Consider the following 57,671-nt stretch of genomic DNA (forward strand, 5'->3'; position numbering starts at 1 on the left):
TAACGTATATTATGTTCATTAGCGTACTCGGCATCGTGAATATAATTTTACTGAGATTCACGATGTCGAGCTGTAGCACCAACTGAGGTTGCGTAGGCTACAGTCTTGGATATGCTATTTAACTTATGTTCACCTGAGTTCTAGTTCATAATAAATTATTAAAATTTATCTTTTAGTTTCAATTGTTTATTTGGATAAATTAATTTACTTAAAAGAAGATGGTTCATGAACCTAAGATTTTTATTAAAAATAAGCTTAAAACCATAAGTTCTTTCATTCGATTGAGGCCTACTCTCGTTTATTGAGGAAAAAGCATCAAAAGATGCCTTTTTCTCTTTTCCCTGAATTTATTCTGCAATTTTTAAGACAACTTTACCTTTTGCTCGTCCAGTATTCACATATTGGAAAGCATCTTTAATCTCTGTAAATGTATATGTCTTATCAACGATTGGATTTATTTTCCCAAACTCTACTAATTTTGAAATTTCAGATAGCTGCTGACCATTCGGCTGCATAAACAAAAATGAGTAAGTAATTCCTCTCTTTTTGGCTTTATTCCGGATTGACCAACTTAAAAGAGGAATAATACATTTTAATAACCAATTTGCATGAATTGCTTCTACGAAATCACGATCAGGTGGACCAGAGATACTGATAATTCGACCACCACGTTTAAGAACATTTAGAGATTTCTCTAAAATTTTTCCACCTTGTGTATCTAAGACTACGTCATAGTCTTTAAGCACTTGTTCAAAATCAGTTGTTTTGTAATCAATGATAATATCTGCGCCTAATGCTTTGACCCATTGTGCATTTTTACCACTCGTCGTTGTTGCAACACTTGCACCTAAGTGTTTCGCAAGCTGAATAGCAATTGAGCCAACACCGCCTGAACCAGCATGAATCAATACTTTTTGTCCTGCTCGAACTTTCGCAATTTCGACCAAAGCCTGCCATGCAGTCAAAGAAACAAGGGGAAGAGAAGCCGCGAGTTCCATAGAAATATTTTTAGGTTTTAGCGCAAGTGACGATTGATGTACGACCGTATATTCGGCAAAAGCACCATTCAGATCTGTCTTGGCATACACTTCATCACCGACTTTGAACTGAGTAACATTTGCTCCAACTTCAGCCACCGTACCTGCAAAATCATTGCCTAAAATAAAAGGAAATTGAACGGGCAGAATTGCCTTAAATTCACCTTCTAAAACTCTTAAGTCAAGTGGGTTAATACTTGCGGCATGAACTTTAATGCGTACATCATTTTCTGTTAGAACTGGTTTGGATTGTTCATCCAGTTGTACATCATTGATATTGCCGTAGCGGTTAATGTAGGCTGCTTTCATATTAGGACCTCTGTTTTTTGAATTTTGTTTTAACGTTTTATAAGCATCATTAAACTTTCAAGCTGTGTTGAATTAATGTGTCAAAGATCTTTACTGGGGCAAATTTTCGTAAATTTTTCAAATGTTTTGCTGCCTTGCCTGAAGTATAGCGGGGTAATATGTTTTGACTGTTGATAACCGTTAAAATGGTCTTAGCAACAACACTCGGATCATCTGACTTATTAATTGATTTTATCATTTGTTGATGTAACTTCTCACGAATGTGGTCATACGCTGAGACTTTTGCATCTGCTTCAAGTAAGTTTATTCCTAATGAGGTTTTGGTGTAAGCAGGTTCAATAAGAGAAACACGAATGCCTTGAGACCTTAACTCATGATCTAAAGACTCTGAATAACCCTCAAGTGCATGTTTTGAAGCAGAATAAAGCGCACCAAACGGTGTTGGTAAAAGCCCTAAAATTGAACTGATATTGAGAATAAGTCCAGATTTCTGTTCACGCATCACAGGAAGTACTGCACGGGTCATTCGGACAGCACCAAAAAAATTGGTATCAAAAATAGCTTGAGCTTGTTGCATCGAACTTTCTTCAGCGCCAGCTGGTGCAATGGCAAATCCTGCATTATTGATCAAAACATCAATTCGACCTTCATTCTGAATTACTTTTTCTATTGCATGATTCACCGAATCATCATTATTTACATCTAGCTCAATCAGATGGAATTTATATTTCGATGCACTATTTGCACGTCGACTCGTACCATAAACAATAAATCCTGCCTCATGTAAAAGCTCTGCTGTTGCTAAACCAATACCAGAAGATGCACCTGTAATTAGAACTACTTTACTCGTCATACCAAATTTCTCACTTGTAATATATTGGTGATTGGATAACCAATTTCACCTTGATGTTTTGATCATAATCTAAAATTAAAATAGTTACTACTAAAAAGATAGTGACAGTGTAATTTTTGGGGAGTATATTAAGTACTAAATAAGTACTGACTGTAAATATATGCCGTTAATCTCAATAGATTGCTCATAAAAAACAGTTAAATGAATAGAATGTGAGGAACAAAACAAATGAAATTTCTATTAAATACAATTGCGATGGGATTAACGGTGGTCTCTATCTTTAGTTCCCCATTAACTCAGGCAGAGACGGTGGCATCTATTTCTTTTCGTGACCCCGTGACTCAGGCAAATAAAGTGTCATCTAACCTCGTTGTCAATCAGCAAGCTGCTCAGAACCCTCAGCAAGATACAAATTGGAAGAATGTACCGACCCAAATTATTAATGCAGGCGGAGTTAACTTCGCTTACCGAGAATATGGTCAACAAAATGGTGGAACGCCTATAATTTTTCTCAATCATTTAGCTGCTGTCTTAGACAATTGGGATCCAAGAATCATTGATGGAATTGCCGCGAAACATCACGTGGTGGTTTTTGATAATCGTGGTGTTGGTGCTTCTACGGGTGAACCCGCAAAGTCAATTGAACAAATGGCAGATGATGCGATTACTTTTATTCAAGCGAAAGGATTCAAAAAAGTCGATTTATTTGGTTTTTCAATGGGCGGCATGATTTCGCAAGAGATTGTTTTAAAACAGCCGCAATTGATCCGAAAAATGATCCTATCGGGAACTGGCCCCGCTGGTGGAACAGGAATCAGTACAGTCGGGCGAGTTTCTAATTGGGATTTAGTTCGTGGTATGGCGACTCGCCAAGACCCTAAAGTCTATTTATTTTTTACTCGGACAGAAAATGGTAAAGCTGCTGCAAAAGCATTTGTGCAACGTATAAATGAACGTACTGAAAATCGTGATAAAGAAATAATGCTTTCTGCCTATCGTGCCCAGCTTAAAGCCTTAAAAAAATGGGGAAGTAAAAAACCTGCTGACCTTTCAGTTATTCAACAACCCGTCTTAGTGGCGAATGGTGATCATGATCGGATGGTTCCAACGGTGAATACCTATGACTTGGCAAAACGCCTTCCAAATAGCTCGCTCATCATTTATCCAGATGCAGGACATGGTGGAATCTTTCAGTTTCATCAAGATTTCGTCAAGCAATCGCTCACTTTCTTAGCGAAATAGATTCCAACTTAACCATGTATAAAAAAGGATAAAGACGATGACTACGATTACACACCAAACAGCCGAGACTCAATTCATTGAAGTCGATGGAGCAACTTTTGCATATCGTCGCTGGGGGAATCCAGATACTCAACAACCACCTTTATTTTTTCTGCAACATTTCCGTGGTGGTTTGGACAATTGGGATCCGTTAATTACTGATGGGTTAGCAGCAGGGCGAGAAATCATTTTATTCAATGGTCGTGGTGTTGCTTCATCCACTGGTCAGCCACGTAACCGCATTGAGGATATGGCTGATGATGCTGCCGCAGTGATTCGTGCATTGAATTTAAATCAAGTCGATCTACTCGGTTTTTCACTAGGAGGATTTCAGGCACAGGATTTGGTACGTCGTCACCCTGCACTGGTTAGAAAATTAATGCTTTTGGGTACAGGCCCAAGAGGAGGAAAACCACGTGGTGATGATCCAGATGTACCAGCGTTGGTCTTGAAGCATGCAACCAGTGCTGTACCTTCTGAAGAAGACTTTCTATTTTTATTTTTTGGTCGATCGCCAAAAGCAATTCAAGCAGGTCGTGATTTTTGGCAACGTCGCCATCTGCGTAAAGATCAGGATCCCGCAAGTTCAGTCGATGTGATGCAGGCTCAGATTGAAGCCAATATGCACTTTTTACCGAAGCTTGATGAACAAGATCCATTTGCGCATTTGCGTGAGATTAAACAGCCGACTTTTATTCTGAATGGTGTGGATGATGTAATGATTCCGACGATTAATGCCTATCAGATGGCACTAAATATTCCAAATGCACAGCTATTCATTTACCCAGATGCTGGGCATGGCGCACAGTTTCAGTATCCAGAACGATTCGTTAAGCATGCCATACAGTTTTTAGATGAGTAATCGATCAGAATTTCCTTAGAGTTTTTATATATTGATGAACTGAGAAATAAAGTGATGAAATTTAAATTATTACTGTGGATGTTGACTAAGCTATTACAACGAGCTGTGAAAACCAATCCAAGATGTGCTGCATACGTGAAAGATAAAAATGTCACATTCCAAATCCAAACGACAAGTGGTGAAGGGCGTTATTTTGAAGTCAAAAATGGCAAGATAAAGTCTTATGCTGGACAAACTAAATCTCCAAGTTTTACTTTTACCTTTAAAACAGGTAGTAAGGGTTTTACAGTGTTGTCAGCTAAAGATAGTGTGAATACATTTTTAACAGCGCTTAGAACACAGGATCTTGTGATTACTGGAAACTTTGTAGATGTGATGTGGTTTCAAAGTCTAGTGGACTTTATTCAACCTCATTCTAAATTATCTTCAACTGTGTGAGCGAAGCTATGACTCATTTGCCATTAAAAACGAATCTCCTAAATCAGCCTTTAACTTTACCGAATGGTGTGGTGATTCCAAATCGTTTGGCTAAAGCAGCAACCAGTGAAACCTTAGCCACCTATTCCAATAATCCAACTGAAAAGCATATACGTTTATATCAACGCTGGGCGTCTTCAGGGATTGGCATGATTATCACGGGTAATATTATGATTGATCGACGTGCCTTAGGTGAACCAGGGAACGTTGTGATTGAAGATGAGCGTGATTTCGAAATTTTAAAGAAGTGGGCTAAAACTGTTACAGAGCAAGGTTCACAATTGTGGGCACAATTGAATCATCCGGGGAAACAATCACCAAAAGGATTAAATGCTCGTAATATTTCTGCATCAGCAGTGCCATTTGGTACTGAAATGCAGTCTTTATTTGCTACCCCAGATGAAGCAACTCATGACGAGATCATAGAGATCATTCAACGCTTTGGTCGTAGTGCTGTGATATGCAAAAATGCTGGATTTAGTGGTGTTGAAATCCATGCTGCACATGGCTATTTGATTAATCAGTTTTTATCTCCATTACACAATTTAAGAACTGACGAGTGGGGTGGTACACCTGAAAAACGTCGTAAGTTTCTAATGGACGTTTATACAGAAATACGAAAACAGGTCGGTGCAGATTTTCCTATAGCCATAAAACTTAATTCAGCTGATTTCCAAAAGGGTGGATTTACTGAAGAGGATTCTTTAGAGGTTATTAAGGCATTAGCAGCCGCAGGGATTGATCTGATTGAAATTTCAGGTGGCACCTATGAGTCTGGTGTAGCTAAAGCACCACAAAAATCTTCAACGATTATACGTGAAGCATTTTTTATTGATTTTGCAGAAAAGGTTAGAGCACATGTAAAAACTCCCTTGATGGTGACAGGAGGTTTTAGAAGTGCGGAGGGGATGAGTCAAGCGTTAGAATCTAATGCATTTGATGTTGTTGGAATTGCAAGACTCATGGCGATAGACCCTGATGCTCCCAAATATTTGTTAGCAGGAACCAATAGCAAACAAGCGGTTCAACCGATTAAGACTGGCATTAAAAAAATCGATAGTCTTGGGATTATGGAAGTGCTGTGGTATACCCAACAACTTGGCCGTATTGCTCAAGGTAAAGCACCAAAACCTAAAGAAAGCGGTTTATGGGCATTTATTAAATCTGTTTTACGTAGTGGTTGGGGAACGTATGCGACACAACGGACCCGGATAAAATCATAAACCACTCGTTGAACCTATAAAAAAGCACCCAGAAAGGGTGCTTGTTAGCATTATTCACCTTGTTGGCGAATAAGTCGTGTACCAATTTCCGCACCAGTTACCTGATCAATTACGATTGGTTCAATTTCAGTACCATTTTCAGCATCAAGAAACTTAACCATTTCTTCAGGATGCTCATAAGGTTTGTGTTTACGTCCCCATGCTCCAATTACAAATAGGACTGGTAGAAAATCTTGGCCTGCTTGAGTGAGTACATATTCTTCACGTGGAGGATGTTCTGAATATTGTCTTTTTTCAAGCAATCCTTCATCAACCAAAACGGATAAGCGTTTAGTTAGCATTGTAGGCGCAATACCTAAGCTTTTACGAAATTGATCAAATCGAGTAAAACCAGCATGTGCATCACGCAAAATTAACATGCTCCAAGCATCGCCAAGAACTGAAAGACTTCTTGCGATTGGACAGACTTCAAGATTGGTATTTTTACTCATAAGAATTAATAAATTTGAAAGTTACTACTAAAACAATAGTAACATACTCTGACTTATTCAACTATGCTTTACTTTTTAAAGAAAAGTTATTCATCAATAACTTCTGTTTTTGCTTTATAAGTTCTCATAAATTTTATTATGTAAAACTTGATATAAAAAGGAATAAAACCCACCATATCAGTATTAATGAACTAAATTGCAAGTGTTATCTATATAACAATCAAAAATTTACACTATATTCATAGTGGTGAGATAAATAATTATTAAAAGATAAAAACTAAATTATAGAGCTTTAGGAAAACACAATTCAAAGCATATACCTTCGGAGCTATTGAATGCATGATATGTTCCCTGATGAAGAGTCATGATTGAAGCTACAATAGATAGACCTAATCCACCAGTTCTATGATAAGTATTTCTACTGGTATTACACTGATAAAATCTTTCAAAAAGATGATCCAAATACTCAGAGGGAATTTCTAATTGACTAGTGGTAACTGATAATACGAGCATAATGGTGTTGTTGATTAGTTTTTTATTGCTGTTGATATAAATAGTTTTGTGGTTGCCTCCATGAATCAGTGCATTTGAAATAAGATTATAAAGTGCTTGTTGCACTAGTTCTAGATCAGCCCACAACTCAGATGCCTCTAGCCTGAAAACAAATTTACATGATTGTTCTTCTGCTTGATATTGCAAAATATTGCAAACATTTTCTAGTAATGATTGAACTTGAATCTGTTGCTTGTGTATGAGAACGTTATGAGTATCTGCGCGGGCTAAAAATAACATACTATCAACCATTCTTTTTAAACGTTGATAGTCTTCTAAGTTTGAAATCAAAAGTTCTTGATACTGTGCGGGACTGCGTTCACTCATAATTAAAATTTCGGTTTGACCGATTAAATTGTTCAATGGGGTTCTAAATTCATGTGCAATGTCTTCAGAGAAACGATTTATTTGTTCATACCCCATTTCAATTCGCTCGAGCATGGCATTGATATCTGATGCAAGCTGTTCAATTTCTTGTGGAGGACTTGTCACATTTAATCTTTGCTCAAGTTTGTGAATATTAATCGCATGAGTCTGCTTTCGTAGAGATGTTAAAGAGTTTAATCCCACACGACTTGCAATCGCACAGAGAATAAATATAGCTAACAGACCTGTAAAAACATAAATGAAAAGTTTTTTTTGAAATGGCGAAAGAATCGCTAGCCTTTCAGACCACTGTTTTCCAGCAATTAAAACATAAGGTTGTTGATTGATTTGGATGGTTTTCCAAGCAATACGGGTTGGGTAGGCATGAGCAGATAAATCACGAAATTGAATTTGGGGTTCATGAGTGAATTGAGGCAGCGGAATAGAAAACGGATTGATATTAATGAGAATATGATCGCCCCGAATCAATAGAAACAAATTATCCTTATTTCCCAACATATTTTGATACAGCTTCGGGCGAGCGATAATCTGTTCGATATTGCTACTATCTTGAAGCAAAATTTCCAAGCGCTCAATTCGCTCAACCAAAGCCCGATCTTGTTGGGTAATTAAAATCTGGTTGATGCCTAGATAGGTCATAAATGCTACAGTACACAAGACTATTGCAGCGCAACTTGTGACCAATAGCGTTAATCGTAGTTCTAGCGAGCGAATTGGTTTCAACATTATTTTTCTACCGAAACTCTATAGCCGAGACCACGAACAGTATGAATTAATTTTATTTCATGCCCTTCATCAATTTTACTGCGTAAGCGCCGCACCGCTACATCTATAAAGTTCGTATCGGTATCAAAATTAATATGCCAAACTTCAGAAGCTATTTGCCTGCGCGTAATAATTTCATTTTGATGAAGGAGTAGAAAGCGCAAAAGATTAAATTCTTTTTTGCTAAGTTCTATCAGCTGATCATTACGCCAAACTTTGTGATGAATCGGGTCCATTCTTAAGTTCCCAATCTCTAATTCATTTTCCTGCAAATACAGTTGCCGCCTAAGCAAACTTTTAATTCGAGCCAGTAATTCAATATAAGAAAAAGGTTTGGCTAAGTAGTCATCAGCACCCAGTTCTAGACCTTTAACTCTATCGATAATCTGGTCTTTTGCAGTTAAAAAAATCACGGGAATATTGGAAAATTGTCGCAATATTTTCAATACCGCCCAGCCATCGATATCGGGCAGCATTACATCTAATATGACCAAACTATATGAATGCATTTTTAATTTTTCCAAGCCTTCTAGTCCTGAATGAACACATTCAGCTGCATAGCCAGATTCACTTAAACCCTTAACCAGATATGAGGCGATCTTCACTTCATCTTCGATAATAAGAATACACATTTTATTCAGACTCATTTTGAAGATGACAACTTTGTAATGTAATTGTCATGCTTCAAATCATTCAGGTTGTATAAGATTTTTTAAAAATTAATTCAGGACAATCATGATGAACAAACTCAAAGGGCTTATTGCAACAGTAATGCTGATGAGTAGCAGTACTTTTGCACAAACGATTCAATTGAATCAAGTTTATTCACTTGATTTTAAAGCAGCACAAACTCTTGTTGATGCTGCGATGGCTGCGTGTCAAAAAATACAACATAACATTGCTGTAGTGGTGGTTGATCAGGGCGGAAATACCTTGCTCGCGAGCAGGAATGAAAATGTCGGACCACATAATTTGGGGGCTGCCGAGAAAAAAGCTTTTACCGCTTTATCGACTAAAACAACTACCTTGTTATTGAGCCAAAATGCTCATGAAAACAAGGATACAAAAAATTTAACGACCTTATCAAATTTACTGTTGTTAGGCGGCGGTTTCCCTGTGCGCTATGAAAACAAAGTGGTCGGTGCCATCGGCGTTGCGGGAGCAGGGGGCGCAAAAAATGACCATTACTGCGCTGAAACAGCTGTTCAGTCTATTTTCAATCCTTAAGGAATCCATCATGTTTAAAAAATTATTGCCACTCTCAACGCTATTATTGACCTCAATGACTTTTGCACAAACTAACCCCTTAAGTGTGCATGTGTTGAATCTGGAAAATGGGCTGCCTTCGGCTCAAGTCGAGGTGGTACTCGAAAAAAGTACTGGGAATAAATGGGTAAAGTTAAATCAGCAATATACGGGTTCCAATGGCCGTATTACTGCACTTTTTCCTGAAAATCAGAAGTTCGAAGCAGGCACTTATAAAGTCACATTTAAAACAGAAAACTGGTTTAAAAAGAACAATCAAAATACTTTCTTTCCTGAAATCCCTGTCATTTTTAAAGTGGATGGAAGTGTCAGCCATTATCATATTCCTCTACTTTTAAGCCCTTATGGATATTCGACTTATAGAGGCAACTAAGATTTAAAAGGGCTAGTCTAACTAGCCCTATTATTTGTGTTTAGTCCTTAAATTAGAGAAAAATCACAAAAAATTCATGATTGTATTGTTATGATTTTAGTCAGATTAGAGTTGATAAAGCTTATTGACGCTTCATGATGATTAAAAACGAGAATGGTATGAATCAATTTTCTGAAGAAGACATATCCAGAATTATCGAAATGGCTTGGGAAGATCGAACTCCTTTTGAAGCTATTCAACGTGAGTATGGTTTAAATGAAGCAACTGTGATTCGTTTCATGCGAAAAAACTTGAAAGCATCTAGTTTTAAAATGTGGCGTGAACGCGTGACCGGCCGAAAAACCAAGCATCTGCAGCTGCGTTCACCCGATGTGATACGGGCCTATTGTTCACGGCAATACAAGCGTTTCTAAGTATTTGATTTTGACTACCGTCTTGACTCACGTTAACATCGTTCAGAACGATATCGTACTTCCTCCCAGCAGCGGTACCATTTCTTGAGCCAAGTAAAAGGGCGTATGGCGGTAAAATCAGGGCAATTTTTGAGGATGATGGGCTAGATAAGTAGCTTACTCAACAACTTCGGCCATCAGGATCACATCACGGGTACGGTCCAGCGCTTTAAGCGTAGCAAGCTGATAACGCATAGCCATTCCAGACCCGATGAAAAATAGAGCAGTGTAAATCTAGACAGTTCAATTTTTGTGAAAATACAGATTCCCAAAAAGCTATCTTGTCAGATACGGATCAACGATTGTACAGAAGCCATCATGATTAGAATAAAGCCCTATTTATCTATAAAAATTTCAAGCCATGTGATGAATGGAGCACCTAAAGTTAAAAAATTATATTTGCTGAAGCATACATTAATAAATTTCGATATCTAATATTCACGCTTTGTTCACATCTACTTGGTTTATCTTAATGATGAAATCAAAAATAAGGCTTAAAAATGAATACTCTATTCAAGTCATTTTTTACAGCTGCGACGCTGGCTATGATCAGTTTGTCTATGACTGCTCAAGCAGAAACTGTTACACCTCAGGCTGTAGATGAAGTTGATATTCAACAATACGCTGGAAAATGGTATGAAATTTCTCATTTACCGATGTATTTTCAGCGTAAATGTATAGCTAATATCAACGCAGAATATAGTGTTAATGAAGATCAGACAGTGAATGTATTGAATAGTTGTCGAACTGCCAATGGTGAGATGATAAGTTCTGAAGGAGTTGCATATCCGCAAAATAGGGGAAATAGCAAATTAAAGGTCAGCTTTTTGCCTAAAGGTTTAAGATGGATACCCTTTACTAAAGGTCATTACTGGGTATTACGAGTAGACCCGGAATATAAAGTGGCACTGGTGGGTGGCCCAAGTAATAAATACCTATGGATTTTGTCACGTGAACCGCAACTAGATGAAGCAACTTATCAGTCATATATAAACACTGCGAAAGATTATGGCTATGACGTGACAAAACTTATCAAATTGCCTCATTAATCTGCTAATCTTTTGCCGAACTGATAAATCTCTCAACAGTTCGGTTTTTTTATTTACTTCACATAAAATTCATACCTGACTGATTACACTCATCAAATAGAATAAATACAATCGCTCGAAAGTAGGATGAGTCCATGTTGAAAACTCTGATGCGATGGATAGACAGCTGGTCCACACCCACAGCGCCCGAAACACTGACGGCTGAAAACAGCAAGATTCAGTGGCAGCGGATTTTACCCTTTATTCTGTTGCATCTGGCTTGTCTAGCAGTGTTCTGGGTGGGAGTGTCGTGGTTTGCAGTGGGCTTTATGCTGCTGTTCTACCTGATTCGTATGTTTTCCATTACGGCTTTTTTTCATCGCTATTTATCGCATAAAACCTTTCAGACCTCGCGTCCAGTGCAGTTCCTATTTGTATTACTAGGCACCATGAGTGCACAGCGTGGCCCCTTATGGTGGGCAGCCCATCATCGTTATCACCACCGCTATACAGATTCTTCACAAGACCCGCATTCATCTACTCACGGTTTTTGGTATAGCCATGTGGGTTGGTTTCTGAATGAATATAACTTTGCCACGCGTAAAGAAGTCATCAAAGACTGGCTGAAATATCCGGAATTAATCTGGCTAGATCGGTTTAGTCTAATTGTGGTGCTGTTGACCGCGGGTGGGATTTATGTGCTAGGAGAATGGCTGGCAATAGCTTGGCCGCAACTGGGGACTTCCGGCTTGCAATTACTAGTCTGGGGATTTGTGGTGTCCACCGTGTTGCTGATCCATGCGACCTTATGTATCAATTCACTGGCGCATCATTACGGTAGCCGTGATTTTGACACTGATGATCAAAGCCGCAACAATTTATTCTTGTCTATCATTACTTTGGGCGAAGGCTGGCACAACAATCACCACTATTATGCAGGCAGTACCCGACAGGGCTTTTACTGGTGGCAGATTGATGTGACCTATTACCTCCTAAAAATTATGTCTTGGCTCGGGATAGTCTGGGGTTTAAAGCCAATTCCAGCGCGGGTCTATGACGTCAGTAAAATTGCACAAGCTCGAAAACAGAGAAAAGTAGCCAAAACAGGCGCTCCTACTATTCATTCGAAGGAATCACCATGAAAATTGCGATTATTGGTTCAGGTATTTCCGGTTTGTATGCGGCTTGGAAATTAGGTAAGGTGCATGACGTTACCGTCTTTGAAAAGAATAACTACTTTGGCGGCCATACCGATACCCATCAGTTGAATATAGATGGCGAACAGGTCGCGGTGGACAGTGGCTTTATTGTATTTAATGAGCATAACTATCCACTGTTCTGTGCAATGCTCAAAGAACTCGGGATTCAATCGCAAAGCAGTGACATGGGCTTTTCGGTGAACAATCAGGTCACTGGCTTGCAGTACAACCCTTCAAAAAAATTCTCGCTGTTGTTCCGACCGCAAAACTTCTTTAACGCTGATTTTCGCGTGATGTTGTCGGATCTGTTCCGTTTCTATGCGGCGAATAAAGATATTGATGTTGAACAGGTCGATGCTCAGCTCAGTATTGATGCATATCTCAATCGACATGACTATTCCGAAGCCTTTCGTCAGGAACATCTCTATCCGATGTGCGGGGCGCTATGGTCCTGTCCAGTAGAGCAAGCTGGACAGATTCCGTATAAATTTGTGGTGAGCTTTTTTCAGCACCATCGTATGTTGCAGCTGAAAGAGCGACCTTCATGGCTTACGGTCAAGGGTGGATCAGCTCGTTATGTTCGTGCCATTCAGGCCCAATCGAATATGACTTTCCGCAAGACAGGTGTGCTTCATGTATCCCGTAGTGCAAATGATGTAGTGATTGAAACTGGACAGGGCCGTGAACGTTTTGACTGGGTCATTTTTGCCAGCCATGCTGATGATAGCTTGAATTTACTTACAGACCCGTCAGCGCAAGAGCGGGAAGTACTTGGCAAGTTTCGTTATCAGGATAACCATATGGTGGTGCATTCCGATACTCATATCATGCCCAAATCCAGACGCCAATGGGCCAGCTGGCATGTACATGTGACACCTAGTCGTGTAACCGAATCAACTCCATTCCAGCATAGTGGCATGCATTATGGTTTCAGTTACTGGATGAACCAGTTGCAAAACCTGAATTGTAAAACCCAAATCTTTGCCACACTCAATCCTAACTTTAACCTCGATCCGAAAAAAATATGGGTAGAACGATATTACCGTCATCCAGTATTTGATGCTGCCGCGATTGAGGCACAACAACGTTGGGCTGAGGTTAATGGTCAGAACCGGACGTCATACTGTGGTGCCTACTGGGGCTGGGGCTTTCATGAAGATGGAGCGCGTAGTGCTTCATGGGTTGTAAATCAGTTGCTACAACACACTGAGCAAGCGGCTTAGGAGTACAGAATGCAAATGTATCCACTGGCTATCGCTTCTACCGAAATTCGCCATCGTCGCTATTTGCCCAAATCGCATGCTTTTGAGGTGAAGCTTAGCTATTTATGCTTTGATCCGGATCAACTGGCAAATTTTACCCAAAAATCTTGGTTCTGGTCTTCTAGTCGCTGGAATTTATTGACCTTGGATGAACGTGACTTTCTGAACATGGAATATGGTTCGATTCGGCAGAAAGTTGCACGGTTACTGATCAAGCACGAAAACTATCATTTACCACATGCTGCATCTATTCGTGTACTGGCTTTACCACGCACACTGGGTTTTCGTTTTAATTCTGTGGTGTTTTATTTGATCTTTGATACGACCGATCAACTGATTTTTATACTGAGTGAAATCACCAATACACCGTGGAATGAACGTCAGGTGTACATTCACGATTGTCGGCACAATGTAACTAAACATACGCCTTACCAGAGCCACCAGTTTGACTTTAAAAAGGCCTTTCATGTGTCACCATTCATGCCGATGTCACTGGATTATCGTTGGCGTTTTAGCTTTTCAGAACAGCAAAATGTGATTCACATGCAGCTGTTTGAACAAGAAATATTGCAATTTGATGCCACGATGAAATTTAAGCTGCAAGCCATCACACTTCCTTCACAGCAACATCGATATGCTGTATTAAAAGTTCTTGAGCCCTTTAGGATGGTGAGCGGAATTTATCTACATGCTTTGCACTTATGGAAAAAGAAAATTCCGTTTTATCGGCATCCTAAAAAAGAAAAAGGAAAGACATGACTATGAAAACACTGTTAATGGGAGAGCATACCGAACTGCCGATAGTCCTACGCCATATGCTGAAATTGCGTCATGGTCAGTTAATATTTAAAGGTATCTGGAATGGTCTGATTGGGGAAAATTACAGTGACTTGCATGCAGTAATTCAAGTTCACGACAAACGCCTTATAGATTTGCTGTTCCGTAATGGTGTACTGGGGGCAGCAGAAGGCTTTATTCGTGGTTACTGGAGCAGTGAAGATCTGGTCAATGTAATTCGTATTCTAGCGCGTAATCGTGATGTGCTTGATCGAATGAATCAAAATGTGGTGGCAAAAGCCAGCCAGTTGGTACTCAAGGCTTGGTATAAATCCCGCAAGAATTCGATTGATGGTAGTCGTCAGAATATTGCTGAGCATTATGACTTGAGCAATGATTTTTTTAAATTGTTCTTAGATTCCAGCATGATGTATTCCAGTGCGGTGTTTAAAGAACCCAGTATGAGCTTGGAACAAGCTTCAGATTATAAAAAAGAACTGATCTGCCAAAAACTTCAATTGCAACCGATGGACCATTTGGTTGAAATTGGCAGCGGCTGGGGAGGCTTTGCCATTTATGCGGCTCAGCATTATGGCTGTAAGGTGACCACCATTACCATTTCCAAAGCTCAGTACGATGAAGCACTCGCCCGAGTTGCTGAAGCAGGGCTGTCTCATCGGGTGTCTGTACAGCTTCAGGACTACCGTTTACTCGAGGGTAAATACGACAAATTGGTGTCCATTGAAATGATTGAAGCAGTTGGTGAGCAATATTTACCAACTTATTTCCGAAAATGCCGTGAGCTCCTCAATCCGAATGGTCTAGCCTTGATACAGGCGATTACCATTGAAGATGCACGCTATGTTAAAGCTTTAAATACGGTGGATTACATTAAGCGTTATATTTTCCCCGGTAGTTTTATTCCATGTATCAGTGTGATGACGCAAACGGCTTCTGAGCAAAAACTTCGTCTCAAACATCTGGAAGATATTGGTCAAAGCTATGCACAAACCCTGAAGTGTTGGCGCCAGCGTTTTCTGGAGCAGCGTGATCAAGTACTGCAACTTGATTTTGATGAGCGTTTTATCCGCATGTGGGATTTTTATCTGTGTTATTGCGAAGGTGGTTTTAGGGAGGGTGTGATCAGTGATGTTCATTTGCTGTTTGAAGCCAGTGCTTACTAAGCAGAAATAAAACAGGAGGGCGACATGCTGCTAGATTTATTTTTGCTCAATGTCTTCATCATGCTCTGTAGCTGGGTGTTGGTGACCTATAACCGCAGAGCAGGGCTAGTCGATGTCGCTTGGAGTTTCAGTATTGCCCTTAATGTGATTATTGCCGCTTGGGTGATTGACAGTGCGCCGATGTTGGTTCGGTTATTTCTGGGACTGGCGAGTGGGATCTGGTTTTCACGGCTGACTTGGCATCTGTTACGGCGATATGCCAATGAAACCCAAGAAGACACGCGTTATGCCAACATGCGCCGAGCGATGGGGGATTATCAGCATCTTGGTTTTCTGGTGTTTTTTATATTCCAGGCAGGTTTGGCTCTACTGTTTTCTTACCCAATACTGAAGTTGTTAAGTATCTCGACCGAGCAATGGAATGACTGGACTTTGGTCACTGTGATTGTGGCGGGCATGATCATGCTCTCGGCTTTGATAGGTGAAAGCACTGCAGATCAGCAACTTTACCGTTTTAAGCTAGATCCACAGAATCAAGGTAAAACCATGGATCAGGGCTTGTGGAAATATTCGCGCCATCCGAATTATTTTTTTGAATGGCTGCATTGGTTTGCCTATCCAGTGCTCGGTCTGGCAGCAGGATGCTATGGATTATGGATTTATCCACTGCTGATGTGGCTATTCCTGTACTACTTTACGGGGATTCCTTTTAGTGAAAAACAGGCGCTCGCCCACCGTGGTGACAACTATAAAGACTATCAACGACGAACTTCAATGTTTATTCCGTGGCCACCCAAAGAGTAGGTAAATACATGGACTTTATGATTCAAAAAACCTTAGAACTGATCGAAAATGGCAAGGTGCCAGACCCAGTGATTCGTGCTGGTATTAAAATCTTGAGCAAAAAACGTTTGGCACAAGAAGGTCGGTTTGACCCCGCATTGGCAGCGCAGCGCTATATGGATGTGCTGACCATGCTGAAAAACAGCGAAATTGCCATTGAGACAGACAAAGCCAATGAGCAGCATTATGAACTGCCGACCGCATTTTTTCAGGCAGTACTCGGTAAGCGTTTGAAATATAGCGCGAGTCTATTTGAACATGCCGATATGACGCTAGACCAAGCCGAAGAAGCTGCCCTTGCCTGCTATTGCCAGCGAGCACAACTGAAAGACGGGCAGGATATTTTGGAAATTGGCTGCGGTTGGGGTTCTTTCAGTCTATATATGGCCGAGCATTATCCAACGGCCCATATTACAGTCGTGTCAAATTCTTCAACGCAGCGTGAGTATATTCAGGAACAAGCCCGTTTAAAAAAACTGGATAACCTTAATGTGATCACTTGTGATGTCAATGTGTTGCAACTTGAACCTGCGTCATTTGACCGTGTGGTATCGGTGGAGATGTTTGAGCATGTACGCAACTATCAAAAACTGTTTGAAAATATTAGTATTTGGCTCAAACCAGATGGCTTATTGTGGTGTCATATTTTCTGTCATCGTTTCTTGCATTACCCGTTTGAAGTCAAAAATGAGTTTGACTGGATGTCGCAATATTTCTTTAGTGGTGGTTTGATGCCAGCAGCCTCAACTTTCCTACATTTTCAGCAGCATTTACAGCTAGAACAGCACTGGCAATGGGCGGGCACGCAGTATGAACGTACCGCAAATGCTTGGCTAGAAAATATGGATGGTAAACAGGCCGAGCTAAAGCCCTTATTTGAAAAAACTTATGGCGCGGATGCCGCAATCTGGTGGCAGCGCTGGCGGATTTTCTTTATGGCCTGTGCCGAGCTATTTGGTTATGACCATGGACGCGAGTGGGTCATTGGCCACTTTCTGTTAAAGAAGAAAGCCGTATAATTGAACAGTGGGATTGGCCAGCGGGGAATGCATCAATGTTAAAGCTATTTAGGGACAAACGTGATCATCCTCTGGGTGAGGTGTTTAACCGCTACTACTGGCTGCAAATCGGATTCATTGCCTTGTCTGTGGTGATTGGGATTGGCTTCAGTGCCTGGGTGATTAAAGGTTCTTTGCTCAGAACGGCGCTAGAACAGGAAATGTCACACTACTGGCAGCGATTAGAACGTAATCCTGCCGCAGAATTGCCCGATACCAAAAACCTGTATGGTTACCGCTGGAATACTGTGTCTCCCTCCCAATTTAAGAATATGTCACTTGAGCAAGGGGTGAATCGGCATTTTGTCGATGGTAAGGAACGCATGACCGTTTATGGCGAAAAAGATGGGCAGCATGTCCTGTTAGTCTTTGGTGAAAGCAATGTCAATAAACTGGTCTGGCTGTTTGGTCTGGCACCACTGATGGTCAGCTTGTTTGTACTTTATAGTATGTTATGGTGGTGGAACCGTCGTGCCCGGCGCTATTTTTCTCCCATTACCAGGCTTGCCAACGCACTGGAACATATTGATTGGGAAGATTATAAAAATCAGGCTTCACCGTTTCATGACATCCGGACTGATTCAAATCTGGAAGCGGAATATCTGAAGCAAGCGCTAGAAAAATATCATCAGGTATTAAGCGAGTTTATTCAGCGTGAACGTGAATTTACTGGTGATGTCAGTCATGAGCTTCGCACACCACTTACCATCTTAAAAGGCAATGTGCAGTTGTGTCAGGCACGCTATGGGGACAATAAATCATTTACTCGCTTGAACAACACCATTGAAGACATGCAACTATTAGTTGACACACTACTGGCTATCGCCCGCAATACCACCAATACTTTAACCGCTGAATCGACTATGCTTTCTGAATGTCTGGAAAATGTAGTTCAGGATCTGGATAGTGTTAGCCATAACAAAGGCATGCGGATAAATTTTCAAAAAGATCTAAACGAACAGCCACGTAAACTTTACCCGTCGATGACCAAAATGGTATTTGGCAATATTTTGCGGAATGCACTGAATTATTCACAAGGCACAGAAATTGATGTCATTTTGCAAAAAAATACAGTATTGATTGCAGATAATGGTGTCGGCATTCCTTTACCGAATAACTCAAAGGTGCAAGAACTGTCGGGGCAGCAATTGCAATTAGAGATCAAAGGTCATGGCATTGGACTACAACTGGTACAGAAGTTGTGCAAGCAGCTTGGCTGGCGAGTGGAATTGTTTGATCGGCAGTATTATCTCAATACCCATCAAGATGTTGATCTGGCGATGACGACTGGACTGATTGTCGTCGTGTATTTAAATTAAGGCTGGGCTTCTAGAGCTTAAGCTTCTAAAGTGATCTTTAACCCTACACCAGATATGGTGTGAATTAGTTTTTGCTCAAAAGGCTTATCGACCATTTTACGCAAATTATAAATATGACTACGCAGGGCATCGCTTTCAGGCTCTTGATCCCCCCAAAGCTCTATCATAATTTCCTGTTTAGTCAGAACTTTAGGCGAATGACGCATCAGTAGTTTGAGCAGTTTGAATTGAATGGGGGGCAGTTCAATGGTTTGTCCTCCACGAGTCAGTTGCTGTGTTGCAGGGTCCAGAATAAGATCATGAATTTGAAGACGGCTAGAGGAGACTTCACCCTGTGAACGCTTGATCAGAGCTTTGACTCGAACCACCAGCTCATTAAAGTCAAATGGTTTGACTAGATAATCATCCGTGCCTGAATTGAAACCTTTGAGTTTGTCATTCAGCGTATCGCGTGCGGTGAGCATCAGCACAGGGAGGTCCATACCTTCTTTATTTCGTAGCCATTCACATAGTTCATAACCCGAACCATCAGGCAAGTTAATATCTAAAAGTAAAATATGATAGCGTTGCTGTTTTAGCAATTGGCGCGCAGCATTTAAGTTTCGAGCATGATCGACCACAAAACCATGCTCTTCTAGAAACTCGCATAAGGTAGATGCCAGTTCATAATGATCTTCAACCATCAAAATAAAATGTTTAGACATAACTGTAGAGACTACTTTATTAATTGCTGTTTTAATTTAGCACTAAATGGCTGAGGACCTAGCCATATATTAAAATATTGCTGGGCCTGCGGGTTTTGGAGTTGTCCCTGCATTTTCTGGTTTAAGTATAGGCTTAATGTGTGTGTGGCATGGATATACTTCAGTTGGTATAGATCTCCTGACTTCACTGGACGATACAAATCGGTGATTGGATTGAAAACAGCATGAATTTTTTGATCTTTGATATTACGTTGGAGTAGATGTGTGGCCGCACGTTTGAATGCCCATTCTGGAATATTCTGCGTATAGGTAAAATCCATCTGTATGTTTTGGCCTTGCCAAGGCTGATTACAGTTTTGCGCAAAGTAACTGGCCACACCGACCTGTTTTTGTCCCACCATTAGTGGGCCATTACCACATTTATTTAAGCTCTGTGCATGCGCCCACGAACCGAAACTCCCGAGCATCAGTACAGTGGTTATGGCTACTTTTTGAAAGGCAGTACCCATGAATAGGTTCCTCCTACATATGGCAAAGAACGATACAGACCATTGGCCGGATCCCAGAAATCTTGTTGGAAAATAATCTGATGGTTTGGGTTGACCTTTATTTCACTGATTCCAAATGAATCCATTGTTCGTGTCTTCCCGAACATTTTAAAATCATAAACCATATGCCAATGCACATAGGCAGAGTCTTGATGATATGAAGTATTTAATAGGCTGACAGTGACATTACTCACCCGCTGGTTCATACCTTGAAAATGTTCAAGCAGTTTTTTACGCGATGAAAATTGCGACAGAGTGTCGTTAATAAAAAGCTGATCTGCATACAGTGCTCCAGCATTTTCAACGAATTTAGGTGTGCCCAACGTATTAAATGCCGAAGTGAAGCGGGTGCCGATTTCTAGTGCTTTTGCATCATCTAAGGGTATTCCTTGAATACTCGCTCTGGCATTTGCATAATCAGAGGAATAACGAGGAACACTTTTACATCCTGACAGGAAAAGCACTGGTAAGGATAAGGCAATTGCCACTAACGTTTTGACTTGATTCATGTTCACTGTCCATCTTCACAGTTTATCCTCCCACTTTAGAGAGGCTGAAGTGAACAGAATGTGAAGATAGATGCTAAAGACAGTACATTGAATAGAATTTTTATGACTATTCAAACAGTTTTTCTATTATTAAATATTTTAAAAGTCACTATTATCATACATATGTGACATACGTTTTTGCTTTGTTTCTAAATAAGCTTTGTTAAAGATATTTAAACCAACTTTTAAAGGAATACGTTCAACAACATTAATTCCTAAATCAGTCAAAGATTTGATTTTAAATGGATTATTTGTAATCAAATTGACGTCTTTTATTTGTAAATAATCAAGCATAATGGTACACATGTCATATTTACGAGCATCTGCTGGCAGGTTTAATAATAAATTTGCATCAAGGGTATCATGTCCTTGGTCTTGAAGTGCGTAGGCCCGAATTTTATTGGTTAGTCCTATGCCACGGCCTTCTTGGCGAAGGTATAAAATGACACCTTGACCTGCATCATGAATCATCTTCATGGTTGAGTGTAATTGTGGACCACAATCACATTTGAGTGATCCAAAAGCATCACCTGTTAAGCACTCTGAATGTATTCTGACCAATACAGGTTGATTGGGAGCAGCATTTATCCCTTTAGCAAGAGCGATATGTTCTTCACCAGTCTTTTGATCTTGAAATGCTATAATTTCAAAATAGCCAAATGCAGTAGGTAACTTTGATTTGGAAACAAATTCTATAGCCATTTAACTATACCCCTGTATTTTAAGAATTTAGAAACTTGCAACTATTACTTTCCAGCTAAAATAGTTCTCAGATAGTGAAATTTATGTGAAAACACAAGAGTTTTTAGCGTGTGAAGTAAATTTCAATAAAAAATCAATGAGTTACTTCTAATTTTAGATTTGACAAGTTTTCTAAAATTATTTTTAGTTGGATGTTAAATATACAATTTTTATATGCATAATAACTAAGATCGAAATTAACAGTCATTAGGAATGATATAGACTATTTTTAAAATGGTAACTTTTTACTCGCAATTGCTTTCTGAGTAGGTTGATATAGAGTCTTAATAGTTAAGCTCTACATTCAGTTTGTTCTCATTTTTTAAATTTTTAATATTATGTACTTATTACAAAAGGAAGAGATTCATGGCTAGTCCTAAAAAAGAAGTAAAAGCAATAAAGATTGATATCGGTATTTCGCATAATGATCGAGAAAAGATTGTTTCTGGTCTGTCAAAATTACTTGCAGATAGTTATACCTTATATTTAATGACGCATAATTTTCACTGGAATGTTACAGGGCCTCAGTTTAATAGTTTACACAACATGTTTATGGATCAGTATACTGAACAATGGAATGCTTTAGATACTATAGCAGAACGTATTAGAGCATTAGGTTTCCCTGCCCCTGGTACGTACAAACAGTTTGCTAAATTGACCGCAATTAAGGAAGTAGAGGGTGTTCCAAAAGCACAAGAAATGGTTGGTTTATTAGTTAATGCTCACGAAACTGTTGCAAAAACAGCAAGAGGAATTTTTCCAATTGTCGATGAGGTAAACGATCAGCCATCAGCAGATTTAGTTACACAAAGACTTGAAGTACATGAAAAAACAGCATGGATGTTAAGAAGTATTTTAGAGGATTAATAAATATAGAAACCCTTGAATATATATTTATTCAAGGGTTTGAATAAACTAGAGATTAAGATGATTTTGGTTTATTTAAAACTTCATCTAGTACATCTTTCTCCAAAGCATTATCCCAACGAGCAACAACGATTGTTGCGCAAGCATTTCCTACTAGATTGGTTAATGCACGGCATTCTGACATAAAGCGATCAATACCTAAAATTAATGCCATTCCTGCAACAGGTACTGCTGGTACAACAGACAATGTAGCCGCTAGGGTAATAAATCCTGCACCAGTTACTCCAGCTGCCCCTTTAGAGCTAACCATTGCTACCAGTAAAAGAGCTATTTGTTCACCAATTGATAAGTCTACATTACATGCTTGAGCAATAAATAACGCTGCCATGGTCATATAAATATTAGTACCATCAAGATTAAATGAATATCCTGTCGGGATTACTAGACCCACTACAGACTTTTCACAACCAGCTTTTTCCATTTTTTGCATTAAAGTGGGTAGGGCCGCTTCTGATGAACTTGTACCTAATACAAGCCATAATTCATCTTTAATATATCGAATGAGAGCTAAAATTGAAAATCCATTGTAGCGAGCTACTGCACCTAAAATAATAAGTATAAACAACAACGATGTTATATAGAAAGTCATTATCAGTAATAGCAAATTACCTATAGCTTCAATACCATATGCGCCAATTGTAAATGCCATTGCACCAAAAGCACCAATTGGAGCTAACTTCATTAACATCCCGACTAAATAAAATACAGGGGCTGTCAAATTATTTAGAATATCAACAATTGGGCGGCCACGGTCACCAATTGCAGCTAAAGCAATACCGAATAAAACTGCGACAAATAAGACTTGTAGAATGCTTCCTTCAGCTAAAGGGCTTATTAGTGTCTTAGGAATAATATTCATGAAAAAGTCGACTAAAGTCGCATCATGTGCTTTTTCTACATAATCAGCTACTTTATCATTTGCTAATGTAGTTGGATCAATATTCAAACCTTTACCGGGTTGAATGATATTTGCCACTACCATGCCTACAATAAGAGCTAATGATGAGAAGGTAAAAAAGTACAACATCGCTTTACCAGTCACACGACCAACACGACTCATATTAGTCATGCCAGCAATACCCGTAACAACTGTTAGAAAAATTACCGGAGCAATAATCATTTTAACAATTTTAATAAATGCATCGCCTAATGGTTTTAGGCTTTCACCAAACTCAGGGTAAAAATGACCTAATAATATACCTAAGATAATTGCAAATATTACCTGGACATATAATATTTGATGAAACTTCTGTTTCTTTTTTATAACTTCTGGTTCAAGGGTACTGAATTCCATTATCTATATACCTTTTTAGATCAAATTTTAAATTACGCAACCATGCAACATTTGAAGCATGAAACCACTCTGTTTGAGAAGAGCAGGCAGTTTATAGAAAAAAAGAACCATCAGGTCATAAGATTTCGAAATGTTAATATGAAAGCCATATATTAAAGACATGCTTAACAATTAATTATTAATGCACCAAAGTGGCGCAGGTTAATAAACATCTATTGCACTATAATGAGTCAAAAAGAAGTTGATATAGCGCCAACACGGTGCATTTCTATATTTAAAAATTCTTTCATAATTTTATCTTATTGATTTTTATACTATTTATAATTATTCCAATGAAAATCAAATACTACAAAATTTAAATTTATTTTATTTTTTGTTTATTTTTACTTAAATTTAATAAAAATTTTATTACATATAATCACCATTTAATAATTTTATTATATTAACAAATAGAAATGGTATTAATTAGAAAGTAAGTTGGAATTTAGAACTGTAGTGAGCGCCATCTTGAAACTCATTTTCACTAAGAAAAATATCTTCATTTTTTATTTTATTTTCAAACTAAATCAATTTTACAATTACATCACGATTATAAATACCAAAAGACGTAAAATTAAGCTAAGCTAAAAAACAAATTAGACCCATAGATTCTACTCATAAGATGACCTAAATCTATATATAACGAGATAGGTAATAACAAAAGAGTTTTTAAAGACAAAACATCCATTATTCGTGCAATACCTTACTTGAGTTGCCGCTGTTAAATAAAGGACACGCGTTACGGAAGAAGAGCGCGCTCGCTTCAACTTGCATGGTTTAATTCCATACGTTGAAGAAAGTATTGAAGAATAAAGTCAGTATTTCTAACAATACTGTGCTTTTAATGATGCGATCAATAAACACATTTACTTGCGTAACATTCAAGACATCAACGAAACCTTGTTCTATCACCTCATTGAAACCTCTTTAAGAAAGGGGATGCCTATCGTTTATACCTGCAAAGGTGGGTGAGGCTAGTCAGCATTCTCAGATATTTATCGTCACCATCACGGCACAGGCGTGCGCTTATGGTAAGTCACACTTACATAACTTAGACCTAGAAGATTTGGTGGCTTTAACTATTAAAGCTGTAGTAATGGCATGGGTACACCTTGCAGCGACAAACTAGGTGTCAAAGCTAGGTAAGTGAATTACTAGACTTCACTGTAGTTAATTCTCAATTTTAAATTTTATTAAAGGAAGTATGAAAGTCATACTTCCTTTTCAATCTGCTACACAATAAAACTTTAGAGTTGAGGCAATAGATCAAATCTAAATCAGATTTGAAAAATAATTACGATGGATACTGTCCTGTGGTAATAACTCTAATAAACGCTGTACCGCATCAATTCGGTCATGTGTTTGCCCAATAATTCTTAATAATTGATCGATATCCTTTATTTGATAGATCAACTGGCTTAAACGGGCATCAAAACAATGTCTCCAAGTGCTGAGTAAAGGGCTTTCTGATTTAGAGAGAAAGCTACCTTTATATAGCGAGAATGTACTGGAAATAAGATTTGCATTTAATGATTGTTCAGCACGTAAAAAATCACATTGGACTTCACAGCTAAGCCTATAAATGCGAGCCTCAATTGAATGAGGTAATAGGCTACGAAGTTGTGAAAGCTCAGCCTTTAGGGTTTTTAGGCTGACACTACGCTCACCATAAAGGGCATAGTGTAACTCTTCTAAGCCAATGCCATGAGGATGCAAAGCTAAAATGCAAAGTATTTCAATTTGACGATGACTCAAGTTCAAGGTATGCCCATTAAATTGAACCCAAGGCGAGCCTAGCGCCTTAATGTATAAAAAATTTTGCTGTTCAAACTTTATGGCTCGTTGTATTAAATCCGCACAGCGTTCAACTGCAAGCAGCCCCAAAGGAGTATGTTTTTTATATTTTGTGGAAAGGTTAATAATGCCATGAAATTGTCCTGATGTCGGATCCCAGATCGGCGCGGCATAACAAACCCAATCTCGAACACTGTCCATTTGGTTTTCATGAGAATAGACACAACTTGATATTTGGCTGTTCAACGTCATACCAATCGCATTGGTCCCAACAGCCTGTGTAGACCAATGCCCACCCTCAATAAAATGAACCTGTTCGGCAGAAGAAAGCATTGCCGAACTACTCCATGTCCATAAGAGAGTCCCGTGATGGTCTGTAAGACCAATAGCCATATCTGAATCTTCCGCTATTTTGAGTAAGTCAGCATAATTATGTTGGATAGAGCGGCGAAATAAAGACGTTTTATCTTCTGGAGGTAAGGCTAAAACAGGGGCGGCATGCACAGTATGTTGATTAATTAAATGGGTTGTTTGCAAATTTTTTGCAGATGCGGTATTGAACAGGTTCATATCATATTCCTTTATGATGAGACTGTAATATTTTTAAATTTTAGAAATGAGTTTCCAAATTTATAGTCATTTAAGTCATTTCTTCTTGCTTCAATTTTAAATGCTTTTATCTTTGCTTGGTTAAATCATATCTTTTGGCTTTACCAGTCCTTGAGTTACTTTAAAAGTGTTCTTATGAGCTGAAAATGACTATTTCCATCTGAAATGTTAATAAACGTAAATAGGATGAAAATTCATTCGCTCATGTAAGGGCTAGGCACAGCTTCACCATGATACTGACGGTCTGCAAAATAACTTGATCGTACTAATGGCGCACTCCAAATATTTTTAAACGCTAAGCGCTCCCCATGTGTTTGATAATGCTTAAACTCTTGCAACGTAACAAAACGATGAATTGGCGCATGAGATTTAGATGGCTGTAAGTATTGACCGATTGTGACATAGTCCACTTGATAATCTTTCAAATCATTTAATAACACAATAACCTCAGCCTCGACTTCTCCTAAACCGACCATCAAACCACATTTCGTTGGAATTTCAGAACAGTAGTGTTTAAATTTTTTGAGTAAATCCAATGAGTGCTTATAGTCAGCGCCTGGTCGCATGGCTTTATACAGACGTGGAACGGTTTCAATATTATGATTAAAAACATCGGGTGGGTTTTGGCTCAGAATCTTCAGGGCAATATCTGCACGACCACGAAAATCAGGAACCAAAATTTCTATCAGAGTCTCTGGACTGGTTTGACGAATTTCTCGAATGCAATCTGCAAAATGCTGTGCACCACCATCTTTTAAGTCGTCTCGATCAACAGAAGTAATCACGACATACTTTAAGTTTAGATTCTTGACTGTTTCAGCCAGATGCTTTGGCTCATTAAGATCTAGGATATTAGGACGACCATGTGCGACATCACAGAATGGACAGCGGCGAGTACAAATATCTCCCATGATCATAAACGTTGCAGTCCCTCCGCTAAAGCATTGTGGCAAATTGGGGCAGGCTGCTTCTTCACAAACCGTATGTAGTTTCTGTTGTCGTAATAAATCCTTAATGATTTGAACTTCCTCAGGTTGACTAATTTTAGTCCGAATCCATTCTGGCTTTTTCGGTGTCGTTTCCGTTGGAACAACTTTAATTGGAATACGCGCCATTTTTTCAGCGCCACGTAGCTTTTTTCCAGTTAATACTGTGTTATTTAAATCCATTACAAACACTCCATCGTTTAAAATAATTAATATAGATCCCGATATTAAATAAGCTCTTTTAGGTGCTTTAATAATATTAAAACAGTGCAAAAAACTTATCATATAAAATAAAGGTTGGTTAAAGGTTTGTTTTCATATGTTATTGAACTATTGTAAAATTTTAAAAATTTTTTTAAGTTCTTAACCTTCTGTTTTTAATATTTTTCTCATCTTTTTATGCATTATATTTTTTTAGTCTAATATGAAATTAAATAAAAATATATTTATATAAATATACGGTTTAAAAATTCAACCATTAATTTTTGGATTTTCTTTTAAGCGTAGTTAATAAGGAACAAAGATATGCAATTAACGGAAGAGCAATTGCTAGCAGCATACAAAAGAATGCGCGACATTCGTGAATTTGAGGATCGACTTCACGATGAAAATAATACAGGTGATATTCCCGGTTTCATCCATTTATATAGCGGCGAGGAAGCTGTTGCCGTAGGGATCTGTGAAAATTTAACAGACAAGGACTTCATTACATCAACGCATCGTGGTCATGGACATTGTATTGCTAAAGGCTGTGACATTCACGCCATGATGTTAGAAATTTTTGGCAAAGATGATGGTTTGTGTCGTGGTAAAGGCGGCTCAATGCACATTGCGGACTTAGATAAAGGCATGCTCGGTGCAAACGGTATTGTGGGTGGTGGTCCACCTTTGGCTATTGGGGCAGCTTTAAGTGCTAAAACACTGAAAAATGGTGGGATTGGTCTATCTTTTACCGGTGATGGCGGGTCAAATCAGGGCTTAACTTTTGAAGCCATTAATATGGCTGTCGTGTTAAAGCTCCCTGTCATTTTTGTTTTTGAAAACAACGGTTTTGGTGAAGGCACTGCACACGACTATGCCGTAGGCAGTAAAGACATTGCAGGCCGAGCAGCAGGTTTTGGCTTACCCGCTGAAAAAGTAGATGGAACAGACTTTTTTGCTGTGCATGAAGTTGCACAAAAAGCCATTGAACGTGCCCGCTGTGGTGAAGGTCCGAGTGTGATTGAAACGGTAACCAACCGTTTTTATGGACATTTTGAAGGTGATCCGGGGCTTATCCGTTCCAAAGAAGAACTGGATTATGTCAAAGAACATAAAGACCCATTGAAAATATTCCGTGAAAAAGTCAAAGGCAAAATTGACGAAGCCAAACTAGATGCGATTGATGCCCAGTCTAAAGCCAATGTAGACGATGCCGTTGCAAAAGCACGCGCAGCTAAGTACCCAGAAGTCTTGCAGTTACTTACTGATGTTTACGTCTCTTACTAAAGGAATAGTAGAAAAATGCCAAATAAAAGTTATCGAAACGCGATTAAAGAAGCAATTGAATTAGAAATGCGCCGAGACCCAAGTGTCATTGTGGTCGGTGAAGATGTTCGTGGTGGGCATGGTGGTAAAAATACCGATGACAATAAACTGGAAGGTTTTGGCGGTGTACTTGGTGTAACCAAAGGCTTATGGACTGAATTTGGTTCTGAACGAGTCATTGATACTCCAATTACAGAATCTGCGATTATTGGTATGGCGGCAGGTGCTGCTGCAACGGGTTTAAGACCTGTGGCAGATTTAATGTTCATGGATTTTTACGGCGTGTGTTATGACATGTTGTATAACCAAGCTGCTAAATTCCGCTATATGTTTGGTGGCAAAGCCAAAGCGCCACTCGTTGTACGAGGCATGATCGGTGCAGGTTTTTCCGCCGCAGCACAGCATTCTCAGTCGCCATATAACGTGTTTACCTCAGTGCCTGGCTTAAAAGTGGTGGTGCCTTCGAGCGCCTATGATGTGAAAGGGTTATTGATTCAAGCCATTCGAGATGATGACCCAGTGGTCTTTTGTGAACACAAATTATTGTATGACATTAAGGGCGAAGTGCCAGATGAGGCCTACACCATTCCTTTTGGTGTTGCGAATTACACCCGTGAAGGCACTGATATCACCATTATTGCCTTAAGCCTGATGGTGCATCGTGCCAATGAAGTTGCTGACAAGCTCGCAAAAGAAGGCATTTCGGTTGAAGTGGTTGACCCTCGAACCATTTCTCCATTAGATGAAGATGGCATCTTAGAGTCTGTGGCTTCAACAGGTCGTGTGGTGATTGTAGATGAATCTGCGGCACGTTGCGGTTTCGGACATGATGTGGCTGCACTCATTGCACAGAAAGGCTTTCATTATCTTAAAGCACCAATCGAGTTAGTCACTCCACCACACTCACCCGTACCATTTTCACCAGTATTAGAAAAAGAATGGCTACCAAGTGTAGAACGCATCGAACAGGCTGTACGTAAGACGTTGGAGGCTTAGGATGAGCGAAATTAAAACCTTAGAAATCCCAAAATGGGGTTTGTCCATGGAAGAGGGCACGATTGCCCAATGGCTGATTCAAGAAGGTACTCAATTTAGTAAAGGACAGGAAATTTGTGAAATTGAAACCACAAAAATCGTCAATGTTCTGGAAGCGCCTTTCGATGGCTTGCTACGAAAGATTATTGCTAAAGATGGTGACACGCTGGTCGTAGGAGGAGTCATTGCAATTTGTGCAGACGCTCAAGTTTCCGATGCAGAAGTTGAAGCATTTGCACAGTCCTTAGGTGGCACACCTGCTGTAACTGAAAATAAAGCGGTAGCAGCGGTTCCTGAAAAAGTAGCTGTATCTCAAGTTGAAACCAAAGTACAAGCTGCTCCTAAACAGAACAGTGTTGGTAATGGATCAAAAGCTGTGGCTCAGGGCGGATATTCTATTCCTGCTGCGTTACAAGGCTTCCAACAAAGCGATGATATTTTTGCAACGCCACATGCCTTGAAATTGGCTGAAAAGCATAATGTAAATTTGTCTCAGATTACTGGTTCTGGACGTGAAGGTCGTATTAGTGTTCACGATGTTCAGGCCGCAGTTCAAGCTGCTGGTGGTTCTTGGCCAGATGTGCGCCATCAAGCCAGTACGAAAGCCGCGAAATCTAAAGCAGATGATAGTTATGTTCTAGCGACACCTGTTGCCCGCCGTTTGGCAAAACAATGGGGTATTAATTTGCATGATTGTCGTGCATCGGGTTCACGTGGACGAGTCTGTAAGGAAGATGTTGAAGCAGCCTATCAACGTGAAAACCCTGTACAAGCCCAACATACTGAGCATGCGCATCCAACAGATTCAGTAAAATTTACCACCGTGGTTATGAATGGTATGCGTAAAGCAATCGCTTCACGGCTACAAGCGGCGAAACGTAATGCACCACATTTTCGCTTAACGATAGACTTAAATGTTGAGTCGGTTCAGGCTTTGCGTCAGCAAATTAACAGTACCGTACCACAAGTAAAGCTGTCCATTAACGATATGCTGATTAAAGCTGCTGCTGCCGCACTAATCAAAGTTCCACAGGTCAATGTTCAGTTTGATGAAGAAAATCAGCAAATTTTACAGTTTGAACAGGCGGATATTTCGGTTGCTGTGGCAATCGAAAACGGACTGATCACGCCAATTATCAAAGCAGCGAACCGTAAATCTTTGGTACAAATTTCCAATGATATGCGTGATCTGGCGACACGTGCCAAAACTGGAAAATTAGCACCTGATGAGTTTCAAGGTGGTAGTTTCAGTATTTCCAATTTGGGAATGCTTGGTATTCAACAGTTTGATGCCATTATTAACCCACCTCAAGGTGCAATTCTGGCCTTAGGTGCAGCTGAGAAACGTGCTGTCGTCGAAAATGATGAGATTGTTGTTCGTCAAATGGTGACAGCAACATTGTCTTGTGATCATCGTGTGATAGATGGTGCGTTGGGTGCTCAATTCCTATCGGCGTTTAAGCAGTTTGTCGAAAATCCTGCATTAATTTTGGTGTAGGAGGAACAGCCATGTCGGATACACAATTTGATCTTGTGGTTATTGGTGCTGGTCCTGGAGGGTATGTCGCTGCGATTCGCGCAGCGCAACTGGGATTAAAAACGGCAATCGTTGAGAAACAACACTTAGGCGGAGTGTGTCTTAATTGGGGGTGCATTCCAACCAAGGCATTATTGAGCGGGGCTGCGCTTGCGCAGCAGCTCAAACATGCAGAGCAGTTTGGCTTTACTCTTAACGCGGTTGATTTTGACATTCAAAAACTGGTCCGTCATAGCAGACAGGTTTCTGAGCAACTGGTGCAAGGTATCGGGCAATTATTGAAAAAGAATCAAATCACTGTTTTTAATGCAGCAGCCCAGTTTGTTGCCAAAGAGCGATTAGAGCTTACAGATGCGAAGGGTCAAAAACAGCAGATTTTTGCACCGCATATTATTGTCGCAACAGGTGCACGTGCGGCCAATTTGCCTCATATTCCTGTAGATGGCCATCAGGTCTGGAGTTATAAAGAGGCTTTAGTTCCAGAACAATTACCAAAATCTTTACTGGTCATTGGTTCGGGTGCTATAGGCAGTGAGTTTGCAAGCCTATACCAAGACTTAGGCTGCCAAGTCACCTTGGTTGATATCGCAAAGCAGATTCTCCCTAGCGAAGACATTGAAGTTGCGAAGTATGTACAAAAGCAATTTGAACAGCAGGGTATGCGGGTTTTAACCGAAGCAACGGTAAAAAAAATAGAAACTGATCAGGCTCAAGTACATTGCCATATTGAAACTGCCACAGGTGTGCAAATCATTAGTGTTGAAAAGGTGCTTTCAGCTATTGGCGTGAAACCGAATGCTGAAAATCTTGGCCTAGAAGCTTTGGGTATTGAATTTGAGAATGGTTTTATTAAAGTCGACTCATGGTGTAAAACCAATGTAGTGGGCGTTTATGCAATTGGCGATGTCGCAGGTGCACCATGTTTGGCGCATAAAGCCAGTCATGAAGCTATTCTCTGTGTGGAGAAAATTGCAGGACTAAGTCATGTACATGCTTTAGATCGTACACAAATTCCAGGCTGTATATTTACTCATCCCCAAGTGGCCAGTATTGGTTTAACAGAGCAGAAAGCGAAAGCTGCGGGCTTGAATATCAATGTTGGTAAGTTTCCTTTACACGCCAATGGTAAGGCATTGGCTTTGGGCGATAGCGCAGGATTTGTTAAAACCATTTTTAGTCAGGAAACGGGTGAATTATTGGGTGCTCACATGGTCGGACATGAAGTTACCGAACACATTCAAGGTTTTGCCATCGCAAAATACCTAGAAGCTACGGATGAAAGCTTAGCACAGGTCATTTTCCCTCATCCTACTTTGTCTGAGGCGATGCATGAGTCGGTATTGTCGGCGATGCAACGTGCAATCCATATTTAAGGAGTCGCGACATGCCTAGAGGTTTAAACAATAAAGTTGCATTAATTACGGGTGCGGCACAAGGTATTGGACGCGGTATTGCCTTACGTTTAGCACAAGAAGGTGTTCATATTGGATTGGTCGATCTTCACCAAGAAAAGTTAAATGCAGTTCAAAAAGAGGTGGAAGCCTTTGGCGTAAAAGCCACCACATTTATTGCGGATATTTCAGATCCAATACAAGTAAGTCATGCAATCGATCATGCCGAATCGACACTTAATAGTTTTGATATCATGGTCAATAATGCAGGTATTGCACAAGTCAAAGCTTTGTCAGAAGTAACGCCGAGTGAATTTAACCAAATTATGAACATCAATGTCGGTGGCGTACTTTGGGGGATTCAAGCCGCAGCAAATAAATTTAAACAACGCCAACAGGCTGGAAAAATTATTAATGCATGCTCAATCGCAGGTCATGAAGGTTTTGCTTTGCTCGGTGTTTATTCGGCAACTAAATTTGCAGTTCGTGCATTGACGCAAGCTGCGGCTAAAGAATATGCCAGTGCTAAAATTACTGTAAATAGTTATTGTCCGGGTGTTGTGGGTACAGACATGTGGGTCGAAATAGATCAGCGGTTCTCTGAAATTACAGGTGCACCAATTGGTCAAACGTATAAAAAATATGTAGATAGTATTGCTTTAGGACGTGCTGAAACACCAGATGACGTGGCTGCATTAGTTACATTTTTAGCCAGTGAGGATGCAAACTACATTACAGGTCAGTCTATTCTGACAGATGGTGGAATGGTTTACCGTTAACATCAATATAAGGAATACAAAATGAAAGCAGCTCGTTTTTATGACCGAGGGGATATTCGAATTGAAGATATCCCTGAACCGAAAGTACTTCCAGGCACAGTTGGAATTCAAGTTGCGTGGTGTGGTATTTGCGGTACAGATTTACATGAATTCATGGAAGGTCCTATTTTTATTCCACCTTGTGGTCACCCACACCCAATTTCGGGAGAATCTGCACCTGTAACAATGGGACATGAATTTTCAGGCGTGGTTTATGCAGTTGGAGAGGGTGTAGATGATATCCAAATTGGGCAACATGTCGTAGTTGAACCCTACATTATTGCTGACGATGTGCCGACTGGCCCGAATGATAAGTATCATTTATCAAAAAATATGAACTTTATTGGTTTAGGTGGACGTGGTGGCGGTCTTTCTGAAAAAATTGCAGTTCAACGATGTTGGGTACATCCTATTTCAAATGATATTCCCTTAGACCAAGCAGCGTTGATAGAACCTTTATCTGTCGGTCATCATGCTTATGTCAGAAGTGGTGCAAAAGCTGGCGATATAGCATTGGTTGGTGGAGCAGGCCCTATAGGCTTACTTTTATCAGCCATTTTAAAGGCCAAAGGTCTCACAGTCATCATTACTGAGCTGAGTGCAAAACGTAAAGAAAAAGCGATAGAGGCTGGCGTTGCAGATTATGTATTAGATCCCTCCCAAGTTGATGTGGTTGATGAAGTAATGAAAATTACTGAAGGCCGCGGTGTAGATGTCGCTTTTGAATGTAGTAGTGTCAATAAAGTCATGGATACATTGGTGGCTGCAATGAAACCAACTGGTGTGGTTGTTATCGTTTCTATTTGGAGCCATCCTGCCACAATTAATGTACATAGTGTGGTGATGAAAGAGCTAGATATTCGTGGCACGATTGCTTATGTAAATGACCATCAGGAAACCATCCGTTTAATCGAGCAAGGTAAGATTAATTTAGAACCTTTTATTACTCAACGTATTGCATTAGATGATCTTGTTTCCAAAGGCTTTGAAACGCTGATTCATAATAATGAGTCTGCAGTAAAAATTATTGTTCATCCATAGTAAAGCCTAATTTGAACGACTAATTTGAATAAGCTAGAAATAAACTCTATGTCTATATAGCTATTTCTAATATCTTTATCGATAGGGAATGAGTCTGTACCTACAGATTCATTCTCAAATTTACAGTGTTGAGTGCCAGTATGATTTTGATCATACAGCCTAGTAAAGATAGAAAATAAGTTTTTAAATAAACCATAGGGATATAGACTAAATTTTGCTAGGAGAGTGGTGGCAGTCCACCACCAATTAAAAGGTGTCTACAAAATCATTGGCTATTCAATAAGTTTAGTTTACTTCTTGGTATAAAATATTAGGCTGAGGTTGGGGTTTTGAAAGCTACGATTTCTGTTTGGCTTTTTGGCGTAAGACATACAAATATAAGCTTTCTACTTTTTCACGTGCCCATGGTGTGGTACGTAAAAATCGCAATGATGACTTAACACTTGGATCTATGCAAAAACATCTAATTTCAATTTTACGACTTAAGCCTTCAAAGCCACCGTAGTAATCTAATAATTCATCCAAAATGTCAGCAAGTTTTTTGCCGTGTAGAGGGTCATTGGAGGCGTTCATAATAGATCAACTCTGACTGTTGTGTAGCAAAACTTTGAAATCTCAATGCAGTCATAGAATAGAGCAAAGGATAGAGACAAGGTAAGACAGTTGAAGTATCAAACAATAGGACTATGTGATTTTGATTTGAATACTTTTTTGAAAGTTTAATTATTTTTACGACAAACATTCTGAATACTGAGAACTTTATGAAGTAAATACAATATAAGCATAAGTGAGTTGAATTTGGAATTTTATTTTGAATAAGTATTTGATTTCATGTTGAACTAAAGAATCTATGAACTTATAGTATCATGTACTCAATTTAACATAATATACATTATACGTAATCTAAGTCATTTATAAAAAGCCACAATTGATGATGTGGCTTTTTATAAATGACTTAGATCACATCAAATTCAATTCGACGGTTTTTCTTACGACCATCTGCAGTCGCATTATCAGCAACAGGTTTGTTCGAGCCTAATCCTTCGACGCTTAAACGTTCAGCTGCAATACTTTTATTGATCAAATAGTTTTTAACAGCTACAGCACGCTCTTTACTTAAAGCAAGATTCTTTGCAGCGTCACCTGAACTATCTGTGTGTCCAATAATTTTAACCTTTTTTCCACCAACCTTATTCAGAGCCACCGCCATTTCATCTAAGATTTGAGTTCCACTCATAGCCAAAACTGCACTGCCAGATTCAAATTCTATAATTCTGTTTTTAAGTGCTTCATCTATAATTTGCTGTTCAGCCTGATTGACAGAAAGCTGCGCATTTAAGCGATACGGTGGTGTTACTAAACTTTGGAATAAGTTTGTTGTTGGCTGAATTTCATTTGAACTCGATATTTTTCCATTAAGTTCCATTTGCGTACCACGTACAGAAAGTTTACCTTGGTGAACTTTCTTTAACTCTGGAACCACCATATTCGCAACAGATTCACTCCAACCATTCGGAGCATTAACTGCTTTAACCTTTATTTTATCAATCACTTGGTCAGTGCCATAGACACTGTACATCTTGTTCAAAATGATTTGCTTACTGGTATCATTTGGAACAACGCCTTCAACAATAATCGGTTCAGCATAAACATTCACACTCAAAACCAACGTTAAAGCAAGTAACCATTTATTTAGCTTAAATCTATGATTTATTTTCATATTTTATTAATCTATAAAAGTTTTTTTAAAAAGTTTCACAGCTTGTATTAAGCTCAATTGGCGCTCACACAAAGCTTGCTCCAGCGTTGCCAAACCGGCATTTTGCTCTAAATATGCATCAATCCAATTGGCTTGGACCAATGAAACCCAGTGATCTGAATCTAACTTTTGCGTGAAAATTTCACTTAAGGTCATAATATCTGCCCCTTGAAAACCAAAAAGCAGTACGGGTTTTTCGCTATGTAAAATTCCTATCAGAAGCTCAGCATTTTGATTTTGAATAAAAAAACTGATTAGATTGACCCAAAAAGCTGCAATTTCATAGCAGTAGCTAGAGTTATTAATAGGTAAAATCAACACTTTAGTTAAGCGACTAGTACCATGTTGAATGACGGGTTGTAACAATAACCCGAGTCCAATTATGCTTTGTGCAAGCTCATAACTGCTCATTCTTAGTAATTGAGCAAATGAATGTATCGTATGGTGTTCATAAAATGCCGAAACTTCGCTGTTATTAAAAACCTGTACCTCGTTATTTAATTTAGATAATTTATCGAGCACGATATTGGGGTCACGTATCGAACGTACCACACGATTCTTTTGAAATAGATCGATTAAAGTTTGCTTATAGCGATATGGCGCATAAATAATATTATCAAAACTATTTTCAACCTCTAATAAATGACTCAAAACCATTGGAAATTGACGACCAGAACTATCGTGACTGGCTATCAAATTTGCCACAAGAAAATTATTTTCTTGTGGATTGGCAATAAAAAAGTCTAATGAAGGTAGCTTTTCATACGCTTGACTAAATCCCTCTGATTGCATGGCATGTTCTAATGCTTCAGTAATCCACTGATCAATCAGTTGAATTAAGGCATACTGACCGCGTGTTTTTAAGAAATCACCACGTGCAGGACATTTTCCGTAATATAAAGCTAAGGTCCGCAGTTCATCCATCACAATACTCCTTACAACCTAGCCACTTTCGAGAAATCATAAACGAGACTCCTGTATCCTCGGTGTTGGAGCTTTAGGACTTGCAACAGTTGCCGAAGGTGTGGTTTGCGCTGCCACCACACGTACGGATTTAGTGGTGACAATTTGATCGACCAGTTGCATGCCATTGTAACTGCGCTGCCCACCTACTCCACCATTTGCATCGCCGCTGATTAAACGGAAACTGACTTTTACTGCAAGCTCTGGATTTTGCTGATTTCTCCAAATCATTTCATAGCTTCCGCCACGTTGTGTTCGCTCAGCACCATCAATTAAACGATTAATGCCATATTCACCGGGCGCCTCAAAAATCGTATGCGTTTTCCCATCTAAATCAATGGCTGTAATACGTGCACCTGGAATTGCCCCGGCATTTGGCCATACAAAATTTACCCATTGTTGAATGCCGTTTTCATAAAGCATTCTTTGTCCATCAATATCAATGGTATAAGATAAAAACTTAGGATTTTCAATTGGGTAAAATTGAAAATTGGATTGCGCCGTAGCAGCAGGTGCAGACGAAGCTTGATTCAACGCTCCAGTTGCCATGCCATTACTTGGCGCAACATAGCTTTGAAAATTCATCACAAACTGTGGATTTAAACTAATCCCTAAATCTTTCCACGTCTTAGAGGTCAAGGTATAACCACGACGAATAACCAGTGGATCAAGATACTCTTTGACATAACGCGCAGTACTGCCATTTTCACCAAGAATCTGGCTAATTTCATTGCTGGTTGCTTGTAGTGTCGCTGAAGAGTTAAATGGATATTTTTTACTTAGATTTGTATTGAAAGGTTGATAGACTTGCATAACCCATAGCTTATTCATCTCATCTTGTGCTGGGAGAATTAAACTTTCAAATGATTGTGTCAGAGGCGACATCAACAGCTTTTGGAGCAGTTTCTGATCAACCTCAGACAGGCCTACAGACATTTTTTCATCGACCAACTTCTGCGTTGTATTAAAAACAGAGTTTTGCTCATTAATGGTCGACTTAACCAAACTCATTGCAGATGGTCCAATATCCCCTGAACTTTTCAAGTCATTGAATTTACTTCGAACTTGCGCTAAAGATTGCATGTATTCATCAAGCAAAGACTTATTTTGTTGATCATCACGCTTACGCACTAGCTGATAAAACATCTGGAATTCTTTAGAAATCGGGCCTTGCGCTTGATTCATGACTTTGGCATCAAGCTGAGTTTCATCTCGTCTTAATACTTTGCGTTTAAACCAAGCCACAAAACCTGTTTGCGGCGCTGCCAGCTCCGCCATTACGACGGGATTGTCCCAACTGGTTTCTTTCGCAACGCGATCAAAAACACTACGAATGGGTGAGTTTTCAGGCTCGCCTAAAACTTGGACAAAGCTCGCCTGTTGTCCATAATCCTTAGCTTTTGCATAATGTATCGCACCTAAAAATTTCCGCCATTCCGCAATATATTCTTTTTTATAGAGTTCTGTGAGCTGTTTACGGATTTGATCTGGGCTACCACTAAATGATAAGTCATCCGACTGTGTGCTGTTGAGTACCCAGTCTTTGGTATCTGTAGGACGTTTTGCAACTTCATCGATGGCTTGTTCAACATATTCTGACCATGCAGCATGTGTAAACATACCCGGTAAGGCATAACTGCCTAAGATTGCATTTTGATTGGCATCGCCAAGCATTTGTTTTATGGTTAATGCTGGATAACGGACAGCCGCACGCATTTTTAATTCATTATAAACACGGTCTCGTGCAGGCATTCCACGAACAACAGACAGAAGAACTTGACGCGTTTGATCCACCACTAAGCTATCTGAGCTGAGCACTGGAAATTTAGGATCGCCAGCTAAAGTCATGCTATACGACAAAATTTGCTCTGCCTTTTGGATCATTTCTCCGCGCGGCATTTGACCACGATTATTATCCAACCATGAACGCCAGAAACGTGTGACTTGATCACTTAAGTGGCTTGCATCCATATATTGAGTATTGCCCATCATTAAATAGGCTTTTAAAGCATTGTATGCATCTTGTGGATTTGCATCATTAGGCTCTAAATATTGCTGTGTTTTTGCAACAGGTGTCAGCTCTACATTTGCATGGTTTGTACGCAATTTTTCTTCATTGCTTTTCACCCGCTGTAGATATTGGGCAATATTTTGTTGTGTTGGAATCAAGACGATTTGCTCAACACCTTTTAGATATTCTGTTTTTAGCTTCTCCCGCAGCTCATCTCCCTGATATAGACCAAAACCCAGCTTTAAAGGACGATCTTCTTCAAATTGGTCCAACTGCTGCATACGTTCCTGTAAAATCAAGAGTGCACTCAGTTGTGTAGACAACTCTTGACCCGATTGCTTTTCAAGTAAAACGACTTTGTCTAAATCGGCTTGTACGTCTGCAATCAATTGTTGATTATTCCGATAAGACCACACCCATAGACTTAAAATGATGGCTACACCAAATAAAGCGGCAACAAAGGCAATATAACGTTGACGCTTTCGGCTAGGGTTAATATGCTGTTTAACGAGGTTCTTGTCTTTCAGAATAATGTCAGAAAATAAACCTTTTAAAAAATAGCCATGGTTTTGCGAAACTGAGCGCGTTGGAATGCCATTTTCATTGTCTAAACCTTTTTGCAATAAAAAGTCTTGAGCAATTTGCTCGGTCATTGGACTTTCAATAATGCCTTCTTGCAGTGCACTGGTGAAATAAAAGCCACGGAAAACAGGTTTAAATTGATAAGGGTTATCTTCAAACAGCGTGCCGATAAATGTCTTTAACGCAGGCTTTAAGCTCTTAAACTCTAAAGGAAATGTCATGACACTTGGAGAAATATTCTGCGAGTGTCGACGGCTGAGATGTGTCGTACTGACGCCTTTTAAACCGTCATATAAGATGGAATAGTGTTTTTCAAACAATTCAACAGCATTATTGGCCCCATCGGTTGTATAAGGCAGTGTTGCCCCCCAAACCTGATCAAACTCACCGACTTCATAACATTCAAAAAACTCAGTAAAGCCTGCAATCAGATCCATTTTAGAGAAGACCAAATAAACAGGCGAAAAAACCTCTAAGCGCTCAGTGAGATCTTGAATCCGTGCACGTAAATTCTTTGCCAATTTGATCGACTTTTCTGGGCTGTTACTGACCAGCTCAGCAATACTAACAATCACGATCAAGCCATTGATTGGTGCTTTTGAGCGGTTTTTTTTCAAAATATTTAAAAAACCTAGCCACTCAAAATGATCTTCTGCATAAACAGAATAACGACCTGCAGTATCTAATAACACGCCTTCTGTTGAAAAAAACCAGTCGCAATGACGTGTTCCGCTGAGTCCAGCGGAAACTGATTTTTGATGAGTTTCTTCAAAAGGAAACTTTAAACCTGAGTTATAAATGGCCGAACTTTTACCTGCAGCAGGATTACCAATTACCATATACCATGGCAACTCGTAGAGTGCAGCATTGCCCTTTTTATCTCCCAGTTTTGATTTTCGAATCAACTGAATAGATTCTTTCATTTGTTGCTGAATCAAATGAAGTTCATCTTTGTTTTTTTGTTTGCCATATTCTGCATTGGTGTCATGTGCAATGGCATCAGCAAGAGCTTCACCTTGTACTGCATGTCGACGACGTACAATGAGTAAATAAATCCCCCACAGCATCAACCCGAATACATAACAAATCATTAAAGGCCAAAAGATTTTGGCTGGAATGGCGTTATACATGGCCATTAGTGCGACAAAACCCGATATAGCCATAATGGCTTTCGGGTTGCTCACATACTGCCAAACATAACCTAAGGCGTTATAAAATAAAGAATTCACAATACTCTCTTATTCTTTTTTAATTTAAATGGTTGGTTCTACAGGGATATTACTATCTTCACACGCATGTAGAAAACAATGTGTAGACAATTGATCAGTGCTATAAATCATCGCCATCAGCTCATCAGGCAAATGCATACTCAACATAAATCCAAATACTTTGGCCAAATGCTGCGTATGTCCAAAGCTTTGTTTGGTATGAATGAAGTGATGCGATTCAATCCCACTTCGATCGAAAATTTGGTTAAGTTTTTTCATGGTTTGAATGTCTGTAATATCATCGAGCATCAGCACAAAAGGCTGAATATCTTTAAATTGTTCTAATTGCTTCATCGCTGGGTATGCAAAATGATTGGCAAGATTTGCCTCGTTTAGTGCAATCTTGAGTTGTTTTAAGGGTTTGATCTCAAGTAGAGGTAAAGACGATGATGCTAAGCACCAACTAGAGGCATATTCAGCAGGCAAGTAATGATCGGTTAACCATGTTTTTTCATCGAGCAGTTCTTGGTCAATTTCAGAATCTACATTCAGGATGAACGTGATTTCCTCTGACTGCTGAGAAATTTGTTCCAATAACAGCATCCAATCTTTATAGGCTGTTTCTTGACTGAAATAATGGTGCTCAAGATGAATTTGCTGCGTAATCACGCCCAGTGAACTTAAATAATCCTGTACGACGCCACTGCTTTGTTCTTCATTCCAAACATGTAACATTGATTCAGGCAGCAGCATATGTATATTGATACGGTTTAATTTAGCAACCTGCTGCACATCAGGTTGTTCCTCTGGTTCATTGCTATCATATTCACTCGTAGGATCAATCCATGCCGGATGCATACGATACTCATAGGCCAATTCACTATCATAAAATAAGGCAGATTGCTTTAAATGCTGTGAGATTTGCCACAATGTTTCTGCATGTTGCTCTAGTTGATGCTCGATCAGGGCTTGGATTCGCATATGGCGCGGATGATCAACGATTTCATCATCGTCCTGATTTATAATGACATGGTCTAGTGCATGTATGCGATAAGACAGCATCGGTAAGCCATAGGCATTTTGTAATTGCGTATCTAGCTCTGGGCTTTTAAATTTTTTAATCTCGTCAAGAATCTCGCCATTTTCCCCAAAGGCACTATATGCAGACGAAGAATAAATATTCAGGTTTAACCACTGAATTTCAACAGCTTCAGCTTGTTGGTTCTCATCATCCTGATGCTGCTCTACTTGCGCTTGTTTTTGTTGCTCTTTGCGCTTTTGGTGAGCTTTAATTGCATGATAAATAAATACTGGAGACCATAAAATCACACACAGAATCAGTGGAAATAGAAGCAAATAATTGAGCAGGTCTGCCCCAGTTGGGTCATACTGAATGTCACGCCAGTAAAAAATGACGATTCCTGCGACAAGCAACAATAAGCTGCTCAAAGTACCAATAAAGAGCTTAAGCATGCCCCATCCCCATCAATGTATAACAGGTTTCGTGATTGTGTTCGGTCGGCATCGGCATTAAAAAAGCGCCTTGTGATAAACCAATGGTCATCGTTGAACCCAGCTGAATCGGTTGAATATCCTCTTTCCTCAGGATGATTCTTAAATCCACTGCAAGCGTTGGACTGAGCCAGCTCGCGAGTAATCGTTTGAGTTTTATACTCTCAGTTTGATCGGGTAAAAATTTTAAATACTCGGTGTACGGGACGGGGCCAACTTCTATTTCAATCTTTCCATCTATTTGACGGATATTTTCTCCACAAAAGGTATTAATACCCAATTGATTAGCATTACCCCCAAGTGTGCTTCTTTGTTCAGGGGACAAGTGAAAAATCTCTTCAACAAATTCTTTAATCTTAAAGGGTTGCTTAAACACACAACTCAGCATGGTTTTTAGCGCATGTGATGTATTATTTTGCCCCTGCATTAATCCAGCGAATTCAGCAAAATAATCATCTAAATCCTGCTGCTCATGCTGCGCACTCACATAGCCATTTAGTGCATGCAAAATATCGAGGTAATGGTTTTCTTGCTCAATCTCATAGCGAATCGGTAAATGGTAAGCTAAAGATGCATCCACATATTGCGCCGTGAGCTTGTGATTAAATAAACCTAAAAAATGAAGTGTTTCATTCCGTTGTATACGCGCACTTTGTTTAATTTTATTGGTATAGCTATACGGTAAGGTGCCCTGAATCCCAGTTAAACCAATCATTAAGTTGGTTAAGTAAATTTTTTCTTCGTCAAGGGTCAAACTCTCAATTTCTGCATTCGGAAAATTGAGATTCAGTGAACTATGAAACTTAAACTGCTTTGCCCAATCCCCTTCTTTTTGAGTATGGGGAGCTTCCGCATGACGTAATAATCGCGTGGCCTGAATAAATTCAAAAGCGTTCGGTTGTTCAACCAGTACATCAACTATAGAAGTGTCTTGCCACCAACGTTCTGCACGCATTGGTATAACTCCTGTTGAGATTGAGCATCTGAAATAACAACATCCACAAAACTGTTCATCTGGACTTTTAGATTAAAGACATGTGACAACAACTGGCTAAAAATATATAAGCTATGTCCTCGAAACACTTTCGAATCTATCCCTAGATTTACTTTCAACCCTCGTATAAAGAGCGGGAATGGTTTTGCATCTACCATCTTTTGCTTTAATTCAAAATTAACCGACTGAATCGCATTAATAATAAGGTGGTTTTCTTTAAGCTGAGGCAAATTGTAGAGTTCAAGTAGTTCTTGAATATGGCTTAGAGCATCGCCCTTAGTGAGAGATAAAGTATTTAATGATAAATGCGAAATGATCCGCCATTGCTCATTTTTATTTTGTTCAAAGTAATAGGGTTTATTCGGTCTTTTTAAAACAACAGCTCGCCGTGCCAGACTACTGTCATTCAAATTTAATATATTGTTGGCTTGGCTCAATGCCTCATGGGGTAAATCACGATTGGAGCATAATAATTGCGTACTGATAAAATCAGATTTGGTTGTTTCAGGCGATAAATGTTTTGAAATAATACTATAACCTGTTTCAACATATTTGTTTTGTAGCTGTGCCGAATTCAAACTATAAAAAAACTGAGTCTCGTCCTTTTGATAATGACTCATCGCAAAGAATGGATAAATGTCAAAAGTAGTTTGATCTTTATTCGACTTTTCACGAATCATTTGCATTTTAGTAATCGAATAAGTTTGATAAAACTCAGGATGATGAGCATCGGTAACTAAAGGATATTCGAGTTGTTGATGATTAATTTTTTGAGGTTCAGCTTGTTTTTTAAATAAATTGATAACTGGTACTACATATAATTTAAAGTTTGCGATATTCAACTCAGAATAATTTCGAATATTGACCTGATCATTTAAATTTAATTTAAGATGAATCAAAATTTCAAACTGATTTTGCTCTTTTTCTAAATGTTTTAACAAACCTAAGTTCATATTGAGGAAATTAAATTTTTCAGAAAAACAGAAATACTCCATCAACAGCCGGTATGCATGATGCGTATGTTGATCCAAGGGCAACAGACTTTCAGTTTCAGCAAAACCCATGATGCTAAACGGATTTGGGATGTCGATGACGCGATGACCAACCTTTAATGAAAATCCTGTGCTGGACTGGAACACCGCATCCAAAACTTGTAGTGGAAAATTGGATATCGCATCCAAATAAATAGGCAAATTTTCTTTTTCTAAAATTCGATGTGCCTGATTAAAAATATTAAATCCTAAGCTAAGCGTTGCATTTTGATTTAAATGCATATGCGCACTAGGATTGGTTTTAAAATTGAGATGACTCAGTTCAATGGGTAATAATTTTAGTTCTTGTGTGGTGCTAAATTCACACTGAACACCTTTAAAACTTCTTGATTTTATTGCGGTATTTTTAGGAATGAGATGAGCGTCAGTTAATTGTTTACACTTATTTAGGTCTTCAAAACTGACCACAGTACATGCAGGAAATGGTTTGAGGTATTGAGGGAACATCACCTCAAACAAAGACCGGGTAAAGATGTCGTAACTGTCCGCCAGTTTCTTATCAATTCTTGCTGCAATTAAGGAAAAGGACTGAATTAAGCGTTCAATATGCGGATCATCTACTTGCTCTTGGTTTAAGGATAAACGCTGAGCGATTTTTGGGTATTTTTGCGAAAACTCACGGGACTGCTGCCCAAATTCTTGTAATTGTTTTTCGTAGTACGGTAATAATTCTTCAATCACAAATCAGCCCCATTAAGCTCTTGCAGAAATAACATATTGTTGTGTTGTCGGTTTGAGCAAAGCATCAAAAATCACGGGTTCATATAAAGGATGAATATTTAAATAGGCTTGAATACTCAAACACAACGCCCCCATATTCTGTCCATCGAGCAACATTTCGACTTTGATTTGTTTCAGTCTCGGCTCATGTGCAGTAATAGACGCTGCAATCGACTGGCAAATTTTATCGCGATCGGTCGGATTCGCAGTCGATAATCCAACAAAATCAATGATTCCAAATTGAACAATGGACTTTTTCACCAACGGGAAAGCATCAATTGAATCATTAAAATTGGCCATACGACTATTCAACAAATCTTCTAAGTCAGTTGCGACAGATTCACGTAGCTCCTGAAGAGACATCCCCAAACGGTCCTGTTCAGTGGTCGGTAGTAATCGGTCAAATAGCGTTTTTCTAAACCCATAGGGATAAAGCTGATCTAGATTCATGTTGATTAAAATCATCTCGCATAAATAAAGGCCAACGTTGGTTAGCCTTTATTTTTTCAGTTATTTTTATGCAGCGTATGATGCAGTATTGTTAGATAGAGACCATTTTTTGGTCACAGCACCTTTTTGCGTGCCATTAATATCTTGCTGATTATATGTCCATTCCACAGCAGCATATTTCAAACCAAACCCTTCAAGCGGAACACCTTCCTCACTTACTGTTGGCGTAACACTTGAAACCAAAACATGCTTCAATTTAATTTGTAGATACTTGATACGCTTATCGCCATTTGCGCGATAAAAATCAATTTGTACTTCATCAAAGGTATAACCCGCTGAACATGCTTCCCAAAGTTTTGGACTGGTTGCATCCAAATCTTTAACAAACAGCATATCAGAATGTTCAACACGTTCTGCCGTATGACCACCAACACTTGATGATGTTGCAGACTTTGGCTGACGAATGTTGTGTGACCAAGAGTTCACCTCTAACCAGCCTTGGTGCTCTGTATCACGTGACTCGCCATCGACCTTATATTTACCTCTGAACTGTACGTATATGTCTTTCATTTGTAATCTTTTCCTATTCTAAAGTTATTATGTGTTGGCACTCAAATTAGTTTGAGGACTGAGGTAACTCAGTAACAAGTCGCAGTGATACTGACAACTCATCCAACTGGAAATGTGGTCTTAAGAAAACCACAGATTTGTAGTGCCCCGGTTGTGCTGGGTTCTCTACAACTTTGACAGATGCTTCACGCAACGGATATTGCGCTTTCGCCTCTTGTGAAGCCCCGTCATCAAGCAAAATATATTGAGCCAACCACTCATTTAAAAATGTTTCAATGTTTCCAGCCGAAGCAAAGCTTCCGACTTTATCTCGCATCATGGCTTTTAAATAATGTGCAATACGTGAAACGGCCATAATGTACTGAATTTGGCTAGATAAAGCAGAGTTTGCATTGGCAGAATCGCTATTATACTTTTTAGGTTTCTGCGTCGATTGCGCACCAAAAAATGCTGCATAATCCGTGTTTTTACAATGTACTAAAGGAATAAAGCCAAGATCACTGAGCTCTTTTTCACGACGGTCGGTGATCGCAATTTCAGTTGGACATTTAAAGACCACTTCACCATCACTGGTTTTAAAGGTATGAACGGGTAATCCCTCTACCAAACCGCCACCTTCAACCCCACGAATGGCAGCACACCAACCATGCATATCAAAAGCATTGGTCAAACGCGTGCCAAAAGCATAGGCTGCATTCATCCATAAATATTCATCATGATTTTGCCCAGAGACTTCTTCCACAAAATTAAAGCCTTCAGTCGCTGTACCTTCCTTAGGGTGATAAGGCAGACGACCCAATACACGCGGCATCGTTAATGCAACATAACGCGCATCATCACTTTCACGGAAAGAGCGCCACTGGACATATTCAGCAGTTTCAAAAATTTTAGATACTTCACGCGGACGGTCAATATCCGTAAAGGATTCCAAACCGAGGATATTGGCATCTGCTGCAGAAATAAAGGGTGCATGTGCAGCTGCGGCAACATGTGAAATTTGTTCAAGCAAATACATGTCTGAAGGTGTACGATCAAACTCGAAATCGCCAATTAATGTGGCATATGGTGCACCACCAAATGACCCATATTCTTCTTCATAGATTTTTTTAAACAATGTACTTTGATCAAAGTCCGTTGCGCCTTGAAAATCCTTGATTAATTCTTTCTTCGTTGTATTTAACATACGAATCTTAATCAATGGGTTAGATGGCGTTTCTTGGCAAAAGTAATATAAACCGCGCCATGTCGATTCAATTTTTTGAAATTGTTCGTCATGGATAATTTTACTGAGCTGCGTTGAAATGAGTGCATCAATTTCAGCAATACGCTTATCAATCGATAATGTCATGTTTTCTGAAACAGTAATCGTCCCCGCCATCACTTCCTTAGCGAGTTCGCCAATTAAGCTTTTAGCTCGATCATGCTCTTCTTCATTTCGCGCAATTCGACTACGTTCAACAATTGAATCTAAGAGCGTAAATTCTTCAGTGGTATCTTGAGCAACTGCTGCAGATTGGGCATTATTCATTTTCAGCCTCCACACTCATTTTGCGTACTTGATCTGTATTTTGCAGAACTTGATCAAGTAGATCTTCTAAGCGCTCATTATTCGAAATTTTGTTACGCAAATCAGTCAAACGTTCACGAGCTTCCACCAATTTTCTCAAAGGATCCACTTGCTGAACCACATTTTCAGGACGAAAATCTTCCATCGACTTAAACGTCAAATCAACAGACATACGTCCACCATCATCAGTCAATGTATTTTCAACTTGATAGGCTGCACGTGGCGCTAAAGATTCCATGACTTCATCAATGTTTTCTAAATCAACATTAATAAATTTTTTGTCTTTGAGCTTGGTTTTTTCTATTTCAGATGCCGCAGAAAAATCACCTAAAACACCAACAACAAATGGTAATTCTTTGATTTCTTTAGCATCACCAACTTCAACATCATAAGTCAGTTGTACCCGAGGTGGTCGAATACGCTGTAACTTTTTTTGGACGCTTTCACGTTTAGCCATATGAAAATCCTGTTTTTTATTATTTCAAAAATGAAAGTTTTTAAAGTGAATTGAAGGGATTTGTATTCGGTTTGCTCGCCACTTCTGTTGCTTGTACTTTCTCAACTTTTTTGGGTTTTGCCACCTGAGCCGTTGTTTTCTTTGTGGTTTGTTTGGTTGAACTCGCAGTCTTACGCGTGGTTTTCTTTGGTGCTTTGATCACCACAGCCTTTGCATCACTTGTATCTGGCGCAGGCAAAGAATTACGAACGAGATTAGACAGCTCTTTAGCAGGTGGATAAGTTAAATCTGCAGATAAATAGCGCATTTCTTCTTGACGCATATGGTTTAACGCCGTATTTGCAATCGAAATGCCAGCTAAAAACCGAGTATCTGTTAATGATGTGTGATTAATATTTCGCGCATTTAACTCTTCAACCAGTTGAAGTGCTTTATAACTTTTCCCAAGTTCTTGATATCGACTAGCAGCTTGAACCAATAATTTATTTTTTAGCTCATCATTTTTTTTATTTTTACTATCGCAAATCTGTGCATATAAACTTAGTAAATCGTGATCAGTTTCACCATTTACCAATGGGTAATTTTTAATACACTTATTTTTTAAACTAATACCCTCTTCTACCGCTGCAAAAGCAAATGGTGTCACCGTTAATAAAACGAATGTAGGTAAAATTAAATAATATTTTTTCAAAACTTGCCTCAAACCTTTATGAATAAAAAATTAAAATTATTATCAGTAACTTCGATTTAAAATATACACACCCTAGGTAAATATCTTCTGCTTATATAATGCGCTTGGATTTAACAAAAATATGACACCCAAAGTCAAGGAAAGAAATGTTACTCAAAAGTAACTATGTTTGTTTTTTGTAATGTATCTTCTTTTTTATCTAAATTTCATTTGTGTATTATGATGTCATATATATAAAATACGCGCCAAATAGCATTTATAATGACTTGTAAAATGCTAATTTATAAATAATTTTATATTTACACTAAAAACACAGATAGCCATTGGCATATTTGTCTTGTAAAAACTTTGCTATAAAGCATGACTGAGTTACATATGAATAACCTTAAAATATTAATTAAGAAGCTATCTAATCATGCGCGTGTTGCTCTAGAGAAGTCTGCAAATAGTTGTATTAATCAACAGAATTATGAAATTGAAATTGAGCATTTTTTTCTTGAATTATTAGAACAACCAGAACTAAATGATCTCTATTTATTAGTTGAAAAATATAAAATTTCCCATGATTCTTTAGTTAAAGACTTACAACTTAGTCTTTCCCAGTTACCTAAGGGAAATACTCGCACCCCTATCTTTGCTCAATCCATTATTCGTTTATTAGAGCAAGCTTGGTTACTTGCTTCAGCCGAACAAAATCCTATTATTCGAACAGGTCATGTGTTGGTAGCACTTTTAACAGCACCAGATTTACATCAAATGGCTTTACGCGCTTCGAGCCAATTTGAACTGTTCCCGATCGACACAATGAAGCATAAATTTTTAGACCTTTGCTCAAACAGTATCGAACAAAACGTTTTACAGGAACCAACGCCAAGCGAAAGCACTGAACCTGCACAGCATTTGGCTAAAAACAAAACGCCAGCACTTGATCAATATACAATTAACCTGACCCAAAAGGCACAAAGTGGCCTTATCGACCCTGTTATCGGTCGTGAGTTTGAAATACGTTTAATGCTCGATATCTTAATGCGCCGACGCCAAAATAACCCCATTTTAACTGGTGAACCGGGTGTAGGAAAAACGGCTGTCGTTGAAGGTTTGGCATTAAAAATTGTGAACAACCAAGTGCCTGATGCTTTAAAAAATGTTCAGCTGCATACGCTTGATATGGGACTATTACAAGCAGGTGCCAGCGTAAAAGGTGAATTTGAAAATCGCTTGAAACAAGTGATTCAAGAAGTTCAGTCTGCCACGCATCCTATAATTTTATTTATTGATGAAGCTCACACTTTGATTGGTGCAGGAGGTCAAGCAGGCCAAAATGATGCTGCCAATCTATTAAAACCCGCACTGGCTCGTGGTGAGTTACGTACCATTGCAGCAACCACATGGGCTGAATATAAACAATATTTTGAGAAAGATGCGGCACTCAGTCGACGCTTTCAAGTCGTTAAAGTTGAAGAACCAACCGAAGATGTCGCCATCGATATGTTACGTGCCATGTTACCAGTCATGGCCAATCATTTTAATTTAAATATTGATGATGAAGCCATCGTCACAGCCGTACACTCTTCACATCGCTATATTAGTGGTCGTCAACTCCCAGACAAAGCAATTAGTGTACTGGATACAGCCGCAGCGCGTGTAGCACTCACTCAGAATGCACAACCTGTAAAGTTAGATCAGATACATGCTCAACAACATAATCTCAAACTTGAATATGAGATTTTAGAAAATGAACATAAAAATTTACCGATTCATCATGAGCGCTTGCACGATTTGATGCAAAAACTAGCGCAGCTTGAGTGTGAAATTGAACACACTCAAGCGCAATGGCAAAAAGAAAGAGCGCTTGTTGAGCAGATAAAACAACTCCAACAAGATACAACGGTTCACAACGATCAAAAAGAGATTGCTGCGCTTCGTGAAGAATTAAGCAATGTACAAGGCCAGAATCCCTTAGTGTTTGAGCGTGTTAATGCACAAATCATTAATGAAATTATTTCAGACTGGACCGGTATTCCTGTGGGTAATATGGTGAACGATGAAATAAAACAAATTCTCAGCCTAGAAAGCAAACTGGCTGAGCGTGTTATGGGACAAGACTCTGCCCTACATCAACTGGTTCAGGGAATTAAAACATCTAAAGCAAAATTGGATGATCCCAATAAACCGCAAGGCGTGTTCATGTTGGTGGGGCCAAGTGGTGTCGGTAAAACCGAAACCGCACTTGCGCTGGCAAGTGAGCTTTATGGTGGAGAATCCCACCTAATCACTATTAATATGTCTGAATATCAAGAAGCACATACCGTTTCTTCTTTAAAAGGTGCTCCACCTGGATATGTGGGATATGGTCAAGGTGGTGTGCTGACTGAAGCAGTTCGCCGCAATCCTTATAGTGTGGTTTTATTGGATGAAATTGAAAAAGCACACAACGATGTTCAAGAACTCTTTTATCAAGTTTTCGACAAAGGTACGCTTGAGGATGGTGAAGGCCGAATCATCGACTTTAAGAATACCACCATTATTTTGACCTCGAATGTAGGTTCGAATGCCATTATGCAGGCGTGTTTGAATCAACCGATTGAGACATGGCCAACAGCAGAAAACTTAGCTGAGCAGTTAAAACCAAGTTTATATAAACAATTTAAACCTGCTTTTTTAGGGCGCATGCGTATCGTTCCCTATTTACCACTGCATGATGATTTACTGGTTCAAATTATCCATCATAAAATCAAAAAAATAACCGCTCGCCTTGAGAAGCAGTACCAAACCAAAGTTCAATATTCAGAGGAACTGGTAGAACTGTTATTAAGTCGCTGCACGGAAGTCGATAGCGGCGCACGGAATGTTGATCACATTTTAAATGCCAGTATATTGCCTGCTTTAGCCACAGAAATATTGATGGCTTTGGCAGCAGATCATTTGCCTAAAGTCATTCAGATCGATGTCAAAGATGATGAAATTACTTATATTTTAGACCCTGTCGAAAAGACCACGGCTAAAAAGAAACGACATCCTGCTAAAAATAAAGCGAATCAAGTTTAATAGAATATAGAGTGTAAAATTATGAGCTTAGAAATCGAGCCTTTATTGTCTCCTATCTCAAGCGATCAACCATGTGGACAAGACTTGTCTTTTTCCAATGAATTCCACGCTATCAAAATTGCAAAAACTCAGGATGATCCATTACTTGATCAAGGCGATTGGGTCGCTGAACCTAAACAAGCAGACTGGCATTTCGTTGAACAAAAATCTATCGAGCTTCTCACGGGGAAATCGAAGGATTTACGCTTATTAGGCTGGTTACTTGAAGCGTGGTCAAATTTATACGGATTTGAAGGTACTGCAAAAGCCCTAGAGCTTATGCATCGGACGCTAAATGAGTATTGGACACAACTTCATCCTGAAATTGAAGACGAAGATTTAGATCAACGTCTAGGTTTATTGCAAGGTTCAATTAATCATTTGATTCCACTGATTAAACAAGTCGCTATCGTGAATGTTCCTTCATTTTCACTCAGTGATTATGAAGCCTTACTGAGACAAAAAAACCATTTGTTGAAACAAGTAGAAAGTTATACGGATGATGCCAATAGCTCACAGATTTTGGAACAGTTTGAGCAGAGCTTGTTCAATACATCAAAATCATTTCAATATCAGAACTATCAACATTTTTCGGCAATTCTGGCTGAATGGTCAATTTTGAAAAGTGTGTTAGATACCTTAATGGGCTTAGATGCACCAAGCTTTGCTTCGATTGATACTCAGCTTGAAAACATCCACACCAGTTTAAAAAAGCTCTATAAAACCGATGTTTTTACCCAACCAGTAATGGCGACACAAACATCTGAGTCTTCTGCTGCCGCAACGATAACAACACAGGCACTTTCATTTACCCAGCACAAAGAACAAGAGATTGACATGAACACCGTCCATCCATCCAAAGGCTTTCAGGTTCAACCGCAAAATCACTTAGCAAACCGCGAACAAGCCATGCGGGTATTACAAGAAATTTCTGACTATTTCCAAGCCAATGAACCGCATAGTCCCGTAAGCTATATGTTACAGAAAACCATCAAGTGGAGTCAGATGCCACTACATGAATGGTTAAATCAAGTCATTAAAAACGAAAATCCACTGCATAACGTCCAAGAACTACTTGGCGTACAACAAGCAAATGAATCAAGCGATTGGTAATCTAAATGTTTAAAGCAGAAAAAATACTTTGGGGTGAAGGTCTATTTTTACGTCCTCAACATTTTCAATTACAAGATGCGTATCATGAACAACGTCTGAATCATACCATTCGTTCCACGATTCCATTTGCCTATGGCATTCAAAATATTCAATTTGATGAGGCCCAGTTACACACACATATCTTGGCACTCGAAAGTATTAGTATGATTTGGCAAGATGGTGAAATCTATCAGGCGCCGACACGTGATTTACTGCCAGAGCCAGTGTTATTAGATGAACTGAATTTACGTGGCGAAATCTTGGTTTATTTAGCTTTACCGATTGTACAAGCCAATAAGAAAAATGTGAGCGCTCAAAACAGTGCGCAGTTCGGTCGCTACCACTCTTATCTGACCTCAACCCATGATTTATTTACTGATGCAACTGCAGCGGATATCACCTTATTGCGCCGCCGTGCAGAGTTTCGCTTGTTAGAGGCGAACGTAGAACCGAATCAAGAGCTGGATGGTTATTTGTATTTAGCTTTAGCAAAAATTAAACGTCAAAGCTCAGGCCAATTTGAATTTGATCGTCATTTTATTCCGCCTATTTTGCATATTGAATCTTCTGAAAATCTTATCTCGAGTTTGAAACGCAGCTTAAATGTTATCAAAGCGAAAATTAAAACCATTCAAAGTAATAATCGAGAAAACGAGCAAAAACTGATTGAATTTCGCTCTGGCGACATTGTGTCATTTTGGCTGGTTAATGCACTCAACACAGCACACGCGACGTTGAATCATTTATTGCAATACCCGCATATCCATCCAGAGCGACTGTTTTTTGAATTATTACGTTTAACAGGCTCATTACTGACCTTTTCAACGGCTCATGAGGTTGATCATTTACCTCGCTATCAACACCATAATTTACAAGAAAGTTTTAGTCAGCTCGATGCCATTCTACGTGAGTTATTAGATACGATTATTTCAAACCGCTATATCAGTATCCAACTCAAAGAAACACGACCATCTTATTGGTTAGGCAGCTTAGAGTCAGACAAAATTACTAGAGATTCAAGGCTTTACTTGGCTGTTTCTAGCAGCATGATGCAAAGCCACGAACTGATTCAATTGGTTCCGTTGCGATTTAAAGTCGGCAATACCGTAGATGTTGAACAACGCGTCATTGCAGCACTTCCAGCAGTTCCTTTGCATCATTTAATGCAGGTTCCAACCGCTATTCCAGTGCGATCTGGTGTGAGTTACTTTGAAATTGAACCGAATAATGATTTATACCAACGCATGTTGGATGCCGAGTCTATTTGTATTTATATTCCAGCAGGTTTCCAAGATATTGCTGTTGAATTGATTGCCGTGATGAATGGCTAAGGAAATGAATCATGAATAATGCCCCTTCACTTTTTGATGATGGACAAATTGGAACTGGTTCAATTTCTCAGCCCATCACAGCCAAAGTCACCAGTACAACCAACTTGGTCGACTTACTCCATGACGGGTTTTATATTGTATTTTTATTAAAAAACAAATATATACCGAGTAGTGCAACGGAATTTCGCGAAAAAATCATTGCCCTACTCAACCGTTTTGAAAACCAAGCCCGAAAATTACAATTTTCATCAGATGATATTCAAGATGCTAAATATGCTTACTGTGCATTATTAGATGAAACCATTGTAACTCAGCAAGATGCACAATTTTTCGAGCTACAAAATAGTTGGTTAATCAGTCCCTTACAGCTTAGTTTATTTGGCTCGCAACTTGCGGGTTATCGTTTTTTCGAAATTTTAGAAGAGTTACGCCGTAAAGGAAATAGTCGATTAGCCGCACTTGAAGTTTATCATTACTGCATGCTTCTGGGTTTTCATGGTAGATATCGCATTGAATCTATAGAAAATTTAAACCATTTGGTGGCACGTGTAGGCGATGAAATCGACTACTTAAAAGGAAAAAAGGCGGCCTTTTCTCCTTTTGCATCGCTCCCCGATCAAATTAAACACATGATTCACCGTGAGCTTCCTTTTTACTGGATTTTACTTTTTCTAATCATATTCGCACTCTTATCCTTTGCGGGCTTGCGCTATATGTTATCAAAGCAAAGTACGAATTCTTTAGCCACATATGAAAATGTCATTTCTACGCCAACAGAACAGGCACATATTACTATTCATTTACCCTAAGAACTAAACCCCATGGCTCATGAAAAACGGACTTCAGTCAAAATTTTGACGTCTACAAAAAAGAAAAATATTTCACCTATGCTCTATGCGTTTGGTGGTTTTTTGAGTGGTGTCGTATTGATGGCCGCTCTTGGTTTTACTTACTTTTTTACACAACAAAAAAATGATTCAATACAGGTTAGTCCAAGTTCTAACGCAGATGTCACTGAACCCGCAGTCGATAATGACGCCCCGACGCGGGAACCCGAAGCTATTTTTGAAGCGACTAAAGTCATCCCTTCTAAAAGTGTTCAACCTTCAAATGTAACTGAGCCGCCTTCTGATTTTCCTCAACCCAAAGAAGATGAATTAAGCAAAGCATTTCTTCGTCCAGCTGAAACAGTTTCTGCACCATCGATGAAGAGTGCTGGTCCGCAGCCCTTACCAAAAGAAAATAAGAAACAAAACTCGTCAGCGCAAAGTTCGGCCGCACCGAAAGATAAAAATCACGGCAAAGTAACTAAAGCAGAACAGGTAGTGGAAAAATCCGAAGAATCTCCCACAGGCAGTGTACAAACCAAGATTACAACTCGTACCGTCGAAGCCCCAATGCCAGCTACTATCAGACTATGATTTATGCTCTTTTTTCACTTTTTCTAATCCTGGCACTAGGGCTGGGTTTAGCACTGTCCTATGAACTTAGAGCAAAATTAGCAGGCTTTTTTGTTGGGTTAATTCCTCAAGGAAAACAAAGATTTCAATCCGCTCGTCATTTTGCACAGCATATAAATCATGCTGCTGCGCCTGAGCAATTGCAATCGCATTGGCATATTCAACAGTGGTGGATATTGGTTGCAGGTCTATTTTTATTTGCTAGCATCTTAATGTTTGCTTTTACCAGCCCCGTCACACCCACTAAAATCGAAGCCGATTATTTAAGACAATCGGATCCACAAATTTATGCCCTACTTGATGGACAAATTTTGTCCCCACCACCAGAGATCGAAGAATCCTTAGTTGCTGCGGCCATAGTTGAAGCAAGTCTGCTTGAGCAAGCGGATCTTAATAATAATTCTATTCAAGCCAGTGCTTTGAATTACGATCCGAGTATTCAGGATGTACATTCAACTCATTCACATGACAATTTAGCAACAGCTGACCGTAAGTGGCACAAAATGAACCCACGCTATAAACAACGTCTATTGATGGTATTTAAAATCATGCGTGAGCAGCATGGATATGAACTTGTTTTACTGGAAGGCTATCGTAGCCCGCAGCGTCAAAATTCCTTAGCCAGCAATAAAAATACGACTTTGGCGCGTGGTTACCAAAGTTACCACCAATTTGGATTGGCGGCGGATGTCGCATTTAAGCGGGATGGAAAAGTCATTATTTCAGAACGAGATCCATGGGCGATGCGTGGCTATCAACTCTATGGTGAAGTTGCAGAATCTGTAGGTTTAACTTGGGGCGGGCGTTGGAAGTCGATCCAAGACTATGGCCATACTGAATATCGAATGCCGAATTTAAAGAAAACTGCGGAAATGGCTGAAAAGCTGACCTCTGAAGGACAACTTTCAGCTGCGAATTTGAGTTAATCAGGTTGAAGGCTGACTCAAATATTGAGTGATGATTTGCAAAACTTGCGCAGTTTTCTCTGCATGTAACCAGTGTCCAGCATCTGCCACCGTCTGAATCTGGGCTTGAGAAAACTGCGATTGGATAGCCGCTATATATTTTGGCTTTGCTACATAAGGTGAGTTTCCACCACGTATAAATAATGCAGGCTTATGCCATGTTTCTATATTTTCCCATAAAAGAATTTGAGTATAGTTCTGATACAGTGCATCTACATTAAACAACCACTTCCCTTTGCTAAAAGATTTCAGAAGAAACTGAATCACCATTTCTTCTTTGAGATATTCACGCATGATTTCTATAGCTTGCTGACGTGTTTCAATATCTGCTTTTTGTACCGCAAAGAGCGCTTTAAAAATCTGCTCATGATGATTTTCTTTATAAGCAATAGGCGTAATATCCAATACCACCAGTTGATCTAGTCGATCTGCTGCGAGCTCTGTCACTTTCATCACCAGCTTTCCACCCATAGAATGCCCGATCAAAGAAAAGTGCTCGATATTGAGTTCATCTAAAGTTTCAATTAGATCGGCTGCCATGACTTCATAATTCATCACATTTGAATGTGTAGATAACCCATGATTACGTACATCTACCTGTAA

The 57,671-nt window shown here is 39.2% G+C and carries 53 protein-coding genes and 1 pseudogene (1 of these 54 running past the window's edge); 29 read left to right on the forward strand and 25 right to left on the reverse strand.

The window, feature by feature from the left end; genetic code table 11:
- Window positions 1–347: 347 nt before the first annotated feature.
- Together JZ787_RS16295 and JZ787_RS16300 are read right to left on the reverse strand one after the other, a co-directional pair.
- Window positions 348–1,346, reverse strand: coding sequence for an NADP-dependent oxidoreductase (locus JZ787_RS16295; RefSeq protein ID WP_346312861.1), 999 nt, complete (start codon window positions 1,344–1,346; stop codon window positions 348–350).
- A 49-nt stretch (window positions 1,347–1,395) separates the two neighbouring features.
- On the reverse strand, window positions 1,396–2,199 hold the full coding sequence (locus JZ787_RS16300) for an oxidoreductase (protein ID WP_346312862.1): 804 nt from the start codon (window positions 2,197–2,199) through the stop codon (window positions 1,396–1,398).
- A gap of 228 nt (window positions 2,200–2,427) precedes the next feature.
- On the opposite strand from JZ787_RS16300, the gene JZ787_RS16305 reads away from it, so the two are divergent.
- From JZ787_RS16305 to JZ787_RS16320, 4 genes are read left to right on the forward strand one after another with little or no spacing between them, the layout of a single operon-like run.
- Entirely contained in the window at window positions 2,428–3,441 is a 1,014-nt protein-coding gene (locus tag JZ787_RS16305; RefSeq protein WP_346312863.1) for an alpha/beta hydrolase, read from the forward strand.
- Window positions 3,442–3,478: 37 nt separating this feature from the next.
- Complete coding sequence (locus JZ787_RS16310; protein WP_136143774.1) at window positions 3,479–4,342, forward strand: alpha/beta hydrolase; 864 nt, start codon at window positions 3,479–3,481, stop codon at window positions 4,340–4,342.
- A gap of 51 nt (window positions 4,343–4,393) precedes the next feature.
- Window positions 4,394–4,780: a helicase gene (locus tag JZ787_RS16315; RefSeq protein WP_136143775.1), complete on the forward strand. Its 387-nt coding sequence runs from the start codon at window positions 4,394–4,396 to the stop codon at window positions 4,778–4,780.
- A gap of 8 nt (window positions 4,781–4,788) precedes the next feature.
- Window positions 4,789–6,042, forward strand: coding sequence for an NADH:flavin oxidoreductase/NADH oxidase family protein (locus JZ787_RS16320; protein WP_346312864.1), 1,254 nt, complete (start codon window positions 4,789–4,791; stop codon window positions 6,040–6,042).
- 50 nt (window positions 6,043–6,092) lie between these two features.
- Here JZ787_RS16320 and JZ787_RS16325 read toward each other — a convergent pair whose 3' ends face one another.
- The 3 genes from JZ787_RS16325 to JZ787_RS16335 all read right to left on the reverse strand — a co-directional run bounded on the left by JZ787_RS16325 (window position 6,093) and on the right by JZ787_RS16335 (window position 8,869).
- On the reverse strand, window positions 6,093–6,533 hold the full coding sequence (locus tag JZ787_RS16325) for a helix-turn-helix domain-containing protein (protein WP_346312865.1): 441 nt from the start codon (window positions 6,531–6,533) through the stop codon (window positions 6,093–6,095).
- 282 nt (window positions 6,534–6,815) lie between these two features.
- Window positions 6,816–8,201: a heavy metal sensor histidine kinase gene (locus tag JZ787_RS16330; protein WP_346312906.1), complete on the reverse strand. Its 1,386-nt coding sequence runs from the start codon at window positions 8,199–8,201 to the stop codon at window positions 6,816–6,818.
- A complete protein-coding gene (locus JZ787_RS16335; protein WP_087012929.1) occupies window positions 8,198–8,869 on the reverse strand; it encodes a heavy metal response regulator transcription factor in 672 nt (223 codons plus the stop codon). The genes JZ787_RS16330 and JZ787_RS16335 overlap by 4 nt, the downstream gene beginning before the upstream one ends.
- 106 nt (window positions 8,870–8,975) lie before the next feature.
- Here JZ787_RS16335 and JZ787_RS16340 point away from each other — a divergent pair, with 106 nt between their 5' ends.
- From JZ787_RS16340 to JZ787_RS16390, 11 genes are all read left to right on the forward strand, one after another.
- Window positions 8,976–9,464: a heme-binding protein gene (locus JZ787_RS16340; RefSeq protein ID WP_346312907.1), complete on the forward strand. Its 489-nt coding sequence runs from the start codon at window positions 8,976–8,978 to the stop codon at window positions 9,462–9,464.
- A 10-nt stretch (window positions 9,465–9,474) separates the two neighbouring features.
- Complete coding sequence (uraH, locus tag JZ787_RS16345) at window positions 9,475–9,876, forward strand: hydroxyisourate hydrolase (RefSeq protein WP_087012925.1); 402 nt, start codon at window positions 9,475–9,477, stop codon at window positions 9,874–9,876.
- Between the two features lie 158 nt (window positions 9,877–10,034).
- Window positions 10,035–10,289, forward strand: coding sequence for a TIGR03643 family protein (locus JZ787_RS16350; protein WP_087013149.1), 255 nt, complete (start codon window positions 10,035–10,037; stop codon window positions 10,287–10,289).
- A 539-nt stretch (window positions 10,290–10,828) separates the two neighbouring features.
- Window positions 10,829–11,377, forward strand: a complete 549-nt coding sequence (locus JZ787_RS16355; protein WP_238953428.1) for a lipocalin family protein — start codon at window positions 10,829–10,831, stop codon at window positions 11,375–11,377.
- A 134-nt stretch (window positions 11,378–11,511) separates the two neighbouring features.
- The gene (locus tag JZ787_RS16360; protein ID WP_168158503.1) at window positions 11,512–12,498 is read left to right on the forward strand and encodes an acyl-CoA desaturase; all 987 of its coding nucleotides are present in this window, start codon (window positions 11,512–11,514) and stop codon (window positions 12,496–12,498) included.
- On the forward strand, window positions 12,495–13,778 hold the full coding sequence (locus tag JZ787_RS16365; protein ID WP_168158502.1) for an FAD-dependent oxidoreductase: 1,284 nt from the start codon (window positions 12,495–12,497) through the stop codon (window positions 13,776–13,778). Before JZ787_RS16360 ends, JZ787_RS16365 begins: the two co-directional genes overlap by 4 nt.
- Window positions 13,779–13,787: 9 nt before the next feature.
- Window positions 13,788–14,576, forward strand: a complete 789-nt coding sequence (locus tag JZ787_RS16370; RefSeq protein ID WP_346312866.1) for a DUF1365 domain-containing protein — start codon at window positions 13,788–13,790, stop codon at window positions 14,574–14,576.
- On the forward strand, window positions 14,573–15,778 hold the full coding sequence (locus tag JZ787_RS16375; protein WP_346312867.1) for a cyclopropane-fatty-acyl-phospholipid synthase family protein: 1,206 nt from the start codon (window positions 14,573–14,575) through the stop codon (window positions 15,776–15,778). The genes JZ787_RS16370 and JZ787_RS16375 overlap by 4 nt, the downstream gene beginning before the upstream one ends.
- Before the next feature lie 24 nt (window positions 15,779–15,802).
- Window positions 15,803–16,582, forward strand: coding sequence for a DUF1295 domain-containing protein (locus JZ787_RS16380; protein WP_346312868.1), 780 nt, complete (start codon window positions 15,803–15,805; stop codon window positions 16,580–16,582).
- Between the two features lie 8 nt (window positions 16,583–16,590).
- Window positions 16,591–17,640, forward strand: coding sequence for a class I SAM-dependent methyltransferase (locus tag JZ787_RS16385; protein WP_346312869.1), 1,050 nt, complete (start codon window positions 16,591–16,593; stop codon window positions 17,638–17,640).
- A gap of 35 nt (window positions 17,641–17,675) precedes the next feature.
- Complete coding sequence (locus tag JZ787_RS16390; RefSeq protein WP_168158581.1) at window positions 17,676–18,998, forward strand: HAMP domain-containing sensor histidine kinase; 1,323 nt, start codon at window positions 17,676–17,678, stop codon at window positions 18,996–18,998.
- 17 nt (window positions 18,999–19,015) lie between these two features.
- Here the strand turns inward: JZ787_RS16390 and JZ787_RS16395 are convergent, their stop codons facing one another.
- The 4 genes from JZ787_RS16395 to ribA all read right to left on the reverse strand — a co-directional run bounded on the left by JZ787_RS16395 (window position 19,016) and on the right by ribA (window position 21,500).
- Window positions 19,016–19,702, reverse strand: a complete 687-nt coding sequence (locus JZ787_RS16395; protein ID WP_004981566.1) for a response regulator transcription factor — start codon at window positions 19,700–19,702, stop codon at window positions 19,016–19,018.
- Between the two features lie 11 nt (window positions 19,703–19,713).
- Entirely contained in the window at window positions 19,714–20,211 is a 498-nt protein-coding gene (locus JZ787_RS16400; RefSeq protein WP_168158497.1) for a chalcone isomerase family protein, read from the reverse strand.
- Window positions 20,187–20,759 carry a nuclear transport factor 2 family protein gene (locus JZ787_RS16405; protein WP_346312870.1) on the reverse strand — a complete coding sequence of 191 codons (573 nt, stop codon included), beginning with the start codon at window positions 20,757–20,759 and terminating at the stop codon, window positions 20,187–20,189. Before JZ787_RS16405 ends, JZ787_RS16400 begins: the two co-directional genes overlap by 25 nt.
- Window positions 20,760–20,897: 138 nt before the next feature.
- Window positions 20,898–21,500 (reverse strand): GTP cyclohydrolase II, encoded by a 603-nt coding sequence (gene ribA / locus JZ787_RS16410; RefSeq protein ID WP_346312871.1) that lies wholly within the window; start codon window positions 21,498–21,500, stop codon window positions 20,898–20,900.
- A 405-nt stretch (window positions 21,501–21,905) separates the two neighbouring features.
- On the opposite strand from ribA, the gene JZ787_RS16415 reads away from it, so the two are divergent.
- Entirely contained in the window at window positions 21,906–22,406 is a 501-nt protein-coding gene (locus tag JZ787_RS16415) for a Dps family protein (protein WP_086209422.1), read from the forward strand.
- 55 nt (window positions 22,407–22,461) lie between these two features.
- Here the strand turns inward: JZ787_RS16415 and JZ787_RS16420 are convergent, their stop codons facing one another.
- Window positions 22,462–23,760 (reverse strand): dicarboxylate/amino acid:cation symporter, encoded by a 1,299-nt coding sequence (locus tag JZ787_RS16420; protein WP_086209421.1) that lies wholly within the window; start codon window positions 23,758–23,760, stop codon window positions 22,462–22,464.
- A gap of 693 nt (window positions 23,761–24,453) precedes the next feature.
- Here JZ787_RS16420 and JZ787_RS16425 point away from each other — a divergent pair.
- Window positions 24,454–24,768, forward strand: a pseudogene (locus JZ787_RS16425) (NAD-dependent malic enzyme); the annotation flags it as partial.
- A gap of 303 nt (window positions 24,769–25,071) precedes the next feature.
- Here the strand turns inward: JZ787_RS16425 and JZ787_RS16430 are convergent.
- Both JZ787_RS16430 and lipA read right to left on the reverse strand, forming a co-directional pair.
- Window positions 25,072–26,163 carry a transcriptional regulator gene (locus tag JZ787_RS16430; RefSeq protein ID WP_346312872.1) on the reverse strand — a complete coding sequence of 364 codons (1,092 nt, stop codon included), beginning with the start codon at window positions 26,161–26,163 and terminating at the stop codon, window positions 25,072–25,074.
- Window positions 26,164–26,396: 233 nt separating this feature from the next.
- Window positions 26,397–27,371, reverse strand: coding sequence for a lipoyl synthase (gene lipA, locus JZ787_RS16435; protein ID WP_346312873.1), 975 nt, complete (start codon window positions 27,369–27,371; stop codon window positions 26,397–26,399).
- Window positions 27,372–27,713: 342 nt separating this feature from the next.
- On the opposite strand from lipA, the gene JZ787_RS16440 reads away from it, so the two are divergent.
- Genes JZ787_RS16440 through JZ787_RS16465 form a run of 6 tightly spaced genes read left to right on the forward strand, consistent with a single transcriptional unit; the run spans window position 27,714 to window position 34,537 of the window.
- Window positions 27,714–28,676, forward strand: coding sequence for a thiamine pyrophosphate-dependent dehydrogenase E1 component subunit alpha (locus tag JZ787_RS16440; RefSeq protein ID WP_346312874.1), 963 nt, complete (start codon window positions 27,714–27,716; stop codon window positions 28,674–28,676).
- Between the two features lie 15 nt (window positions 28,677–28,691).
- A complete protein-coding gene (locus JZ787_RS16445; RefSeq protein ID WP_346312875.1) occupies window positions 28,692–29,711 on the forward strand; it encodes an alpha-ketoacid dehydrogenase subunit beta in 1,020 nt (339 codons plus the stop codon).
- Window position 29,712: 1 nt separating this feature from the next.
- A complete protein-coding gene (locus tag JZ787_RS16450; RefSeq protein WP_346312876.1) occupies window positions 29,713–31,248 on the forward strand; it encodes a 2-oxo acid dehydrogenase subunit E2 in 1,536 nt (511 codons plus the stop codon).
- Between the two features lie 11 nt (window positions 31,249–31,259).
- Entirely contained in the window at window positions 31,260–32,660 is a 1,401-nt protein-coding gene (gene lpdA / locus JZ787_RS16455) for a dihydrolipoyl dehydrogenase (RefSeq protein WP_168158995.1), read from the forward strand.
- 11 nt (window positions 32,661–32,671) lie between these two features.
- Window positions 32,672–33,457, forward strand: coding sequence for an acetoin reductase (locus tag JZ787_RS16460; protein WP_346312877.1), 786 nt, complete (start codon window positions 32,672–32,674; stop codon window positions 33,455–33,457).
- 21 nt (window positions 33,458–33,478) lie between these two features.
- Window positions 33,479–34,537 carry a 2,3-butanediol dehydrogenase gene (locus tag JZ787_RS16465; protein ID WP_346312878.1) on the forward strand — a complete coding sequence of 353 codons (1,059 nt, stop codon included), beginning with the start codon at window positions 33,479–33,481 and terminating at the stop codon, window positions 34,535–34,537.
- Window positions 34,538–34,873: 336 nt separating this feature from the next.
- On the opposite strand, the gene JZ787_RS16470 is transcribed toward JZ787_RS16465, so the two are convergent.
- The 12 genes from JZ787_RS16470 to JZ787_RS16525 form a co-directional block, all read right to left on the reverse strand.
- Window positions 34,874–35,110 carry a VF530 family protein gene (locus JZ787_RS16470; protein ID WP_003651786.1) on the reverse strand — a complete coding sequence of 79 codons (237 nt, stop codon included), beginning with the start codon at window positions 35,108–35,110 and terminating at the stop codon, window positions 34,874–34,876.
- 382 nt (window positions 35,111–35,492) lie between these two features.
- The gene (locus tag JZ787_RS16475; protein WP_346312879.1) at window positions 35,493–36,257 is read right to left on the reverse strand and encodes an OmpA family protein; all 765 of its coding nucleotides are present in this window, start codon (window positions 36,255–36,257) and stop codon (window positions 35,493–35,495) included.
- Window positions 36,258–36,263: 6 nt separating this feature from the next.
- Window positions 36,264–37,220, reverse strand: coding sequence for a type VI secretion system-associated protein TagF (gene tagF / locus JZ787_RS16480; protein WP_346312880.1), 957 nt, complete (start codon window positions 37,218–37,220; stop codon window positions 36,264–36,266).
- A gap of 36 nt (window positions 37,221–37,256) precedes the next feature.
- Complete coding sequence (tssM, locus tag JZ787_RS16485) at window positions 37,257–41,015, reverse strand: type VI secretion system membrane subunit TssM (RefSeq protein ID WP_346312908.1); 3,759 nt, start codon at window positions 41,013–41,015, stop codon at window positions 37,257–37,259.
- A 90-nt stretch (window positions 41,016–41,105) separates the two neighbouring features.
- A complete protein-coding gene (locus JZ787_RS16490) occupies window positions 41,106–42,533 on the reverse strand; it encodes a hypothetical protein (protein WP_346312881.1) in 1,428 nt (475 codons plus the stop codon).
- Window positions 42,526–43,527 carry a type VI secretion system baseplate subunit TssG gene (gene tssG / locus JZ787_RS16495; RefSeq protein ID WP_183175873.1) on the reverse strand — a complete coding sequence of 334 codons (1,002 nt, stop codon included), beginning with the start codon at window positions 43,525–43,527 and terminating at the stop codon, window positions 42,526–42,528. Before tssG ends, JZ787_RS16490 begins: the two co-directional genes overlap by 8 nt.
- The gene (gene tssF, locus JZ787_RS16500) at window positions 43,491–45,299 is read right to left on the reverse strand and encodes a type VI secretion system baseplate subunit TssF (protein WP_346312882.1); all 1,809 of its coding nucleotides are present in this window, start codon (window positions 45,297–45,299) and stop codon (window positions 43,491–43,493) included. Before tssF ends, tssG begins: the two co-directional genes overlap by 37 nt.
- Window positions 45,300–45,311: 12 nt before the next feature.
- Window positions 45,312–45,788, reverse strand: coding sequence for a type VI secretion system baseplate subunit TssE (tssE, locus tag JZ787_RS16505; RefSeq protein ID WP_010326723.1), 477 nt, complete (start codon window positions 45,786–45,788; stop codon window positions 45,312–45,314).
- A gap of 66 nt (window positions 45,789–45,854) precedes the next feature.
- Window positions 45,855–46,358, reverse strand: coding sequence for a type VI secretion system tube protein Hcp (locus JZ787_RS16510; protein WP_004693082.1), 504 nt, complete (start codon window positions 46,356–46,358; stop codon window positions 45,855–45,857).
- Between the two features lie 46 nt (window positions 46,359–46,404).
- Window positions 46,405–47,886: a type VI secretion system contractile sheath large subunit gene (gene tssC / locus JZ787_RS16515; RefSeq protein ID WP_004693079.1), complete on the reverse strand. Its 1,482-nt coding sequence runs from the start codon at window positions 47,884–47,886 to the stop codon at window positions 46,405–46,407.
- Window positions 47,879–48,382: a type VI secretion system contractile sheath small subunit gene (gene tssB, locus JZ787_RS16520; protein WP_218289410.1), complete on the reverse strand. Its 504-nt coding sequence runs from the start codon at window positions 48,380–48,382 to the stop codon at window positions 47,879–47,881. Before tssB ends, tssC begins: the two co-directional genes overlap by 8 nt.
- 40 nt (window positions 48,383–48,422) lie before the next feature.
- Complete coding sequence (locus tag JZ787_RS16525) at window positions 48,423–49,073, reverse strand: hypothetical protein (RefSeq protein WP_346312883.1); 651 nt, start codon at window positions 49,071–49,073, stop codon at window positions 48,423–48,425.
- Window positions 49,074–49,448: 375 nt separating this feature from the next.
- On the opposite strand from JZ787_RS16525, the gene tssH reads away from it, so the two are divergent.
- From tssH to JZ787_RS16555, 6 genes are read left to right on the forward strand one after another with little or no spacing between them, the layout of a single operon-like run.
- Window positions 49,449–52,121, forward strand: a complete 2,673-nt coding sequence (gene tssH / locus JZ787_RS16530) for a type VI secretion system ATPase TssH (RefSeq protein ID WP_346312884.1) — start codon at window positions 49,449–49,451, stop codon at window positions 52,119–52,121.
- A gap of 21 nt (window positions 52,122–52,142) precedes the next feature.
- Entirely contained in the window at window positions 52,143–53,273 is a 1,131-nt protein-coding gene (gene tssA, locus JZ787_RS16535) for a type VI secretion system protein TssA (RefSeq protein ID WP_346312885.1), read from the forward strand.
- 5 nt (window positions 53,274–53,278) lie between these two features.
- The gene (gene tssK / locus JZ787_RS16540; RefSeq protein ID WP_346312886.1) at window positions 53,279–54,643 is read left to right on the forward strand and encodes a type VI secretion system baseplate subunit TssK; all 1,365 of its coding nucleotides are present in this window, start codon (window positions 53,279–53,281) and stop codon (window positions 54,641–54,643) included.
- An 11-nt stretch (window positions 54,644–54,654) separates the two neighbouring features.
- Window positions 54,655–55,452, forward strand: coding sequence for a type IVB secretion system protein IcmH/DotU (gene icmH, locus JZ787_RS16545; RefSeq protein ID WP_346312887.1), 798 nt, complete (start codon window positions 54,655–54,657; stop codon window positions 55,450–55,452).
- A 12-nt stretch (window positions 55,453–55,464) separates the two neighbouring features.
- The gene (locus JZ787_RS16550; protein ID WP_346312888.1) at window positions 55,465–56,064 is read left to right on the forward strand and encodes a hypothetical protein; all 600 of its coding nucleotides are present in this window, start codon (window positions 55,465–55,467) and stop codon (window positions 56,062–56,064) included.
- Complete coding sequence (locus tag JZ787_RS16555; RefSeq protein WP_346312889.1) at window positions 56,061–57,029, forward strand: M15 family metallopeptidase; 969 nt, start codon at window positions 56,061–56,063, stop codon at window positions 57,027–57,029. The genes JZ787_RS16550 and JZ787_RS16555 overlap by 4 nt, the downstream gene beginning before the upstream one ends.
- Here JZ787_RS16555 and JZ787_RS16560 read toward each other — a convergent pair whose 3' ends face one another.
- A protein-coding gene (locus tag JZ787_RS16560; protein ID WP_346312890.1) for an alpha/beta fold hydrolase crosses the window boundary here: on the reverse strand, window positions 57,030–57,671 show its 3' portion. The gene runs 132 nt beyond the window's last position; only the last 642 of its 774 coding nucleotides appear in the window; its start codon lies off the right edge, out of view; its stop codon occupies window positions 57,030–57,032.

The sequence above is a fragment of the Acinetobacter sp. BWR-L5 genome (genome assembly GCF_039655985.1).
Lineage (GTDB): Bacteria > Pseudomonadota > Gammaproteobacteria > Pseudomonadales > Moraxellaceae > Acinetobacter > Acinetobacter johnsonii.

Excerpts from the sequence above, each read along its gene's own strand:
- JZ787_RS16295 (WP_346312861.1), bottom strand. The coding sequence starts at position 1,346 with ATGAAAGCAGCCTACATTAACCGCTACGGCAATATCAATGATGTACAA.
- JZ787_RS16300 (WP_346312862.1), bottom strand. The coding sequence starts at position 2,199 with ATGACGAGTAAAGTAGTTCTAATTACAGGTGCATCTTCTGGTATTGGT.
- JZ787_RS16305 (WP_346312863.1), top strand. The coding sequence starts at position 2,428 with ATGAAATTTCTATTAAATACAATTGCGATGGGATTAACGGTGGTCTCT.
- JZ787_RS16310 (WP_136143774.1), top strand. The coding sequence starts at position 3,479 with ATGACTACGATTACACACCAAACAGCCGAGACTCAATTCATTGAAGTC.
- JZ787_RS16320 (WP_346312864.1), top strand. The coding sequence starts at position 4,789 with ATGACTCATTTGCCATTAAAAACGAATCTCCTAAATCAGCCTTTAACT.
- JZ787_RS16325 (WP_346312865.1), bottom strand. The coding sequence starts at position 6,533 with ATGAGTAAAAATACCAATCTTGAAGTCTGTCCAATCGCAAGAAGTCTT.
- JZ787_RS16335 (WP_087012929.1), bottom strand. The coding sequence starts at position 8,869 with ATGTGTATTCTTATTATCGAAGATGAAGTGAAGATCGCCTCATATCTG.
- JZ787_RS16340 (WP_346312907.1), top strand. The coding sequence starts at position 8,976 with ATGAACAAACTCAAAGGGCTTATTGCAACAGTAATGCTGATGAGTAGC.
- uraH (WP_087012925.1), top strand. The coding sequence starts at position 9,475 with ATGTTTAAAAAATTATTGCCACTCTCAACGCTATTATTGACCTCAATG.
- JZ787_RS16350 (WP_087013149.1), top strand. The coding sequence starts at position 10,035 with ATGAATCAATTTTCTGAAGAAGACATATCCAGAATTATCGAAATGGCT.
- JZ787_RS16355 (WP_238953428.1), top strand. The coding sequence starts at position 10,829 with ATGAATACTCTATTCAAGTCATTTTTTACAGCTGCGACGCTGGCTATG.
- JZ787_RS16360 (WP_168158503.1), top strand. The coding sequence starts at position 11,512 with ATGTTGAAAACTCTGATGCGATGGATAGACAGCTGGTCCACACCCACA.
- JZ787_RS16365 (WP_168158502.1), top strand. The coding sequence starts at position 12,495 with ATGAAAATTGCGATTATTGGTTCAGGTATTTCCGGTTTGTATGCGGCT.
- JZ787_RS16370 (WP_346312866.1), top strand. The coding sequence starts at position 13,788 with ATGCAAATGTATCCACTGGCTATCGCTTCTACCGAAATTCGCCATCGT.
- JZ787_RS16375 (WP_346312867.1), top strand. The coding sequence starts at position 14,573 with ATGACTATGAAAACACTGTTAATGGGAGAGCATACCGAACTGCCGATA.
- JZ787_RS16380 (WP_346312868.1), top strand. The coding sequence starts at position 15,803 with ATGCTGCTAGATTTATTTTTGCTCAATGTCTTCATCATGCTCTGTAGC.
- JZ787_RS16385 (WP_346312869.1), top strand. The coding sequence starts at position 16,591 with ATGGACTTTATGATTCAAAAAACCTTAGAACTGATCGAAAATGGCAAG.
- JZ787_RS16390 (WP_168158581.1), top strand. The coding sequence starts at position 17,676 with ATGTTAAAGCTATTTAGGGACAAACGTGATCATCCTCTGGGTGAGGTG.
- JZ787_RS16395 (WP_004981566.1), bottom strand. The coding sequence starts at position 19,702 with ATGTCTAAACATTTTATTTTGATGGTTGAAGATCATTATGAACTGGCA.
- JZ787_RS16400 (WP_168158497.1), bottom strand. The coding sequence starts at position 20,211 with ATGGGTACTGCCTTTCAAAAAGTAGCCATAACCACTGTACTGATGCTC.
- JZ787_RS16405 (WP_346312870.1), bottom strand. The coding sequence starts at position 20,759 with ATGAATCAAGTCAAAACGTTAGTGGCAATTGCCTTATCCTTACCAGTG.
- ribA (WP_346312871.1), bottom strand. The coding sequence starts at position 21,500 with ATGGCTATAGAATTTGTTTCCAAATCAAAGTTACCTACTGCATTTGGC.
- JZ787_RS16415 (WP_086209422.1), top strand. The coding sequence starts at position 21,906 with ATGGCTAGTCCTAAAAAAGAAGTAAAAGCAATAAAGATTGATATCGGT.
- JZ787_RS16420 (WP_086209421.1), bottom strand. The coding sequence starts at position 23,760 with ATGGAATTCAGTACCCTTGAACCAGAAGTTATAAAAAAGAAACAGAAG.
- JZ787_RS16430 (WP_346312872.1), bottom strand. The coding sequence starts at position 26,163 with ATGAACCTGTTCAATACCGCATCTGCAAAAAATTTGCAAACAACCCAT.
- lipA (WP_346312873.1), bottom strand. The coding sequence starts at position 27,371 with ATGGATTTAAATAACACAGTATTAACTGGAAAAAAGCTACGTGGCGCT.
- JZ787_RS16440 (WP_346312874.1), top strand. The coding sequence starts at position 27,714 with ATGCAATTAACGGAAGAGCAATTGCTAGCAGCATACAAAAGAATGCGC.
- JZ787_RS16445 (WP_346312875.1), top strand. The coding sequence starts at position 28,692 with ATGCCAAATAAAAGTTATCGAAACGCGATTAAAGAAGCAATTGAATTA.
- JZ787_RS16450 (WP_346312876.1), top strand. The coding sequence starts at position 29,713 with ATGAGCGAAATTAAAACCTTAGAAATCCCAAAATGGGGTTTGTCCATG.
- lpdA (WP_168158995.1), top strand. The coding sequence starts at position 31,260 with ATGTCGGATACACAATTTGATCTTGTGGTTATTGGTGCTGGTCCTGGA.
- JZ787_RS16460 (WP_346312877.1), top strand. The coding sequence starts at position 32,672 with ATGCCTAGAGGTTTAAACAATAAAGTTGCATTAATTACGGGTGCGGCA.
- JZ787_RS16465 (WP_346312878.1), top strand. The coding sequence starts at position 33,479 with ATGAAAGCAGCTCGTTTTTATGACCGAGGGGATATTCGAATTGAAGAT.
- JZ787_RS16470 (WP_003651786.1), bottom strand. The coding sequence starts at position 35,110 with ATGAACGCCTCCAATGACCCTCTACACGGCAAAAAACTTGCTGACATT.
- JZ787_RS16475 (WP_346312879.1), bottom strand. The coding sequence starts at position 36,257 with ATGAAAATAAATCATAGATTTAAGCTAAATAAATGGTTACTTGCTTTA.
- tagF (WP_346312880.1), bottom strand. The coding sequence starts at position 37,220 with ATGGATGAACTGCGGACCTTAGCTTTATATTACGGAAAATGTCCTGCA.
- tssM (WP_346312908.1), bottom strand. The coding sequence starts at position 41,015 with ATGGCTATATCGGGTTTTGTCGCACTAATGGCCATGTATAACGCCATT.
- JZ787_RS16490 (WP_346312881.1), bottom strand. The coding sequence starts at position 42,533 with ATGCTTAAGCTCTTTATTGGTACTTTGAGCAGCTTATTGTTGCTTGTC.
- tssG (WP_183175873.1), bottom strand. The coding sequence starts at position 43,527 with ATGCGTGCAGAACGTTGGTGGCAAGACACTTCTATAGTTGATGTACTG.
- tssE (WP_010326723.1), bottom strand. The coding sequence starts at position 45,788 with ATGAATCTAGATCAGCTTTATCCCTATGGGTTTAGAAAAACGCTATTT.
- JZ787_RS16510 (WP_004693082.1), bottom strand. The coding sequence starts at position 46,358 with ATGAAAGACATATACGTACAGTTCAGAGGTAAATATAAGGTCGATGGC.
- tssC (WP_004693079.1), bottom strand. The coding sequence starts at position 47,886 with ATGAATAATGCCCAATCTGCAGCAGTTGCTCAAGATACCACTGAAGAA.
- tssB (WP_218289410.1), bottom strand. The coding sequence starts at position 48,382 with ATGGCTAAACGTGAAAGCGTCCAAAAAAAGTTACAGCGTATTCGACCA.
- tssH (WP_346312884.1), top strand. The coding sequence starts at position 49,449 with ATGAATAACCTTAAAATATTAATTAAGAAGCTATCTAATCATGCGCGT.
- tssA (WP_346312885.1), top strand. The coding sequence starts at position 52,143 with ATGAGCTTAGAAATCGAGCCTTTATTGTCTCCTATCTCAAGCGATCAA.
- tssK (WP_346312886.1), top strand. The coding sequence starts at position 53,279 with ATGTTTAAAGCAGAAAAAATACTTTGGGGTGAAGGTCTATTTTTACGT.
- icmH (WP_346312887.1), top strand. The coding sequence starts at position 54,655 with ATGAATAATGCCCCTTCACTTTTTGATGATGGACAAATTGGAACTGGT.
- JZ787_RS16550 (WP_346312888.1), top strand. The coding sequence starts at position 55,465 with ATGGCTCATGAAAAACGGACTTCAGTCAAAATTTTGACGTCTACAAAA.
- JZ787_RS16555 (WP_346312889.1), top strand. The coding sequence starts at position 56,061 with ATGATTTATGCTCTTTTTTCACTTTTTCTAATCCTGGCACTAGGGCTG.